We start from the raw sequence: 57,671 nt of genomic DNA, 5'->3' as shown, positions 1-57,671 counted from the left end.
AAAACCCCAAGAGTTGCAATCAAATTACTTAAAGCATCCTGACGTTCTCCTTGTTCTCCGCCAAAATCCCATGAATAACCATAGGGTAACTGAAAATTACTCATTTCTAATCGTTTTTCAAACTCAGAGAGTACTTGTTCCGGTAATACACCAGCCGGAATAAAACCCTGTATGGTATTCATCCTTTGGCCATTACGACGTGAAATAGCAACAATATCGGGGACAATTTCCACATTTCCCACCGCTGATAAGGGAACAATTGTCGATGAAGTTGCAGAATTTCCTGAAGATAAGAGGTTTAATGAGCTAATTTCAGCTAGATTGCTCCGTTGACTATTAGAAGTCCGAACTCTCACAGGTAGTTCTTTTGTTCCTTCTAAAATCGAGCCTCCGACTGTTCCCTCTAAACTGGTGTCTAATTGACGAGCAACGGCTCTTTTATCTAACCCTGCTAAACGTAGCTTTTCTTCATTAAGATTGACAGCTAATTTGGGCAAACTTTCGCTTAAAGTGGCGCGAGTATGGATAATATCAGGGGTTTTAGCTAATTCGGCGCGAACTTGATCGCCTAAAGCCTGTAATTGGGCTAAATCTGACCCATATAAGCGTAATTCAATCGGTGCATCAAAAGGAGGACCCTGTTCTAATTGTCGGACAATAATTTGCGCTTGGGGAAAGGCTTGATCTAATTCTTGCTGTAAGGTGCGAATTAACGCACCCGACTTGACGTTTTTCTGAAGTTGAACAATTCCTTGAGCATAATTAGGAGATTGTTCTCGATTTTGTAAGACATTGTAGTAAAAAGAGGGCGCACTTTTCCCAATAAACCATTGAACGTCTTGAATTTCAGGATGCTGTAAGATTAACTTTCGGGCTTGCATCACTTGAGACTGGGTTTCGGGTAAAGACGCACTGATGGGTAATTCAAAGGTTAAATGAAATTGTTCGCGATCGGTGGGGGGAAAAAACTGTTGTTGTAGGGTAGGAAAGCTCATAAAACCCCATAAGGGAAGAATAAGAATAAGGGCGATCGCTAATAAGGGACGTTGAAAAGTGCGATCTAAACTCCACTTATAAAGATAGGTTAAACGAGAATGGGTAAATCCGCTTTGCCACCAATATCCATTTGTGGGGGTTGGTTGCCAATGATGTAATCTTCCCGCTAAGGCAGGAATCACGGTGACAGATAGAATAAACGAGCTAATTAGGGCTAAAATTACGGTTACTCCAATCGTTCCCGTAAATTCTCCAGTTGCTCCTGAAGCGGTAGCAATGGGCAAAAAAGCGATAACACTGGTAAAGGTAGAAGCGAGTAAGGGAATAAAAATATGATGTACGGTAGTAGCAACGGCTTTGAGCGGTGATATACCTTCTTCTTCTTTTAAAGCCATTTGCACCTCATCAACCACAATAATCGCATTATCAATTAATAATCCCAAAGCGATAATTAACCCTGTCACCGAAATTTGATGTAGGGGAATGCCTAACACCTTCATACTGCCAAAAACCATCAAAACTGATAAAGGAAGGGATGTTCCCACGATTAAAGATGATTTCCAGCCCATGATCACAAAGGTGATCCCAAAAACTAAGACAGCCCCCATGATCAGGTTTGATAAAACCGAGTCCAGTTGTTGCTGCACATAACGACTTTGATTAAAGATAATGTGTAGGCCAATTCCTTGAGGAAGGTTTTTTTCAAATCTTTCTAACTTAGCCTTGGCGACTGTCATCCAAGAATCTAAGCGTCTATCAGATTCCACAAAAGCAGTAATTGCGATCGCCCGTTTTCCCTTAATCATCGCGACTTCTCTGGGCGGATCTTCAATTCCTTTACTAATATTTGCAATATCACCTAATCGCACTACTTGACTAGACGAACCTGATTTAATTGATAAACGATTTAAACGGTCTAAAGAATCTAATTCTCCTTCAATTTCCAGCAATAAGTTACTTTGTTCGCTTCGTAATTGGCCGGCAGCAACTTTGGCATCACTTTCTAAGATTTGTTGAGATAGGGACTGTATGGTTAATCCTAAATGGGTTAATTGTTGGGGAGCAACTTCAACTCGAATTTCCTCCGTAGGATTGCCAAATAATTCAACTTTTTCTGTTCCTTCAATTAACCGTAAATCATCTTCTAATTCTTGCGCCCAACGGCTCAAAATGCCATAATTCGGAGGGCTTGATAATTGCCAAGTTAAAGCAACAATTAAGGCGTTGGCTTTGGGTTTTGATTCTTCAAATTCAGGGAGAGAAGTTCCCGATGGTAATTGAGAAACAGCATCATTGACTTTATCACGAATTTGTGACCAAACGGGATCAACATCGGTAATTTGGTCATTTAATTCAATGGTAATGCTGGAGAAGCCAAGCTGAGAGGTAGAATCAATATTTTGAATTTCTTCGACTTCTAGTAAAGCTTGTTCTAATTTATCAGTAACTAGCGTTTCTACTCGTTCAGGGGTTGCGCCTGGAAATTGGGTGTTAATGACCGCAAAACGAGGGGTTAATTCGGGATCTTCCATACGAGGTAAACTGAAAAAGGAAGATAAGCCCCAAACGGCGATCGCCAAAATAGTTAAAACTAATAATCGGACGTTTTTATAAAAGATGGAAGACATAGGAGAATGATGAATTAAGAATTGAGAATTATGAAGTTCGGGGGAGAAAGTAATAAGTAATAAGTAGGGTTTGCGGCAAAAAGTTTTTCCTGGGGGCAGGGTGTGGGGTGTAGGGTGTGGGGTGTAGGGTTTTACCCATTTTCAGGTGGTCAATTACCTAATTTTCAGGGAAAAAGTCCAGGAATTTTCTCCGCGATCACTCCCAGATCTGGTACTTTTTGATTTCCCAAAAGTCTAAAAGTCTTACCCAACAAGGTTTTTAGATTTATTCAGCAAACCCTAAGTAGGGAGGCACAATTATTTGTCGGATGGGTTAGCGGTAGCGTAACATAATCGGGCGTTGGGTTTCATGCTTCAACCCAACCTACGTTCTGCTCACTGTTTACTGTTTACTGATTTTTACCTTTTGCCCCGAAATAATGCGATTTGTGCCATTAGTAATCACTTTTTCGGTTCCGTCTAATGTTCCTCGCACGAGAACTCGCTCCCCATCGGTGTATAAAACCTCCACATCCCGACGTTCTACGACAAATCCTTGGGCTGCATTCCCATCTCCTAGGACATAAATCGACCATAATCCTCGAATTCCCTTAACAAGAGCGGTACTAGGTAGCCAATAACCCGAAGTATTAATGTTTTGTTGCCATTTCCAGGTGACAATTTGTCCAGTGGTTAGCAGCGGTGAGGTAGCCTCGCCGCTACTTCCTGCTCCTTTAACTTGAAAAACCACCGTCACGGTACGACTAGCAGCATCTAGTTCAGGTAAAATTGCCTTAACGGTCGCTGAATAAGATTTTTGGTCAATTTTTAGGGTTTGTGATTGTCCGAGCTTAATCTCAGAAGTCAGGGACGTAGGAACACCAATATGGGCTTTAACGCCGTCTAATTGTACCAAACGCACCACCCCTTGACCCGCTTGTACCGCCGTTCCTTGATCGAGATAACGTTTTTGAATTTTGCCCGAAAAAGGGGCTTTAAGAACGGTCTTTTCTAAATCAAGTTCAATACTAGCTAAACGACTATCTAGCTGTTTAATAGCTGCTTTTTGGGCTTCAATCACTTCCCTGCGAGTCCCTGCTAACAACTCATCCAGTTGACTTTGAGCCTGTTTAACCCTTGCTCGCTGTTGAGTTAAGATTTCAGGGCGTGTTCCTGCTAATAGCTCATCTAATTGGCTCTGGGCTTCATTAACCCTTGCCTGTTGACTATCCATATCTGTGACCACTTCGTCAAACTGTTCAAGAGAAATAGCCCCTTGCGTATAAAGATTCTGTCGTCGCTCCCGTTTACTACGAGCCAAAGCTAATTGTGCTTGCAGGGTTTTCAAACGCGCTTGGGCTGCCGCAATGGTTTCAGTGCGAGGTCCCACTTCCATCTCTTGTAGTTGAGCTTTTTCTTGAGCCAAATTTGCTTGGGCTGCGGCAATCGTTTCAGCACGAGAACCCGCCTCCATTTCCTTTAATTGTGCTAAAGCCTGTTGTTTTTGGGCTAATAAGTCTTGTGTTTGGGCGATTAATTGACGGTCATCTAAACGAGCAAGGGGCGTTCCTTGATTCACCCATTGTCCTTCTGTCACCAGCAGTTGAGTCATTGTTCCTCCTCGTTCAAACCCTAAATCACTGGTATTTTGAGCGACAATTTCCCCAGTGTAAGTTCGAGACTGTTGATAAGCATTGACCTGTACTAGCCGGTCAATTTCAACGGGGAGAAGATGTTCATTTTCGGCAACCGAAGGGGCGATTGGTTGAGTTGGTTGACTCATTGACCCAATCCCATAACCAACTCCTAACAATAAAAGTCCCCCAAGATACCATCGCCGAACCCCTTGGAAACGGCGTTTTGATTGTTTTTGAGGTTCAGAAGAGGTGGCAGTGATTTTTAGGGGATATTCCGACATAGGAGGTGACATAGGATGGTTATCTGGCATAAGTCTATTCATTAAAGAATTTAACGTGAAGACGGGGATGGGTCTCAGCTTATCTACAACTGCTGTCCTATTCTTTCCGAATTTTATTTTTCAAACGACACCCTACGGCAATAATGCCTAAACTCATTAAGCCAAGGGTAACAGAAGGTTCAGGAGTCGAAACAATTCTCAGTTGCAGGGGAAATTGAATAGAAACCACGGGATTTAATGGGCCAATTGAGGGATCGATAAAAACGTCATCTGGGACAACGGCGGCATCTTCACTGACTAATTGTACTTTATTAGAACCCACATCGACTAAGAAAGCATTGGCTAATCCGTCAAATTCTCCGAGCAGGCCAGCTACCTTAGAAACACTAAAGGGATCACTAATAATCGCTTCAGAGTCATCATCAGGAGCGGTGGTTGCGCCATATTCTAAGAATGAATAAATATCGCTATAACCAAAGCTAAGAATTTTAGTGTTGTCCAACAATAAAAAGCTTTCCACTTCCTTAGGATTAGCGGCATAAATGCGTTCTTCTAGAGAAGACGTAGGAGAGGAAAAATAGTTCTCTCCATTAATATCATTTCCTAAATTCCAACTCTTGGTAAAATCCCCGTTTTTAGGACCAAAACTAAACCCAATACGATCGACATTAATACTGTTATTGGTGAGGAAAGTCGCAAAGTTAGAAAATCCTGTAATATTATTTAACAATGTGGCGGCTCGGGTTGCTCCTAAAGGATTAACCAAATTTTCGGGACTAAAATCAATCCCCGCAGCATAATAGGGGGCTGGATTTCTGGGTGAATTTAAAGCGGTTTCAGTGTGACCGGCGCCATAGCCCACAAATCCTTGAGGAGTCGGGTCTGTTCGTTTTCCAAATAACCGCAAACAGTTATTAGAAGCAATAGGCCGAGTTGCAATAAATTGGATGGAACTAAAATCAAATAAATCACCTGTTTCACAACTAGCAGCACGAGTGGGAAGGGGAGCTAATAAAGTGGCTGTTCCAGCGGTAGTTAGCCCAAGCAATAAAGCAAAATGACGCATAGACATGAGTTTTTTCCTAATTCAAAATAGAGAGATTATGAAAAACCTTTTGTGGTTTTTGCTGATCAGCATACTTCTAAATTGCTGAAGATTAGAGATTTAGATAGATTAATTTTAGATTTGATGATTAAGTTTTTTTAAGTTCAATCTATCTAGACATCATCTAAGTAGGGAGGCACAATTATTTGTAGGATGGGTTAGCGGTAGCGTAACATAATCGGGCGTTGGGTTTCATGCTTCAACCCAACCTACGTTCATCTTATATTTAATTCCACCCACCCACTTATATCTAGTTTAAAATAGGAAAGTCCTCAGCAAAATGGAGAATCTTTGGCAGAAGACGACTTTGACTGCGATTAACAGCCCGAAGGTATCGACTAATGTGAATCTCTTTCTTCCTTTGGCTCTTCGGTTTGTGTTATGCAATGGACTGGGGTTATAAAAGATGGAACCCTTATATACAAGGGCATTTGGCGATTTTTCTCAATTGTTTTTGATCTAGAGCGAACTAATCAATTAAATCTCTTGCCAGATAAGGATTTAGTCGATTTATGCCCCCATATCGAACCATACCAAGTCCCGAAGAGCCCTTCCTTTAATCCGTTTCCCCGCATCATAACCCACCTCTTGATTAATCATCGTGGCGGTTTTGACCGATTGGCTGTCTAAAACTCCCGCGCTCGCCGCCGTTAGATGACCTTCCATCGTCCTGACGTAATCCCGGAGACAGTTATGGATTTTCAGCCATGTTCCGTCTTGAGTCCACTTTCTCAAGTAGTAGTAAGCTAAGACGCATCTTAACCGCCTATCCTTAGATTAGCTAAATCTCCCCTAATCCCTTTACTTTTGCCTCTTGCAAGAGTGCAAGAGTGCAAGAGTGCCTCATCTCAACAAGCAATTTAAATGCGCGGGCAGCTTATACTGTCCCGTCAGGCGGGTAGTCCTGGGGCAGCCACCGCCACGCGCATTACCTACAGAGGACGTAAAATAGGGCGTTGATGACACCGATGCAAAAGTTAGTTCGGGTCTAGGTTTTAAGAAATTCCGCCCAAGAAGATTCATATCTCAAATCAGCAACGCCTTGCATGACTACTTACTATAATTTGAAGTGCGGAATGTGGGTTTTAAAAATTTGCGGAAAGACGCATCTCCGCTTGTAGATCAAAGACAAGCTCAATACAACACTTTCCGAGACGGAACATCCCATGCAATCACCGAAAGGCTTACTGTATAAGCACTTCAACCCTAGTAGTTGTACTTGAGCGATCAGCCAAGTGCTGTAATTTCCTTATCAAGAATTAAGAAGATCAGGAAATCAGTTTTGTCTGTGATGGAGTGAAAACCATCTTTTGTCAAAAAATTATCTATTTTGAAAATTATAGGAACAGTCTCATGCTTTTAACTCCAAACTGTAACCCTCTTAACTCCCTTAACTTCTCTCATTCTACGACTAACTTTCTTAATTCCGTCCCTCAGCAAGAAATAGCTGAATCCATATCTGTTATTCAATATTTAATCAATCAAATCCCTGAATCTGTATTGTGGATCGATTCCCAAGGACGGATTAAGCATTACAATGATGCGGCTTGTGCTTTATTGGGATATTCCAGAGAACAGTTATCTAATTTGACTATAGAAGAAGCTGCTCAAGATTTTTTAAACTCAGATTGGTCTAGATACTGGAAATTAATTCAACGTCGAGGTTTTGGACGTTTGATCACACACCATCCTTATTATGGGGATCATCAATCCCTCGATATTACGGTTAACCTTCTCAAATATGGAGATCAAGATTATATAAGCATAGTAGCTCGTTCCTTAAATTTTCTAGAATCTGAAAAAGATGGCTACGCTTGCAGAATTCATCCTTCTGTTAACTCAAAACAAGCTCCTCAATCGTTGATACAGCCTTCTTCTACCCCGCAACCGAATTTCTTTGATTCTTTGGCTTCTTTCTACCCTAATAGTTCTCAATTAAAACCCGTTTTTGAGTTTATTGAGGCAAATTATAGTCAACCGATTACCCTCAATGATGTGGCTGGAGCGGCTGGTTATTCTCCTGCTTATTTAACCAATTTAGTTAAGCGTCGCACCGACAAAACGATTATTCATTGGATTGTGGAACGAAGAATGCTAGAAGCCCGATCCTTGTTACTGAAAACCCATGAGTCAATTACCAAAATTGCCGCCACCGTTGGGTTTACTGACCCCTATTATTTTTCCCGTCGCTTTAGTCAGTTACATAAAGTATCTCCTAAACGTTGGCGAGAAAAATATCAAACTCAAGTAGCTTAAATGATGGCTGAGTTTTAGGTTTTAGGTTCTAAGTATTTAAACTTTACACCTTACATAATCATGATTGAGGTGGGCAATGCCCACCTTAGTAGTGCTTAAATTATCCCTGTTTGATGGCAGAAAGATAAGGAGATTGACGAGAGAGTGAAAGGGTAATACCTAGTTGGGATAAATCAACCATTTTATCTTTTAGGATAAACCCTAAGCCATATTTTTCTACCACAGGAAGCGGTAATTTGGCGGCATGACTATAAACCACTCTAACGGTATCTTTGCTTCCTTTATTGGGTAAATTATTAGGTTTTTTTTGAACAGATTCACCTAAAAACTGGAGAGAGCTACAGGTTTTATTTGCTTGTTGGGCAATGTGGAGAAATTCAGAAATTGCTTGCTCTAATTCCTGTGTCAAGGCATTAATCTTCTCACCAACTTCCAACAGTTGATACTCCTGTTTAGATAACAGTTTTTCTAGCTTATCTTGCAGTTCTGTTTCAAGCTGTACAACGGCTGAAGTTAATAATTCTTGGAGCATTTGCGGAGATTTATGAGCGGTTTCAATCGGTTGAGTAGTGGAATAAATCTCTGTAACAGATGGGTTAAGAACATGAGTCTCTATCATAATTTTTACCTAGTAACTAGCAACTTAACTTTGTTACCTTTTATTGTAAGAAAAAAGGAGTTGAAATTTAATGGATAATATTTTGTATTGTCTGCTAGGTTTTTCGATTATATTTATATGGTAAAAATGTACTAAACTTGACCATAAAAAATAGGAATAAAAAAAATCCAGTTTTGGCGAAAAATAAAACATGGCTGATCAATGGATAGAGGAATAAACTAGGAATATAAGTTAAGCAATCTTAGTTTGCTAAAACACTTTTTTCACGTTAAAGGAACTTAACCCATGATGACAACTGTTCAATCTCCTTCTACCGTTGAAGACATTCAAAACTGGCTCGTTGATCAGTTTGCTCAACAACTCGATGTTGACCTTGATGACATTGATATTGAAGAACCTTTTGATAATTATGAACTCGACTCACGAAAAGCGTTAGTTTTATTAGGACGCTTAGAAAAATGGCTCGGAAAGGAATTAAATCCTGTGGTCATTTTTAACTATCCCACCATTGCTGAATTAGCAACCCGACTAGGAGAATTATATCTTTAACTTTTTCTTGTATTCTTTCTTATTCACTCTCTTCCTCATCACATTTTAGGAGAATTTCACCAATGGTTGCTACTAACACTAATGAGTATGATGTTGTGATTATGGGAGCAGGTTTCGCCGGGGTCTGTCAAGCAAGACACTTACTTCTAAATGTTCCCAACATTAAAATTGCACTCATCGATCCTCGTCCAGAAGAAAGAACTAATAAAGACCTCAAAATTGGCGAATCAATGGTGGAAATTGCCACCCTATTTGTCTGCAAAGAATTGGAACTATATGAGTATATGATCGAAAATCATCCTCCCAAATTTGGACTAAACTTCCATTGGCCGAAAAAGAAGGACAAAACGACTACCACTGATGATTATTATCATATTTGGAATAATCGTCAACCGCCTTTGGCTTCCTTTCAAATGAACCGGGCAAAATTTGAACGGGATCTCCTAAAAATGAATAAAGCGATGGGAGCAACTTTTTATCAAGGTCGAGTTGTAGATGTTGATTTAACCTCAAAAGATGAACTCAAAACCGTTATCGCTAAAGTCGAAAATGAACAGATAACTCTCAAAGCAAAGCACGTTATTGATGCCGCAGGACGTAAGTTTATTATTGGTCAAAAAACCGATAATCTCCTATTTGGAGCAGATAATTTATTTGGAGTTGATACGGGATCGGCTTGGGTACGGGTTAAAAATGTAGATCGCACCATTTTTCATGATGGTTATGACCCTTATGGAGCAACTTGTAGCCATTATTATGCTACCAATCATTGGTTTGGTCATGGTCATTGGTTATGGATGATTCCCACTGAAAAAGACTCCCAAGAAATCTCTATTGGAATTGCTCAACATCGCAGTGTTATTGCCAACGATCAAATTAATACTCAAGAGAAGTTTTATGCTTTCCTAAAAGCCAATCACAATCTACTTTATAGCTTAGTCACCTCTGGCGAAAATGTCGATTTTCATTATCTTCCTAGAGTTTCCCATACTAGCAAAACGATGTTTTCTCAAGATAATTGGTATGTAGTTGGAGATGCTGCTTGTATTTTTGATCCCTTTTACTCTTTGGGAACAAGTATGATCGCTTTTGCGATTGAAAGTATCACGGAAATTATTCGTTCTCAACTTGCAGGAGAAGCGGATACAGAAGAAAAACGGGCTGCTTACAATGACTTTAACCTTACCTATACTCGACTCAATAATCATCTCATTGAACACCATGATAAACAATTAGGTCATGCTAGTATCATGAGTTGGCGTATTTATGCCGAATATATGTGGTGGTTTGGGATTCAAATTCCCCTTTATGTCGGCAAATGGCATTTAGATTCCGGCTTTATTTCCCGTTATGTGCCAAAAGTTCAAGCGGATATTAAAGGATATTGGCATCATCTCTATGAACAGTTTAACCAATTAGTTGAGCAGAATAAAAATATTGGTTTTATGGATGCTCATCGTACTGATCAATTAATCTGGGGTTATCATACCCTTAAACACTTTGATGACTTTATCGAAAATACCAAACTGGAACCACGACGGTGCAATGTTTTTGCTGGAATTAAAGCGACCAGTTTTTATACGGCAGTTTGGTATGTAAAGTTCCTCTGGAAAGGATTTGGTTTTTCAGCTTTTCTCAATCGCAAAAATCTTTCCTATCTGTTGGGACATCTGAATGGTGCAGTTCAATCAGCCATTACGGAAATGGTCTATAAATATTTGACTCGTAACCTTCCTGATAATAGTCAAATTGAACTGACTCGCCAAGAATTTACCAACTATCGTTATCGACCTCAACTGAATACTTGGGTAACGGAAAGCGTCGCAAAATCACCTGAGAAAGTTCCTGTTAATGTGTAGTTAAACATACGGAATTGGGGGGGTGAAATTAAATCATAACGATTCACTTATCAAGATTTTTGCTCACCCTACTCATTTAAGGGAATTATTTTGTTTCTCTATTTAAGTAAATTGCTGTTTATTAATTACGGAGTCTCTAAACTATGAAACCTATTGCAATTATTGGGATTGGCTGTCGTTTTCCTCAAGCCAATAATCCTCATGAATTCTGGAAATTATTATCCCAAGGAAAAGATGGAATCACCGAAATTCCTAAGGAGCGCTGGAATATTAATGAATATTATGATGAGAATCCTGAAACACAGGGGAAAATGAATTCTCGTTATGGGGGATTTTTATCGCAAGTTGATGGGTTTGATGCTAATTTTTTCGGAATTTCCCCCAGAGAAGCCGTATTAATGGACCCTCAGCAACGCTTACTCCTAGAAGTCGCATGGGAAACCATTGAAGATGCAGGAATAACACGGGAACAATTGGCAGGATCGAAAACAGGTGTATTTGTGGGAATTGCCACAAACGATTATAGTCGCATCCATGCAGGATATAGCCACCATCCCCAAGGCTATGATTTAACAGGAAACTGCACAAATATCGCAGCCGGTCGTCTTTCCTATCTTTTTAACTTAAAAGGTCCTAGTTTAGCGGTAGATACGGCTTGTTCTTCCTCTTTGGTCGCAGTGCATCTCGCTTGTCAAAGTTTATGGAATGATGAGTCTTCAATGGCGATCGCATCAGGGGTTAACCTGATTTTATCCCCTATTGGTAATATTGCGTTAAGCAAATTGAAAGCCTTGTCTCCTGATGGACGTTGCAAAACCTTTGATGAAAGTGCCAATGGATATGTGCGAAGTGAGGGAGTCGGTTGTATTATTCTCAAACCGTTGGCTCAAGCGATCGCAGACAATGATTCCATTTATGCGTTAATTAGAGGAACTGCTATTAATCATGATGGACGCAGTAAGGGGTTAACGGTTCCTTATGGACCAGCACAAGAAAGCTTGGTTCGATCAGCCTTGAAAAATGCAGAAATTGAGCCAAAAGAGCTTAATTATGTGGAATTGCACGGGACTGGAACATCTTTAGGCGATCCCATCGAAGCGATAGCCTTGGGATCTGTGTTAGAAGAAGGACGAGACAAGGATAATCCTTGTTTGGTGGGATCGGTAAAAAGTAATATAGGACATCTCGAAGCAGCGGCAGGAATTGCCAGTGTGATTAAGATGGCACTCTCCCTGAAAAACAAGCAAATTCCGCCCAGTCTGCATTTTAACAAGCCGAATCCTTATATTCCCTTTGATAAGTTACCCCTTAAGCTTCAATCATCTTTAATTACCTGGCCACAACAGGAAACAACCGCCAAGGTGGGAATTAGTTCTTTTGGATTTTCGGGAACAAACGCTCATCTTATCTTGGAAGAAGCTAATTTATCTCACCAAGAACCAATTGCCTTAACTTTCCCTCATTTACTTCCTTTATCTGCCCATAGTCAAGAAGCGGTCAAAGATTTAGCTCAAAATTATGAAGATTTCCTGAAAGATCAAGCTTTAACCGCTGAATTTGTCCAGAATCTTTGTTATAGTGCTAGTTTAAGACGGACTCATCATGCTCATCGTCAGGCAGTTCTGGTTCATTCTCCTGAAGAATTATTGAAGGGTTTAAAAGAGTTAGAAACGATTGATTTATCGACTCAATCTAAGCCTTCAAAACGTAAAACCAACATTGCTTTTGTCTTTTCTGGCCAAGGACCTCAATGGTGGGCAATGGGACGGGAATTATTAGCAACAGAACCGGTTTTTCGCTCTGTTATTAAACAATGTGATACTTTGATTCAAAAGTATGCTAACTGGTCATTATTAGCGGAATTTAATGCGTCTGAAGCTCAATCTCGTTTACAAGAAACAGAAGTTTCTCAACCTGCTTTATTCGCTTTACAAGTTGGATTAGCTAAATTATGGCAATCTTGGGGGATTAATCCTAAATCTGTGGTTGGTCACAGCTTGGGAGAAGTTGCAGCCGCCCATTTTGCGGGAATTCTAACTCTTGAGGAAGCCATTCATTTGATTTGTCAGCGCGGACAGTTGATGCAGCAAGCAACAGGAAATGGAAAAATGCTTGCGATTGAATTACCTGTTAATGAGGTAGAAAATTTAATGGCTGCTTGGGAAAATAAATTAGAAATTGCTGCCATTAATAGTCCTTATTCAACGGTTGTATCTGGGGAGTCTCAATCGCTCGATCAATTAATTGCTGAATTGTCCCAAAACCATCCTCATATTTTCTACAAAGAACTCCCTGTTAATTATGCTTTTCATAGTCAACAAATGACTACTTTTGCGGATAAGTTAGTGAAAAAATTAGGAGAGCTTCAGCCTCAAAAAAGCACCATACCAATTTTCTCAACCGTAACAGGTGATCAACAAGAGGGGACATTATTTAATGCCGCTTATTGGGGACAAAATATGCGTCAGACGGTACGTTTTAACCCTGCGATTGAAGCAATGATTAAATCTCGTCATACTATCTTTGTTGAAATCAGCCCCCATCCTGTTTTATTGGGATATATTAAAAGTACCTTACGAGAACAAGATACTGAGGGATTTGTTTTACCCTCTCTAAGACGAGAACATTCTGAACGGGGAACGCTATTAAATTCTTTAGGAAAGCTCTATACTTGGGGACAGTCGATTAATTGGGAAAAATTATATCCCGAAAATTGTCAGTTTGTTAAGTTACCGCTTTATCCTTGGCAACATGAATCTTATTGGGTAAGTGATGCTAAACCTCAATTTAAGTCTGTTTCTTCTGCTTCTAGTTTACTTAATTTATTAGTTGAAGGCAAAACTGAACAACTAACGGAACAGTTAAATCAAAGTGTTCAATTATCACCTGAAGTCAAGCAGTTTTTACCACAATTATTACAGTTATTGGTTGGGGAAGATGCAACAATAACAGGCAAAATGCCTATCCTACAGGATGTGAGTAAAAACTGTTATCAAGTGGAATGGCAACTCAGTCCTTTAAACTTAAAAAATAAGCCTTCTCAAGGAGAACGGTGGTTAATTTTTAATGATAATCAAGGAGTTGGTAAAGCCTTAGCAACAACGCTAAATGATGCTTATATTTTGGTGTCTTCTGGTCAAACTTATCAGAAGTTGGTGTCAGGTCATTATCAAATTAATCCTAATAATGATAAGGATTTTCAACGGTTGTTACAAGATCTAACTGAACCAATCACCAAAGTGGTCTATTTATGGGGGTTAGACAGCGATATTAACTCCCAACCCTCTCAAACTCGTTCTTATGCCAGTTTATTGTATCTAACACAAGCTTTAGCTCAATTTAAAACTAAAGAACCCCCTAAACTTTGGGTCATAACACAACAAGCACAACCGGTGAATGATGCTGTTAAACCGCTTAAAATAGCGCAAACGTCCTTATGGGGAATGGGTCAAGTCATTGCCCTTGAATATCCTAATTTATGGGGAGGATTGATTGATTTAGAAGAAAAACAACCATCGTCTCAAGCAATTATTGCTGAAATAACAGAAAATCTAGGAGAAGATCGCATCGCTTTTCGGGATCATCAACGATATGTTGCCCGTTTAGTACCTAATAAAGCAATAAAAAGCTCAAACATCAATTTTAAGAAGACAGAAGCCAGTTATCTCATTACTGGTGGCTTAGGCTCTTTAGGATTAAGTTTAGCAGATTGGTTAATTGAAAAAGGTGCAAATCATTTAATCTTAACCAGTCGGCGAGCCTTAGCTGACCATTCAACGGATAAACAGGTAAAAATCAAAGCTTTAGAGGATAAAGGGGCTACTATTCAAGTAATTGCCGCTGATGTCAGTGATTATCAACAAACCCGTCAACTTTTTCACCAAATTCAAGAAAATTGTCCTCCCTTACAGGGTATTATTCATGCGGCAGGGGTTTTAAGCGATCGCACCATTGACAAGATGGATTTCCATTGTTTTGAGAGCGTATTTAATCCTAAAGCAGCAGGAGCCTGGAATTTACACCAACTTTCTCAAGATTTATCCTTAGATTTCTTTGTTTGTTTCTCTTCCATATCTGCTTTAATCGGATCACGAGGTCAAATTCACTATGCCGCTGCCAACCATTTCTTAGATGGTTTAATGCACTACCGTCGAGAGTCTGGACTCACAGGGTTAAGCATTAACTGGGGACCTTGGGCTAAAGGGGGAATGGCCACGCAAGGCTATGAAGAAGGCTTAAAACGCCTGGGAATCAATCCATTACAACCTAATTTAGCCTTGGATACTTTAGATGCTCTAATCCATGGTAATGTTACTCAAACAATGGTAGCAGAGATTGATTGGTCTAAGTTTAAAACGATTGTTGCAGCAAAAGGACGGGTGGCTTTCTTAGAAGCGTTATTCAAGCAAGATCAGGATAATTTTGGGCAAACGGTCGAGAATTTCCCCCAAACCATCCAAAAAAACCCTCCTCACCGACGAGTCACCCTATTAACCACTCGTTTACAGCAAGAAGTAGCGCAAGTCTTAGGAATTCACGGAGATACTTTACCAGATACTGATCAAGGGTTCTTTGAGATGGGAATGGATTCTTTAATGTCCGTAGAACTGAAACATCGTCTAGAAGGCTTATTTTCTGTCTCTTTACCTTCCACCTTTGCTTTTGAGTATCCCACTATTGGTGATGTGGTGCAGTATTTTGTCCAAGAAGTATTTGCTTGGCAAGATAATTCAGAAAATTCTCAGATTTCTTCGGAAACCGAGTCAACGGACGTTGTAGTACTCCACCAAGCCCTTGCTGAATTGGAGTCGCTGTCAGAAGTAGAAACAGAAGCCCTAATGGAGCGAGAATTGGCGGAATTAGAAGCATTACTTTAACAGTTATCAGTTATCAGTTAAGTAGGTGGGTGGAATTAAATATAAAATGAACGTAGGTTGGGTTGAAGCATGAAACCCAACGCCCGCATGGGTTACGCTACCGCTAACCCATCCTACAAATAATTGTGCCTACCTACTTATCAGTTATCTGAATACCTAACACCTCACACCTAATATCTAAGGAGCATTTTAACATCATGGGTTCTCATCACCAGAAAACAGAATTAACGCCGTTACAAAAAGCAGTTATTGCGCTTAAAGAAGCTCGTAACAAGATTGAAGCCTTAGAACGGCAAAAAAATGAACCGATCGCTATTATTGGCATGGGGTGTCGTTTTCCGGGGGGTGCAAATAGTCCAGAGGCGTTTTGGGAGCTATTATCAAGGGGAAAAGAAGCAATTGTCCCTGTTCCTAGCCAAAGATGGGATGCTGAGGCTTATTATGACGAAAATCCCGATCTTCCTAACAAAACTTATGCTCGTTATGGTGGGTTTATTGACGCGGTAGATCAATTTGATCCGCAATTTTTCGGGATGACTCCCCGGGAGGCGATCGCACTAGACCCTCAACAACGATTATTATTAGAGGTAAGTTGGGAAGCGTTAGAAAATGCCGGAATTGCACCTCAGAAGCTGACAGGGACGCAAACAGGCGTATTTGTGGGCATTGGCTTGGATGATTACGCAAAACGGCAAATTAAGCAACAAATTCCCATTGATGCTTATACGGGATCAGGAAATGCGTTTTGTTTCGCTTCAGGTCGCTTATCCTATTTTTTAGGGCTACAAGGACCCAGTTTAGCCATTGATACCGCCTGTTCTACCTCTTTAGTCACGGTACATCTGGCTTGTCAAAGCTTACGCAATAGAGAGTCAAATTTAGCTTTAGCAGGGGGAGTTAGTTTAATGCTATCCCCGGAGGTGACGTTATATCTTTCTAAAACCCGCGCTTTGTCCCCTGATGGTCGTTGTAAAACCTTTGATAAAGATGCAAATGGCTATGTGAGAGGGGAAGGCTGTGGAATGGTGGTCTTAAAACGCTTTTCTGATGCTATAAGCGATGGAGACAACATTTTAGGGGTAATTAGAGGCTCGGCGGTCAATCAAGATGGCCCCAGTAGTGGTTTAACGGTTCCCAATGGATCAGCGCAAATGGCAGTTATTCGTCAAGCATTGGAGAATGCAAAAGTAAAACCCGAACAAATTAGCTATTTAGAAGCACACGGGACAGGAACAGCGTTAGGCGACCCTATTGAAGTACGGGGGATTAACAATGTACTATGCAAAGATCGTTCCACTGATAACCCCTTAATGGTGGGTTCAGTAAAAACGAATATCGGCCACCTAGAAATTGCAGCCGGGATGGCCAGCCTATTAAAAGTCATTTTATCCCTAAAAAATCAAGAAATTCCCCCCCATCTTCATTTTAAAGAACTTAATCCTGATTTAGCGGCTGCTGCAACCGCTCTCAAAATTCCTACCGCTTCTCTGCCTTGGCAGCGAACAGAAGAACCTAGAAGGGCCGGAATTAGTGCATTTGGATTAAGTGGCACAAATGCCCACATTATCATCGAAGAACCGCCTCAATTAAGCTTTAATCCTTCTGAAGTGGATCGTCCTGCTCATTTACTCACTCTATCAGCGAAAAGCGACGATGCTTTAGATGATTTAGCGCAAAAATGGGTCAACTATTTAGAGAAAAATCCTCAATTAAACCTAGCAGACTTAGCTTTTAGTGCCAACACGGGACGAGGACAATTTAACCATCGTCTGGCAATTTTGGCAAAATCAACCCTTGAAGCCAAGGACTCTTTAACAGCATTTACGCAAAAACAACCTTGTTTGAATGTTTTCAGCCAAGCAGTTGCAAAAAGTCGTCAAAATAAGATTGCTTTCTTGTTTACAGGACAAGGTTCTCAGTATGCAGACATGGGACGACAACTGTATGAAACTCAACCCACCTTTCGTCATGCCTTAGAGGAATGCGATCGCTTATTGCAACCTTACCTAGAAAAGTCCTTATTAGAGGTTTTATACAGTGATTCTAGCTTATTAGACCAAACTGCTTATACTCAACCCGCCCTATTCGCCATTGAATACGCATTATATAAATTATGGCAGTCTTGGGGCATTAAACCTGATGGGGTTTTAGGTCATAGTGTGGGGGAATATGTGTCCGCTTGTGTTGCAGGGGTTTATTCTCTCGAAGAGGGAATCAAGTTAATTGCCGAAAGAGGACGCTTAATGCAGTCTTTACCCCAAAAAGGCGCAATGGCGGCCATATTTGCCCCTATTGAAACAGTAAAATCTGTTATTTCTCCTTATGGGGATCAAGTTGAGATTGCCACTATCAATAGTTCGGAAAATATCGTTATTTCGGGTGACAAGGAAGCGATTAATCGGATTAAAGCGGATTTAGAATCACAAAGCATTGAAGTGCGTCTGCTTCAGGTATCTCATGCTTTTCATTCCGGGATGATGCAACCGATATTAGCAGAATTTAAAGTGATCGCTGCTAAAATTAGCTATAAAACACCCCAATTAGATTGGATTTCCACCGTCACAGGTGAAGAAATCAGCCAAGCAGTAACAGAGGACTATTGGTGTCAACAAGTGCGTCAATGCGTCCAATTTGCCCCAGCAATAGAAACCTTAGCCAGCCAAGGTTATAATCTATTTATTGAAATCGGCTCTCATCCGATTTTAACGAGATTGGGTCAAAAAACCTTAGCAAACCCTGATTATCTGTGGTTATCTTCCCTACAACGAGGACAGGATGATTGGCAAATTTTATTACAAAGTGTGGCAAAATTAGCCGTTTCTGGGGTTAATATTGATTGGAATGGCTTTGATAAAGATTATGCTCGTCTTCGTCTTCCTTTACCTACTTATGCTTTCCAAAAACAACCCTACTGGTTAACCGTAGGGGAGCCTAGTTTGCGCCCAACCCAAGAGACAGAAACCTTAGAAGGGCAAGACTTACACCAAAGCCAAGAAAGAGAAACTGTAGGGGTGCCAGACTTGCGCCCAACCCAAAAACAAAACGAAACCAAGGCTGAAAGCTTAGAAAGTCAATTAATTGCTTTAATAAGTCAAATTACGGGTTTAAATCCTCAGCAATTGAGTTTGAATGTTTCCTTAGAAGCAGATTTAGGGTTAGATTCTATTATGATGACCCAATTAATGAACGGGTTACTATCATTAATTCCTGAAGAGCAACGTAGTCAATTTAGTGAAACCTTTTCCCTACGCCATTTAATGCAAGTCTCCAATCTTCAGGAATTATTAACCATTCTTCAATCTCATACTTCATCCCCCAAACCTCAAATCTCTAACCCTAAACCACAAACCAAAAACCTGAAAACACAACCCTCGAATCTGGTTCCTATTCTCCATAGTCAAATTCCCTTGTTAATGAGTTATTGGAGTCTCAATTCTAATAGTTTATTTACTAAGGTTAAAATTGCAGGAGAATTTGACTTAAATATTGCTCAACAAGCATGGAAACTGTTAATTAATCGACATCCCATGTTACGGGCGCAATTTCAGATTCCAGAGGATGCCACCTGCTTTGCAGACTATCAATTAGAAGTGCTAGAAAACCCCATTCCTCCTGAAATTATTGTTAAAGATTTCACCACTTTAACTCCCGATGAACAAGGGGAGAAAATTGAAGAAGAAATCTATCATTGGTTAAACTATAACTGGTCTTTAACGCAATGGCCACTGCATGGATTTTCTGTGCTTAAATTATCCGATCAAATTCATCAATTATTTTTAGGGAATGAACACTTAATTTCAGATGGGTTAAGTAACCATGTCATGATGCGGGAATTCTTGGAAATTTACCGGGCTATAGTTGCTAAAGAAACGCCAAATCTTCCCCCTACATTGACTGTAGAAGATTATCGAAAACAGGTTCAATTAATGAACGATTGGCAAGATATTGAGGAAGATCGAGCCTTAGCAGAATACAATAATGCTGTGTCTGGAATGTCCTATCGTTGGCAACCTAAACAGCAGAAAAATGCTCAAAAATCTCCTCTCTTTTACAATCAAAAGTATCTACTTTCAGCAGAAACTACCTCTCAATTAATCGACAAAACCCGTCAATGGCGAGTCCCGATGAATGCACTATTATTAGGTGCATTTCTAAAAACTATGTCACAAATAGATTCAAAAGCTGAAAATATCGGAATTTCGATTCCCACCAGTGGACGAATTTACCCCGAAGTAGATGCAACAGGTGTGGTTAGTAGTTTTGCTCAAAATCTGGCATTAAGTTTTGCTAAACCTCAATCTGAGCAAGATTGGCCGACCTTTTTAAGCCAAATTCAGCAAACTGTACAACAACATATTGGCACCGGTTTAGATCGGGCGCAAACTCGTCAAATGGGAACAATTTTTCGAGACAATATTACCCTAGAAAAGGGTAAAATTCCCCCTCATAGTCTTTCTTTAATACAGGAGGCTTTAAAGTCTAATTTATACCTTCCTTATACGGGACAAACTCACCTGCAACCTCAGTATGATGCTTTATCAATTACTGACTATCAAGCAGGAGGAATGAACGCAACTGGAACAATTGATATTCTGCAAGAAATCTTTAATAATCGTCTTCATTTATTTGCAAGTTACGATTACCATCACTTTGACTTATTGCTAATAGATCAATTAATGACAGCCTATGTCAGCCAAATTGAAGAACTAGCCAATTTACCCGTGCAAGATCAAGTTATTATTTCTCATTCTTCCTCTATTTCTCTTAATACAGAGATTGAAGAAATGCTACGACAAATAACTTCCGAAATTTGTCATTGGACAATTGAAGAAGACGAAATAAGTGATGATTTGGAGGCAGATTTAGGACTAGATTCTTTAGAACGCATTCGCCTTGTTACCAAGCTAGAAGGGATTTATGGCAAACAATATCGCCAAGACCTTTTAAATTGTCGTACCTTGCAAGAAATGGCTGCTATTTTAGCCCCATCTCAACCTTCAATCGTCAACAGCTATTCGTAAAATATAGCCCGACAAATTAATGTTAGGACGAAGAAAAATATGTCATTCCTGCGGTAGGTAGGAATCCACAAATATTTATGATATCCTGAACTTTTTTTGTCCGGCTATACCTCAATCAGCGAAGGTTCGTTATCAGTCCTTAATGGCTACCTTTTAAAAGACCAATGGGCGCAAGCCTTGCGCCCCTACCACCTAACATCTAATAGAGGATTATTCTTATGGCTTTTTCCCCCGAAATTCCCTACTATAAAATTATTAAACAAGCACAATTAACCCCTGATGCGATCGCTGTTTTAGATGAGACTTGTCCCCTAACTTATCAACAATTAGACCATCTTTCTAATCAAGTTGCTGCTTATTTACAGACTCAAGGTGTTAACCCCAATACCAGAGTAGGAATTATGACGGAACGAAATCCAGGCATGATTATTGGTATTTTGGGAATTCTTAAAGCCGGTGGCTGTTATGTACCCTTAGATCCCGATTATCCCGTCGAAAGATTGCGTTATATTCTTCATCATGCCACTATCGAGATTTTACTTACCGAACATCAGGTAAGTGAACAGTTAATTTCTTGTGTGACAGAACCTTTACCCTTGCAAACCGTCCTCTTTTTAGATGAAGGAGAAAGATTAAACAAAATTAATGATTTAACTCAGATTACCACTTCTATCTGGCAAAAACACAGTAAAGAATCCATAAATCTTTGTAATCGTCCTGAGGATTTAATGGTAATTCTTTATACGTCTGGATCAACAGGACGGCCAAAAGGGGTAATGTTAAACCATCGCGGTTATATGAATCGTCTAGAATGGATGCAAAAGACATTTTCCCTGAAAACAGGCGATCGCATCGCACAACGCACCTCTTTTTGTTTCGATATTTCCGTATGGGAAATTTTCTGGACGTTAATGGAAGGTGCAACAATATGTCCCGTCAAACGCGAAGTAGTCTTAAATCCTTGGGAATTTGCTGCCTGGATTAAAAAGACTAAAATTAATGTAATGCACTTTGTTCCCTCCCTCTTTGGGGAATTTATCAGTGCGATTGAAAACGAATCTTGGACATTTCCTGATTTACGCTGGTTAATCTTTAGTGGGGAAGCTTTACCCATGTCTTTTATCCAAAAATGGCTTGATTGTTATGGATTAAAGACAGGTTTAGCCAATCTTTATGGACCGACAGAAGCCTCCATTGATGTGACTTACCATATTATTACAGAACGTCCTGACGAACGCACCAGCAGCCAAATTCCCATCGGAAAAGCGATCGATAATGTCTATCTCAAAGTGTTGGATGATCAGATGCAACCTGTTAAACAAGGGGAAATGGGAGAACTTTGGCTTGGTGGCGTACAATTAGCGTTAGGATACCTCAAAGATCCTGAAAAAACCGCTAAAGCGTTCTGTTCTAATCCTTTTTCTGATGTCTCTGGTGACTATATTTATCGGACAGGTGATCTAGTCAAGGAATTACCCGATGGTACGCTGGAATATCATGGACGTATCGATAATATGGTCAAAATTCGGGGTTTTCGCATTGAATTAGGGGAAATTGAGAGCATCTTAACCACTCATCCCAATGTCCGCGAGGCCGCCGTTTTAGCTATTGATTACGGTGAAGGACAAAAACGATTAATTGCTTGTTTATCGGGGGATAAAATCAAAAACCGAGTTCTCAAAGCACATTTAGAACAAAAACTCCCCCATTACATGATTCCTCAACGATTCGCTTGGTTTCCACAACTTGCTAAGAATCATAACGGAAAGTTAGACCGTAAAGCATTAGCCGCCGAATTACTTGCTCCTCCCGCTGCTCCCCCTACTCCTTCTCTTGTCCCCCTTGGACCGGCACAACGTTGGTTAGTCAACTATTTTGAACCTCCCTATCAATGGTTCGGTTATACTCGTTTTCTCTATCATCAGTCTTTGAATCTTGATATTTTCAATCAAGCTGCTAATCTTTTGGTGCAACGTCATGAAGCTTTTCGGACGGTTTGCCTACAAAATCAAGGTAAATGGCAGCAATACTTGATCAATGATCCTCAACCTATCCTGGCAGAGTATTGGGATGGAAGCCACTTAACAGAAGCAGAACGTAATGCTAAAATTCAAGCTCAAATGTCAGATTTAGCTAAAAAAATCCAGATTGACCGTTGGCCACTCACTGCCACTCTTGTCGTTAAAGTTAGTCCCTATTGCTACGATATTACGATGGTCGCTCACCACATCATTGCTGATATGTTAAGTGCAACCCTCTTGTTTAAGGAACTTTGGAGTGCCTATCATCAATTATTGGTAGGAAGTGATCCGACTTTTCCTAACCCTAATCCTCAGTCTTACTTAGATTTTGTGCAAGTCTTGAGGGATGAGGAGAAAAAAGGAACAATGAACGAACACTTGAATTATTGGAAGGAACAATTTCCCGATGCAGAGAGTCGCTTTGAAGTCCCCGTCGATCATGTCAAAGGCCCAAATATTGAAGCTTCTGCCGAAAGTGCGCGATTTGTCCTAAGTAAAGCGCAAACTAAACAGTTATTAAGCCAAGGCAAGGCTTATTATCAGTCTAACTTTTATCCTATTCTCCTTGCTCCTTTATACCGTTTATTAGGTGATTGGAGTCAACGCCAACAGGTGGTTATCAGTCATCGTAGTCATGGGCGAGATTTAGGCGAAGGTCAGTCTTTTATGGAAAGTATGGGCAATTATGCTGTAAATTTTCCCATAGGCATTAATTTATCCACTTCTACGACTTGGCAAAAAACTATCAGTACCATCAATGAGCAGTTTGAAAGCTTACCAATGAATGGCGTAACTTATGATTGGATAGGTGAGTCTTTACCTGAATATCTCTATCCTGATAGTAATTTAACCCCAGTAAGGGCTAATTATCTGGGAAATCGTTCGGTTCCTCTCTCTGACTTGTTTGAGTTTGTTTATGGCGAGCGCGATTGTCGTTTATCGCCACTGGATCAAAAACGTACCACATTGATTGAATTCTTTTTCCTAATCATAGATGGTCAGTTAGAGATAAGAATTGAATATTCTCGTAATTTCCATCTTCCTACGACCATTGAAAAAATCGGACAAGATTACCTCATTCTTCTTGAGGAATTAGTGCCTATTGGTGTTGCTGATTCCTAACCTTTCAGGGGGGAGTGTCAAGCAGTCCGTGGCATTGACTCATATTAAATCCGTTTGATTAAGTCAGGAGAATACTTTGGCAAAAGTGCTACCTCGAAAATGTCTTGACTATCGTACCCCGAATGAGGTATTCCCCAAAGGTAGATCAGATAGTGATGCAATTCAGACTTGAATTGGCGTCACCAAGAGCGTGATGGACTGCTCTAGTTACCAGATTTTTCCCCCCCCGAACGCTTACTAAAAATCATCCATTTGTGAGAGTAGATCATCCATTGTATAAACTTGGAACTCTGCCTAAACTGAAGCTAAAGGGAATCAAACAATTCTTTGTTCATTCTTTAAGAACTATTCGTTGTCTCTACAGACTGCTATATTATTGATTGGAGAACACACCTACAATGTCTGCTCAATCCTCAACCTCTAGCCTAACTGCTTTACAAAAAACACCGATCGCTATTATTGGAATGTCGGCCTTATTTGCTAAAGCCAAGAATTTACAGGAATATTGGCAAAATATTCTCGGTAAAGTGAATGGAATCACTGAAGTGCCAGAAAGTGCCTGGAATTTAGAAGATTACTATGATCCAGACCCGAAAGCACCAGATAAGACCTATGGTAAATGGGGGGGCTTTTTGCCAAAAATTGATTTTGACCCCTTAGAATTTGGTCTGCCACCTGATACGTTAGAAGCTTTAGATTCGGCTCATTTACTTGGTTTAGTGATGGCTAAACAAGCTTTAGAAGATGCGGGTTATAACCAAGGAAAAGAGTTTAATCGAGAAACAACAGGGGTTATTTTAGGAGGAAGCGGACTCTGGAAAAGCATTACTCCCTTAACCAGTCGTCTGCAATATCCTCTCTGGAAGAAAATTTGCCAAAAAAGTGGTTTATCTCAAGAACAAACCGACAAAATTATCGAAAATATGAAGGCTGCCTATGTGCCTTGGCAAGAAAATTCTTTCCCCGGTATGTTACCAAACGTCGTAGCAGGTCGTATTACTAATCGCTTTGATTTAGGAGGAACTAATTGTGTGGTGGATGCAGCCTGTGCGAGTTCCTTAAGTGCTTTAAAAATGGCGATCAGTGAATTAATTGAAGGCCGTTGTGACATGATGCTTACAGGGGGCTTTGACACGGATAATTCCATCCTTAACTATATGTGTTTTAGCAAAACTCCAGCTTTTTCTAAGAAAGATTGTCTCAATCCCTTTGATGCTACCTCCGATGGCATGATGGTAGGGGAAGGATTGGGAATGCTGGTGATTAAACGGCTTGAGGATGCAGAACGAGACGGAGATCGCATCTATGCAGTGATTAAAGGCATCGGGACTGCTAGTGATGGTCGTTTTAAAAGTATCTATGCACCGCGTCCTGAAGGTCAAGTTAGATCCTTACGGCGCGCCTATCAAGAGGCGGGATTTTCTCCCGCTACCTTGGGGTTAGTTGAAGCCCATGGTACTGGAACACCAGCAGGAGATTTTTGTGAATTTACAGCCCTGAATGAGGTTTTTAGCGAAAATAACGCAGAAAAGCAAACGATTGCTCTGGGTAGTGTCAAATCTCAAATTGGTCATACCAAGGCGGCGGCGGGTGCTGCAAGTTTAATTAAAACGACTTTGGCCTTACATCATAAAATTCTTCCTGCTACCATTAACATTACCGAACCCAACCCTAAATTTAAGATTGAAGACTCGCCTTTTTATCTCAACACCGAAACCCGTCCTTGGTTGCCCAAAGGAAAGACACCGAGACGGGCCGGGGTTAGTTCCTTTGGCTTTGGGGGAACAGATTATCATGTGGTGTTAGAAGAATATACGCCCAAATTACCCCAAGGAGAAAATCGAATTCATCACCGTCCCCAATCAATTTTACTCTGGGGTCAAAATCCTGAAGAATTAAGACAAACTTGTCAAAAAGCTCTAGAACAGTTGCAATCTCCCCAAGGGTCACAAGTTTATATTGAACTACAAAATCAAAGCAAATCGGCTCAACTTCCCTTAAAGGTTGCTAGAGTGGGCTTTGTTGCGACTTCCTTGGCGGAAGCTATTAAATTACTACAAGCAGCCGTTAAACAGTTGCAAAAACAGCCTCAAGCAGAGGCATGGGAACATCCCCAAGGTATTTATTACCGTAAGACGGGGTTATTACTGGAGGGAAAAGTCGTAGCATTGTTCCCCGGCCAAGGTTCTCAATACCTGAATATGGGTCGAGAAATTGCCCTAAATTTGCCAGAAATCCAAACCGCTTATCAAAAATTGGACATATTGAGAGCTAAAGCGGGTTTAACGCCCCTTTCAGCAGGATTATTTCCGATTCCTACCTTTAACGAGGTGGACGAAAAACGGCAAACCTCTTTACTGCAACGGACGGAAAATGCTCAACCTGCGATCGGGGCTTTCAGTGTAGGACTGTATAAAACGTTGCAAAAGACGGGATTTAAGCCAAATTTTGTGGCCGGTCACAGTTTTGGGGAATTAACCGCACTCTGGGCCGCAGGCGTTTTCACCGACGACGATTATTATTACTTGATCCAAGCTAGAGGCCAGGCTATGGCCGCACCGAAAGGAGCAACCCCTCAAGGGGCGATGTTAGCGGTGACGGGGAAAGTATCTCAGATAGCGCAATGGGTTGAAGGAATGGCCAATGTGCAGATTGCTAACTATAATGCACCTGAACAGGTGGTATTATCGGGATTAGCCTCAGAAATTGCCACTATTGAGAAGATTTTAAGCTCTCAAGGCTATCAGGTTACGCCTTTACCCGTGTCTGCTGCTTTTCATACTTCTCTAGTACGTCATGCTAGTCAACCCTTTGGGAAAGCGTTGGATCAAGTGACGTTTCATGCGCCCCAACTTCCGGTTTATGCTAATGTGACCGCGGCCCCTTATCCCAAAGATTTATCAGGGATGCGTCAGCTTTTAGAAGCTCAGTTGTTGAATTCGGTTCAGTTTGTCCAACAAATTGAAAATATTTATGCTCAAGGCGGATATTGCTTTGTGGAAATTGGACCGCGCCAAATTCTCACTAACTTAGTTAAACAGATCTTAGGCGATCGCCCTCATCTGGCCATTGCACTCAACCCCAGTCGGCAAAAGGACAGTGATGTTCAACTCTCACAAGGAGTAATGCAGCTTCGAGTTTTAGGTTTACCGTTAAACGATCCGGAAAATGCAGCTTTGACGGTGAAGACTCCTTCAAGCAAACGCAAAGGTATGATCCTGAAGCTGAATGCAACCAACTACATCAGCGATAAAACCAAAGCTTTGATCGGAGCTGCATTACAACCTGATTCACCTGCGGAAATAGAACCGTCAGTTGATTCCCAAACGGTTGAATCTAAGTGTGAGGAAGTGAAAGGGTCGGAAAACGAGGAAATTTTAGCCTCTATTCCTTCCGTCAACCCTTATCCTTCTGATTCTCAGCCTCTTTCAGAGGAAATTCCAACACTCAATTTATCTATCGTTTCTCGAGATCAAACTGTAACCATGACTATGAACAACGCTATTTCTAACAACATCAACCCTCTTTTACAGGCATTCTACCAATATCAACAGAGTCTTGCCAAGGTTCACGAAGAGTACATTAAACATCAATCCCAGAGTTTTCAATCAGTGTTGCAGTTATTCAAACAAAAAGAGATGACAGCAGTTGCTCAAATTGACGAACTCTCTACTCCTGCTGCTGCTTCGGAGAATTCAAAATTTGATCGGCAAAATTCAGAGGTTTCCTCTGTTAGCTTTCCTGATCCTACCCCTTTTAAGTCTGAACCTCAGCCCTTACGGACTCCAGAACCTCAACCTTTAAACACTGCACCTCAACCCTTACCGACTCCCGAACCTGAACCTGTTCACATTTCCCCCATTGTCAACTACTTAGAACCTCGTCAACCCATTGCAGCCATCTCTACACCTGAACCTGTGTCAGAAGTGAGCGAACCTTCTTTAGACTCCATTCAAGATGATGCACTAAGTCAAGCCTTATTAGAGGTTGTCAGTGAAAAAACAGGCTATCCTACGGAAATGTTGGAATTAGAAATGGATTTAGAGGCAGATTTAGGCATTGACTCGATCAAACGGGTAGAAATCATGGGAAGTCTGCAAGAAGCTTTCTCTGGGTTGCCCAAACTTAGCCCTGAAGCATTAGCAGAAAAACGTACCCTAGCCCACATTGTTCAGTATTTGAGGGAGAAAATGATGGTGACAGAAAAAAAAATAGCTTAGTTGTTACCTCTACCCAGTCTAACCATCGAAAACACGGTGATATTGGACGTTATCAAATGAAACTGAAGCCCCTTGCTGCACCAGATTATTGGGATTTTCCCTCAACCCCTGATCAAACCTGTTTGGTGACCGATGATGGTTCATCTACTACTGCCCAAGTTGCTCAAAGTTTGCTAAACCAAGGCTGGCAAGTTGTGGTTCTCAGTTTCCCTCAATTCCTTATTCCTGTGCGTTCTTCTCTTCCTGCGGGGGTTCGACATTTTGTTCTCAATCATTTAAGTGAAGAACATTTACAAGCACAATTGGGAGATATATTTAAAACTTGTGGACTGATCGGCACATTTATTCATTTACATCCTCTCTCTCAGGGGTTTAATCAAGATCAAGAGACTTCAATTAATTCTGATCAAGCGATTGTTAAACAAGTGTTTTTACTAGCCAAACATCTTAAATCTTCTCTGACGCAAGCGGCCAGTCAAGGACGCAGTTGTTTTCTCAGCTTAACCCGTTTAGATGGAGAATTTGGTCTCAGTGGAAAACGAGAATTTAGCCCTATTAGTGGCGGTTTATTTGGCTTAACGAAAACCTTAAATCTAGAGTGGGAATCGGTCTTCTGTCGCGCTCTAGATATTAGTCCCGACTTAGATGAAATGACAACGGCTCAAATTGTTTTAGCTGAATTGCATGATCCTAATAGCTTAATTCAAGAGGTGGGTTATACCCCAAAAGGTCGAATGACTTTGACTTGTGAATTAGCTTCTTTGAGCAGTAATTAGGGAAAAGTTAATAGTTAGAATAAAATTAGCTGGGCGCGAGCATTGCGCCCCTACAGAATTATATTTATTCAAATAAATTACGGTATAAATTCTGATTTTTAGCTAATATATACTAACTATTAAATATCAACTATCAACTATCAATTATCAACTAACACGGTATGTTCCCCATGATTAATGATACTCAACTTAATTCATCTTCGGTGGTTATTGTCAGTGGTGGTGGCCGAGGAATTACGGCTCAATGCGTTATCTATTTGGCGCAACAATATCATTGTAAATTTATTTTATTAGGTCGTTCGCAAATTTTAGATCCTGAACCTGAATGGAGTCTTTCTTGTCAAGATGAATCTGAGTTAAAGAGGCAAATTATGCAACATTTAGCAACTCAAAATGAAAAACCAACTCCGAAAAAAGTTCAAGCACTGTATCAACAACTCTGTCAAAGTCGGGAAATTAAGCAAACCTTATCAGAGATTGAAAAAGTAGGAGGAAAAGCCGAGTATTGCAGTGTTAATGTTACCGATTCACAGCAAGTAAAAGCAACTTTAAGACCGATTATTCAACGTTGGGGAGAGATTACGGGCATTATTCATGGTGCGGGAACGTTAGCCGATAAATTAATTGAAAACAAAACTGAACAGGATTTTGATAAGGTTTATAGTGTCAAAATTGATGGGTTAAATAGTTTATTAAGTTCGGTAGAAGTTAACCGATTAAAATTTATTGCCTTATTTTCTTCTTTTGTTTCATTTTATGGCAATATCGGTCAATCTGACTATTCTTTAGCTAACGAAATTTTGAACAAGTATGCTTATTTACTTCAACAAAAATATCCTAAATGTCATGTGGTTTCTATTGGGTGGGGTCCTTGGGATGGGGGAATGGTGACACCACAGCTTAAACAGTTGTTTGAGCAGCAAAATATTAAGGTTATTCCTCAACAAACAGGGGCGCAAATGTTAGCAGAAGAATTAACCCAAACTCAAGCTAAAACCCCTCAAATTATTGTGATGAGTAACCCTATTTCTCCTTCTCCTAAACTGGTTACACCGCAAAAGCATAGTTACCGTTTATATCGTCGGTTGACGTTACGAGGAAACCCTTTCGTTTATGATCATGTCATTGGGGGAAATGCAGTTTTACCTGCGATGTGTGCGTTAGCATGGATCACTAATAGTTGCGAACAACTTTATCAAGGATATCGTTTTTTAAGTTGTCATAACTATCAGGTGCTTAAAGGAGTTGTCTTTGATAAAAGTTTAGCTAATTTGTATTGTTTGAATCTGACTGAAGTTGATAAAACAGAAGATGAAATTAAATTTGAAGCCTTAATTTGGAGTGAAACCGCTAAAGGAATTCCCCTTTATCATTATCGGGGGATTATTAATATTACTAAACAAGTAATAGCTGAGAGAAAACTTGAGGAAAGTATTCAGACTGTTACGGAATCTTTCCTTAATTTACAACCCTATCAAGCAGGAGTTCTTTTTCATCAGCCCAGATTTCAAGGAATTAAGAAAATCTTAGAAATTAATAAAAACGAACTTGTTTTTAACTGTTACTTACCTCGAATTTCTGCACAAGATCAAGGACAGTTTAGTGTTCAATCCTTTAATTCTTATACGGCTGATCTCTTGTTTCAATGTCTTTTAGTTTGGGTCAGAAAACACTACAATTCCGGTAGTTTACCCCTAAAACTAAATGAGCTTGAGCAGTTTAGTTCCCTCCCTTTTAATCAAGAATTTTGGATCAAATTATCCATTAATGAACATAGTGATACTAAGGTAATTGCTAATGCACTTGCTTATAATTCTCAAGGGAAAATTTATTTAGAAGCAAATAATATGGAGGTTACTTTGAGTTCTTGTCTTAATGTTTTGTTTCTTAACAATACGGTGAATTCATCGAATACTGTTTGCTTGTAATTTTTTCTCAATTGATACCCTATTTACATTTTCACAGGAGATATTATGAAACCTTCCAAATTAGCGATCGCTGGACTAAGTGGCTTCTTTAATCAACTGTTAACCAGTCAACAACTATCAGCTTTAATTTATCAAGGAAACTCCCTTGATTATTCTAACAAACCGATCAGTGATCATTCTTGGTCTATCCTATCAAAGATGTCTGATCAAGGGTTAAAAGATTGTACTTGTAAGATAGGAAAAAAAGTCGCTTTAATTACTGCTAATAATATTAGCAACAATCAAGAAACTGAGCTTAAAAATATTAGTTATCAATTGGAAAGATTATGGAATTGTTCCATTGTTCCCTTTCAATTAACCCAAGGATCTGATTCTTTATTAAAGTCTCTTGAATTAGCCCAAATTCTCTTAACCGCCAAAGAAGTTGATACAGTTATTATTAGTGCGCTTAATAGGAATTGTGAGTCTATTATTGGCGGAGCTTTAATCCTCAAAGATTATGAAACAATCCCCAACAATAATAATACGCTTTTTTACGGGATTATTGATAGCTTTAGTAAAATAGTTAACCCCTTATCTTCTCCATCAGTTGCGATTAAACAAAGTTGTCAGCAAGCATTTAAAAATGCTAAGATTCACCCCTCAAATATTGGTTATTTAGCTGTTTCCTCAAGAGAGATAGATCAAGGGTTATTAGAAGCTTATTATGCTAATCATAATAACCTAACTTGTGCAGTTGGAACAGTCCAAGAGAATAATAATAACTTAGGGATAACTGAAGATTTAATTAGCTTAATTAAAACAGCACTTTGCTTAAAAAATCGTTATCTTCCTGCTTCCGCTCAACTGTTAACTTCTAATCTTACTCAAGAATGGCAAAATAGTTCTTTTTATCTACCTGATGTATCACTTCCTTGGTTTCTTGAAAAAGGACAAGAAAAACGCTATGCTGCGCTTAATTTAGTCAATCAAAATAATACTTATAGTCATTTAATTTTATCGGAAGCAACTCCTCAAAGTACACCCAATAATGGCTATTTACCCTATGCACCATTTTATCTATTTCCCCTCGCTGGAAATGATAGTTCATCTTTACAAAGTCAGCTTGATAACTTAACCCATAGTATTGAAAACAGTTTCTCCTTACCCCATCTTGCCAAAGAGAATTTTATTCAGTTTCAACAGAATTCTCAATCTCCTTATGTTGTAGCAATTGTTGGGAATAACAAAGAAGCTTTGCAAAAGGAAATTAAACAGGCTAAAAAAGGAATTGATAAAGCCTTTCATACAGGAAAGCCGTGGAAAAGTCCCCAAGGAAGTTATTTCACCCCTAAACGGTTAGGAAAAGTGGGTAAAGTCGCTTTTGTTTATCCTGGTGCGTTTAACTCCTATTTAGGAATGGGAAGAAATCTTTTTCAATTATTCCCTAGATTATGGGAGAGAGCAGAGAGTTTAATTAGTGATCCTGCTACCTTTTTTCAAGCAAACTCTCTTTATCCTCGCCGTCAATCTCCCCTTTCTAAACAAGACTTAGAAACCCTAGAAACTCAATTCATTGCTAACCCTTTATCTCTCTTAGAAACGGGAACAGGTTTTGCGGTTTTATTCACCGAAATTATGCAGAAATATTTCAAGATTAAACCTGATGCTGCCTTCGGTTATAGCATGGGAGAAAGTACCATGATGTATTCATTAGGAGTGTGGCCAAATGCGGATCAAGGAAGTCAATTTGTTCATTCTTCTCCCCTATTTAAAACCCGTTTAATGGGAGCTAAACAAGCCGTTGCAGAATCTTGGGGTCAACCGATAGATGAAAATTCATGGAGTAGTTATGTTTTAATGGCTACAGCTGAAGCAGTTCAGGAATGTCTAAAAACAGAAAGTAAGGTTTATTTAACCCATATTAATACCCCTCAAGAAGTTGCGATCGCAGGAGATTCTCAAGGTTGTTTACGGGTGATTGAAAAATTACAATGTGATCGGTTTCGTTCGCCTTCTGATATGGTTTTACATTGTGAAGTTATGCAATCAGAATACAATGAGTTTCTTAAGCTAAATACGGTGACAATAGGAACACCACCTGATACTATTTTTTATTCCTCTTCTCATTATGATTCTCTGGCCTTAGAACAAGAGAAAATTGGTGAGCATTTAAGTCAAGGAATGTGTCAAATGTTAGATTTTCCTCGCTTAATTGAACGCACTTATCAAGACGGGGTAAAAATTTTTCTAGAATTAGGATCAGGAGGAAGTTGTTCTCGTTGGATATCGGAAACTCTTGGTCAAAAAGAGCATCTTGCATTGTGTATTAATCGTCGAGGTGCTGATGATTTAGCGACCATTATTAAGATGTTAGCACAATTAGTCAGTCATGGGGTAGAACTAGACTTATCCCCTCTTTATTTAACAGATGAAGCAGAAACCTTAGAGGCGATTTTTAAGACAGTGTTAACCACAGCACCCAAAGCTAATATTGAACCCCAAACTGAGCAACAAAATTCAATTATTCGAGAAAATACTGCTTCTCAAAAAGTCGCTGCTTTAGTCGCTTCTTCTACTCAAACTCTTTCACAAGTTCCAACCATTTCTACAGTTGATCATTTAAGAACAAGCGTTATTTCTTCTCATCCTAAAACCGTTAGACCTTGTTTATTTGATCAACCTGAGATTCTCGAATTTATTGAAGGTAAAGTCTCTAAGGTTTTTGGTCAAGAATATGAACCCATTGATCATTATACCCAACGAGTCAGAATGCCGTCTCCTCCCTTTTTGTTCGTCAGTCGGGTGACTCAATTAGAAGGAAAATTAGGTGATTATAAATCAGGTTTCATCGAAACAGAATATGATGTACCAGAAGATGCTTGGTATGCAGTAGATGGTCAATTAACGGTAGGAATTTGTAAAGAAGCCGGCCACGGACTCCTGATGCTATTAAGTTATATCGGGACAGATTTTGAAAATCAAGGAAAACGCTCTTTCCGTTTATTAGATTTATCTGCAACCTTCTTATTTGAACAACCTGAAAATGTTAAGTTGTTACGGTGTCGAGTTAAGATCACATCTTCGGTTAAAACTGATGATAGCTTATTAATTTTCTTCCAAGGAGAGGTGTTAATTGGGGATCAAGTTTGGATGAAATTTCATGACGGTTGTGCTGGACTCTTTTCTGATGAAGAATTAGAAAAAGGACAGGGAATTGTGCTAAAAGAGGCTGAAGAAAAAGAAAGAAACTTGATTAAAAGACAACAGTTTACTCCTCTTTTAACTTGTTCTAAGTCATTCTTTAAAAAAGAAGAACTTCTTAATCTAAGTCAAGGCAATATTGAGGCTTGTTTAGGGAAAAACTATCAACAAAATGGCTTAAATTCTTCCCTCAGATTACCCCCAGAAAAACTCTTAATGTTAGAGAAAGTGATGATGGTAAATCCTCAAGGAGGAATAGCTGGACTAGGGTTAGCAGTGGGAGCAAAACAGATCACTCCTGAGGACTGGTATTATTCTTGTCATTTTAAAAATGACCCCACTTTACCGGGGAATTTAATGATTGAAGGAAGTATCCAACTGGTGCAATTTTATTGTTTATGGTTAGGGTTACAAACTCACAGGAAAGATGCTCGTTTTCAGGTGATGCCTAATCAAACCCAAGCAGCTCGTTTTCGGGGACAAGTGACTCCCCAACATGGAACTTTAATGTATCAAATGGAGGTGTTAGAAATTGGACTTTCTCCTCAACCTTATCTTCTGGCTAATGTGGATGTTATTTTTGGCGGAAAAACCATTGCTACTATTAAAAATATTGGTGTTCAACTGGTAGAAAAAACAGACACCATTCCCAGTATTTTCCCACCCATTGAGTCAGTAACATTACCCCATATTTCCCAATTATCAAAACAGTCATCGGTTTTATTTAATGAAAACCAATTAAAAACCTTTGCTAAAGGATCAGTGGCTGCCTGTTTGGGATCAGAATTTGACATTTATGAAAATCGTCAATCGGTTCGTTTACCTAACGGGGAGTTTCAGTTAGTCAGTCGGGTATTAGACATCGAAGGTAAACGTCATGAATTGCAAAAACCATCGGAAATTATTACCGAATTTGATGTCAAAGAAAATGCTTGGTTTTATAACCATAATGCCTATCCCACTTTGCCCTACTGTACTTATATTGAAATTGCCGGTCAACCTTGTATTTTCTTAGGGGTTTATATGGGAGCAACTTTATTATTCCCAGAAGATGATCTTCATTTTCGTAATTTGGATGGACAGGGAACAATTCTCAAAGAAATTGACCTCCGTAATAAAACCATTACGGATAAAGTTCGTCTCCTTTCTACCACCGCTATTCAAGGGGCAATTATTCAAAAGTTTGAGTTTGAGTTATCTTGTGAAGGTGAGCCTTTTTATCGGGGAAATATGGTCTTTGGAGACTTTAGCACAGCCGTGTTAGCGAATCAAGTGGGACTTGATGGTGGAAAACGTCTTAAACCTTGGTATCAACTGAATAATTTATCCGATTTAACCCTACAGGAAATTAATTTACAAGATTCCTTAACTCACCAAACCTTCTATTCAGTAAATCCTGAAAAACCCCATTATCGTCTTTCTCAAAATTATCTTGATTTTATCGAAAAAGTTTTCCTAATTCAAGATGGGGGTAAGTATCAAAAAGGATATATTTATGCCAGCCAATCAATTACTCCCGAAGATTGGTATTTTCCCTTCCATTTCTATCAAGATTCCGTGATGCCTGGTGCATTAGGCGTTGAGTCTATTCTTCAAGCTATGCAAACTTATGCGCTGCAATTAGACTTAGGCAAATCTTTCAAAAATCCTCGCTTTGGTCAAGCCATTAATCATCAAATCACCTGGAAATATCGAGGACAAATTACACCCGAAAATCGTTTAATGTCTTTAGAAGTGCATATTTCCGATATTCGAGTCGAAGATGATGTAATCACAATTATCGGAGATGCCAGTCTTTGGAAAGAAGACTTAAGAATTTACGAAATTAAAGACATCGCCTTGTGTCTATTAGACAATGAACAGTGAACAGTTAACAGAGACCAGTGTATCTCGACTACTCGGTTAGTGCATTAACCATCGAATTGGGATAACCCCAGTTACCAGTGAATAGTAAACACCCATCTTTCTTTTCCGTCAGTTTAAAGTCAACAACAATGGAGAAATAAACCCCATGTTAACTAGCCATAACCCTCTTACTAGCTCCCCTAAACCATCTATCTCCTTTGATAGTGAAGGAATTCGAGAAAAATTAGCCAATTTAGAGCAGCCTTGTTATGTATATGTCAAAAATAACCAGATAGGACTTTCTCACGAACCTAATGCTGATATACTGCCCCGTAGCATGATTAATGCCCTATCACCCCAACAATTAGGCGATCGCGCTTTTTGTGACTTTCATGGTTTAGACTATGCTTATGGGGCGGGTGCAATGGCCGGGGGTATCGCTTCCGAAGATTTGGTGATTTCTCTGGGAAAAGCGGGATTTTTAGCCAGTTTTGGGGCAGCCGGGTTAGTTCCCCAACGGGTTGAAAAAGCCATTCACACCATTCAAGAAGCTTTACCCAATGGACGATATGCCTTCAATTTAATCCATAGCCCCTCAGAGGAAGCCCTAGAACGGGGTTCAGTGGAACTTTACCTCAAATATGGGGTAAGAACTGTTGAAGCCTCTGCTTACCTGGATTTAACCCCCCATATTGTCCGTTACCGAGCATCAGGATTACATCTAAATTCTCAAGGCGATATTGAAACCCAAAATAAGATCATTGCCAAAATTTCTCGGACCGAAGTTGCTCAGAAATTCTTAAAACCTGCTCCCCCTAAACTGCTGAAAGCTTTAGTTGAACAGGGACAAATTACAACCTTACAAGCAACTTTAGCTGAAAAAGTTCCTTTAGCCGATGATATAACCGTTGAAGCTGACTCTGGTGGTCACACAGATAATCGTTCTTTGGTTTGCCTTCTCCCTTCTATTATTGCCTTACGCAATGAGATTCAACAGCAATATCAGTATGAGCGTTCTATTAGAGTGGGGGCTGCTGGTGGGATTAGTACTCCAGAATCAGCCTTAGCGGCCTTTATGATGGGAGCGAGTTACATTATCACAGGTTCGGTGAATCATGCTTGTATTGAAGCGGGAACATCTGAACATACCAAACAATTACTTGCCCAAGCAGCAATGGCCGATGTGGTAATGGCCCCTTGTGCTGATATGTTTGAAATGGGGGTGAAAGTTCAACTCTTAAAACGGGGAAGTTTATTCCCCATGCGCGCGCAAAAATTATATGATTTGTATCAAACTTATGAGGGAATTGATGCCATTCCGACCGAGGTTCGTCAAACCATAGAAAAGCAAATTTTCCAAAAACCATTAGAGGCCGTTTGGCAAGAAACCCTTGCTTATTTTCAAGAGCGAGATCCCGAACAAATTGAACGAGCAAATAATAATCCTAAACGGAAAATGGCTTTAATTTTTCGCTGGTATTTAGGGCTTTCTTCTCGTTGGGCAACCAGTGGACAGCCACAACGAACAATGGATTATCAAATTTGGTGTGGTCCGGCGATGGGTTCATTTAACGATTGGGTTCGAGGAACTTATTTAGAATTTTCCGAAAATCGCAAAGTGGTGGATGTAGCTATGCACATCATGCGCGGTGCAGCTTATCTCTATCGTCTGCAAAGTCTGAAGTTACAGGGGGTTAATCTTCCGTCCCACTATCATTTTTATCGTCCCACTCCCCTTTAAAAACCCTCTTAAGCTAAACGGCTTTTACTTCGGATCACCGATATAGACTCCAAAAGGGTTATAGCTATTGGATCATGCAGGTTAAGCGCCGTTTAGCTTACTAACCTTGTGCTGGAATTTTCCCATGATGACTAAAAATGCCAATTCTCCCTTTTCTGTTGGACTTCCCGCCCTTTATTTAGTGGCCTTTTTATCGGGAATTTCCCTAGGGTTATTTAATCCCTTTGTTTCTACCCTTATGAAAGAAAAGGGTTACGACAATATTGTTATTGGGGCAAATTCTACTCTTTACTTTTTTGTCATTGCCGCAGGAACACCGATTGTGGCTAGTATTCTTCGCCAAATTGGATTAAGAAAAACCATGATGTTAGGATTCCTTTTAATGGGAATAACTGCACCTCTATTTGCCTTTACTACTCAATTATCTCTTTGGTTTATCATTCGTGGCGTTATGGGTTTGGCCTGTTGTTTATATCTGATTTCTGGACAAACCGCTATTAACTATTTTTGTAATGATCAAAATCGAGCCATGGTTAATGGTTTAGATGCTTTAGCTTTTAGCTTAGGTTTTGGTATCGGTCCGATTATGGGAGCAGTCGCCTATAATCTTTCTCCTAAGATCACTTTTTTATTAGGAAGTGGCTTGATTTTAAGTGGAATTGTTGTTGTCTTTTTTGGATTACCAGAGAAAACGGTTAAGTTTCAAAAGCCCAACTTTAGCATTATTCAAAAGCTCAAACTTCCCCTACAAGGAGCTTTTGCTTATGGCTTCAGTGTTGCCACCTTAGTTTCTCTTTATCCCCTTTGTTTACTCGAACAAAACTATGGCATTGAGCGCATTGGTTTGATTTTTGGCTTGTTTATTTTAGGCGGATTAATTTCAACTGTTCCTATTACTCATTTAGCTGATAAGATGGGGACAGTTAAGGTTTTAGTCGGTAGTGTAATTATTGTTATTGTTTCAGTTTTTGGCTTATCTTTAATCGAAAATCCCATGATTACCCCCTTTTTAGCTTTTGTCTCTGGGGTAGGAATGAGTCCCATTTTTCCCTTATCATTAGCCCTGATTGGTTCTACCGTTACCCTTAATGAATTATCCTCCGGGAGTGCTGTCTTTACCTCAATTTATAGTGCAGGTTGTACCGCCGGTCCCATTCTATCAGCTATTGTCATGACCATGATGGGAACTCGGTATATCTTCTCATTAATGTTAGTCATTTTTGTCTTATTTTTGCTGAGTTTAAGTCAGTCCCAAAAGTCCCATCCTGACTATCAACATTCTTCGGAGAATAGTTAGGAAAGTTTCTTAAATTTTAACCCCACTAATTAACCCCCTTCACAATTTATTCAAGGACAAAATTATGGAAAAATTAGCAATCATTGGTTCGGGTATTTCTGGCACACCCATTGCCTATTATCTTCAAGATCAATATGAGGTTGATGTCTATGAAAAAAGTAAGCTAAACGGCGCTTAACCTGCATGATCCAACAGCTATAACCCTTTTGGAGTCTATATCGGTGATCCGAAGTAAAAGCCGTTTAGCTTAGTCGTGTCGGCGGTCATGCTCACACCTTAGATTTGGATGAGGAGGGTCAACGGATTTCTTTTGATACGGCTTTTGTGGTTTGTAATAAACCTAATTATCCCAACTTGATGAAATTTTTTGCTGATTTAGGAGCAGAGACTCAAGATCATTTAGGTGGCTTTAATTTCTATAATTTAGATACTGGAATGCAGTTTAATTCCCTAGATCTAGAGCTGCCGATGGAAGAATTTGCCCGTCAACAACCTCCAGAATTAGTAGCTTGTTATCAAGAAGCTAAACGCTTTTTCTCTGAAGCGCGGGCTGATTTCTGGGAAGGAAAAACGAGAATTTCTATGCAAGAATATCTAGATAAAAATAACTATAGCCAATCCTTCCGAGATAACTTTGTCATGCTAATGGGATCAGCCGTTTGGTCAATTCCGACAGACTTGTTAATGGAGTTTCCAGCTTCAACTTTTATCAGCTTTTTTATGACTCATGATCAAGGAGGATTGGGGGGAAAAACGGTCGAATGGCAAACTGTTAAAGGGGGAAGTAGTCGTTATGTTGAAAGGGTCAAAGATGCTTTAAAGAAACCGATTCGTACTGAACAAGAAGTGATTTACGTTAAAAAAAGAGAAGACGGAAAAGTAACGGTAAAAACGACCACAGATGAAGAAGTTTATGATAAGGTGGTTATGGCTACTCACGCTGATCAAGCATTAGGAATACTAGCTGAACCAACCCAGTTAGAACAGCAAATATTAGGCTGTTTTAAATACAATGAAACTGCCGTCACTGTTCACACTGATCCGGTTATTATGAACCCAGATCGCAGTAAATGGCAATCATGGAATTATGGGCAAGTAACTAAAGAAGGAAAGCTTTATACTTATGTGACATATTATGCTAACAAAGTCCATAATTTTACGGCTAAGAAAGATTATTTTGTTTCTCTAGATACCCCCCCCATCGCCATTGATGAAGACAAAATTATCCGCATTCTTAAGTATCGACATCCAGCTTATGACATGAATACTCTAGAAGCCCAAAAACAAATTTATCAACTCAATGAAACTGGCCCCATTTATTTCTCAGGGACTTATTTCCACATCAAAAAACGAGGCATTGATTCCTATGGATTTCATGAAAGTGGCATCGCTTGTGCGGTTGAATTAGTTGAACGTTTGAAAAAAGGGTAATATTTTGCAAAATATGGAATAAAGAATGAGTAATTATGCTTTAAGTATTTTGCTTGACTCTTTTTAGTCAATTTAGCCACAGCTAACCGTAAGTTTCTTAAAAGAAGTTGAAGAATTCCGGTCTTTTCTGAAACCTCTTTTAAATTAGAGAAAACACTCTTGACTACAAACTCCAAAAAATCGACACAGGAGACTTAACAATGAACTCAAAACATCTAGTAACTCTATTAGGATTAACCTCTGTAATCGCTCTTAATCCTGTTCTTCCCGTTAAAGCTGAACCTGTTATTTATATTGAAACAGGGGGAAAAGACAGTCTTAACTTTGATCCTAATGTACTAGCCGTGTTAGAAAGAATTGGTTTATCTTTGGCATCGGTTGAGAATACTGATACTCCCGCACAGGGATATGATTATGCTTTTGATATTCTTCCTCCAAGTTATGACCCTAATATAAGAGGAACGGATTGGGTATTTAGTTACGATGGAGAAACAGATAATTATGAGGCGATTAGTGGAACAACTGAATTGACTGGAAGTGTCTTTTTCAACGTTGATCAAACTAAACTTAATCTTCCTCCTGTGTTCGAGATCGGGGATTTTTCTGCCTTCTTTGAAGTTAATACCGATCCCAATATTCCTGAGCCTTACTTTGTTTTTGTGAGAGATACAGCCAACACAGGTCTTCCAGTTTTTAGCACCGTAGCACCCGGCTTACCTAATGTTGATTTGGTCAATAATACTTGGATTCTAGAACCTTTAGGAATTCTTTTAACAAAGGAGTTGAGTGATTTTTTAATAGCAGCAGGAGCAACGGAACCTGTTGAAGGATTACAATTAGCTGTAGCCAGAGGAGATCGTACTTTTACTCCCTTTGCTGCTTCTGTTCCCGAACCTACAAATCTGGTGGGAATTTTTTCGATTGCAGGTTTAGGGTTAATTATGAAACTCAAAAAGTCGGTTTAGTTAACCGCAGCCTAACTAGAATTGCTGCATGGTGCATAATAATTAGACAATCTTGAATTGCTGTCAGCATAAAATTTTTAGTAATTTAACCCTGTAATCCTCAGTAAGAAACAAAGAATTTACAAATTGCGCCAAAGATTCTCCATTTTGCTGAGGAATTTCCCATTTTAAACTAGATATAGATGATGTCTAGATAGGGTTGGCTAAATAAATCTAAAAACCTTGTTGGATAATATTTTTAGGCTTTTTTGAAATCAAAAAGTGCCAGCCATTGGAGGGATCGGGGGGGAAATTTAGGCTCTTCTCGACTTTCTGTGATAATTTTTGCTTATGGAATCGTGAAATGTTTACTGAGAAAGACTTTTGGGACTATTTTTCTGAAGAAACTATCATTATAGACCTCGTTTCCACACAGAAACCAGAAGAGCCAACTTTAGGCACTTTTTCCCTGAAAATTAGGTAATTGACCCCCTGAAAATCGGTAAAACCCTACACCCTATCCCCCACACCCCACACCCGACCCCCACCCAAAAACTTTTTCAGCAGACCCTAAATGCAAGGATCGGGAGACAAATCCCAATCCGTTCAGGATAATCGCTTTCACGACTTGCCCAGCTGTGACAATTTCTCCTGGAACCCATTGATACTTGTTCGTTAATAATTTCAACGATTCCTATTTCATCTATAATTCCAGCTACTAATCCTAGATGGTCTAGATTTTTAACTTGAATTTCTGTTGATTAAGTCATGGTCGAACAGCCCACTCGCCTCAGTTTTCCAAGAATATGACGGTTAAAAACGGCGATTTAACTCAATTGAGGTAAATTACCGAAAAAATGCCGATCATCAACCTTAATTCTCAAAAACTGGTTCAAAATTGATTCATAATTTCCATATAAATATGTTCTAACTGTACGGTCTGACGGGCGATAGAATCAATATTAATGCCGTCGAATGCCCGAATAATCTCGCTTAATTCTAGGTGTTCATCTAACCAAAAAGCTAAATCTTTGCCGTAAAATTTGGGAGTAAATCCTAATTGTTTACCTCGATTTATTGCAGCTTCTTGATCCTGGGTATCCATGATAATAATTTCTTTCGCAGGAATATGCTGACGCAGCTGATTTAAATTACCTTCGGCAATAATACGACCTTGTTTTAAAATGCCGATACGTTGACAGAGACGCTGTGCTTCATCGAGGAGATGGGTAGTTAATAAAATTGTCATTCCCTGGCGCCGTAATTCTCCGATTAAATCCCAAATTTCATAGCGAGATTCGATGTCTAAACCGGTAGTTGGTTCATCAAGAATTAATAATTTTGGCTGATGAACAATAGCCACGGCAATATTCATTCGGCGCTGCATTCCACCGCTTAAAGTTTCCACCGGACTACGGGCGCGATCAAGCAAATTTACTGCGGATAAACTGGCTTTAATCCGATGACGACGCTGGGGGCGATCGAGTCCATAAATCTGAGCAAAAAAGTTGAGATTTTCCTCACAAGTAAGGGATTTGTACAATAAATTTTCTTGCGGTGCAACCCCAATTAATTCTTTAGTAACTCTAGAAATTGGCAAATAATTAAAGGTAATTTCTCCCGATGATGGTTTCAATAAATTACAAATTAAATTAATAGTGGTGGTTTTTCCCGCACCATTGGGACCGAGTAAACCGTAAATTTCCCCCGCTTCAATATGAAAGTTTAATTGATCTAATACTAAGCGTCTTCCGTAATTTTTTTTGACATTATTAATAGTCAGCATTTTTAATAAAGTAACAAGGATAGTCAGGATTTTTTAAGCCATCAGCCGTCAGCTAGGTAATAGAACAAATGACATGGAAATTGGCTAATTACACTGAAAAATAAGAAGCTGAATAACTGATGGTGGGTTACGGCGAATAGATAAATTAATGATTAAGTCTGATAATTTGTCTCCGCCTAACCCACCCTACCTAACTGATCACTGATAACTGATCACTGATAACTGATTTACAGTCGGCGTTCAAGGTTTAACATTTGTCGATAGGTAAGCCAACCACCTGCTACCATAGCTAGGGCAAAAAGACAGAGAAAGCGAAAATGAGAGCTAATATCTTGGAGATTTTCGCCCTTTGCCCAAACAGCAATTAAAGCTTCATTCATGTGGTAGATCGGGTTATATTTAGCCAGAGATAGAATATTGTCGGGGAATAAAGCAGTCGGGAGAAAAACGCCGCCTAAAATTAATAAAGGAACCCCAAAAGTTCCCACCAAAGCATTAACATCTTCTGTTCTTTTCGCCAGTTGAGTACCAAGGATAAATCCTAAACCCACATAGGCGGTGATACTAAGGAAAATAATTAATAATTCTAGAGGAATTGAGCCTTTAAAAGTGGCTCCATACTGTTTAGCAATAGAATAAACTAAAACTGTCTGACAGGCGGCAATCGCACAATGGGCGAGAAAAATGCCGATGAAATAGGAAACACCGCTTAAAGGCGATAAAAATAACCGTTTAATCGTTTGTTGTTCCCTTTCTGCTACCACCGTTGCCACGGTTCCCCCCAAACAACTAAAGAAAAGTGCCGCCCCGACGAGGGTGGGAGGAGTAGCCAGAGCCATTGCCTCAGCAAGCTCAATTTTGCCTTTTTCTGCCATAATATAGCCATTTAAGAGCAGGACAAGGATCGGGAAAATGCCCCAGAGGATTAAGCTACGCCCGCGCCGGATTAATTCCACTAAAATTCGTTGAGCGATCGCTAAAATTTCCTGCCAATATTTCATAGAATGTTAGTGTAATTGTTTCTCCCTGTAGAGAAATAAGTTTTTCTACTTTGTGACTTAGGGTTATTGTAAGTGTTCCAGAGCTTGATCGGCGCGCAATCTTACCACTATTTCCGCTTCTGTCTCCCGAATCTGTCCTAAAAGTTCCCGAATCGCCCCGCGAAATGCCGCCGCCGCAGTTCCTAATCCCTGCAATCCGACGATCGCCGCATATCTAACCACCCACTCTGGATCCCCTTGCAAAAGTTTCTCCAGTGCTGCAAAAACCGCATTCTGAGCCTCAGAAACCCGACTTTCCTCCAAATCAGACCAAATTATATTTCCTAAGCCCCTAGCCGCCCCTCGCCGCACGCTAAAGGAAAAATCACTCACCGCCGCATCAAGCAATAAGTCCAATCCTCGCACATCGCCAATTCCCGCTAGGGCCCGGGTTGCCCAAGCTCTCGCCCCATAATTATAACCGTCTAGGTTGGCCAGTAAATAGGGAACCGCCGCTTTGCCGATGGCGATTAAACCATCCACGGCTGCCACGGAGGCACCGGGGTTATTATATCTCAGGACATCGGTGAGGGTGGGTATTGCCGCTTCACTTTTGGCGGCGGCTAAGTTTTCCACGGCGGTTAGTAACCCATTGGCTGAGTCGGCTTTTTCGACGGCAATAATTAAAGTCTCAACGGTAGGAAGCATTGGTTATCAGTAGAAGGGATGAGGGGTGTAGGGGTTAGGGAGTGGGGTGTGGGGTGTGGAGAAGTGGGGAACTGGGGTGTGGGGTGTGGGGTGTGGGGTGTGGGGTGTGGGGTGTGGGGTGTGGGGAGAATAAATAAAATAATCTCCTGCCTCCCGACGACCGGCTACTGACGACCGGCTACTGACTGCTAACTCCTATCTCCTAACCCCACCAACAAACTTTTAAAGATAATTTTATCGCCAAACTTTTTTCTGTAAAATTTGACTAATTTCTTGGGGAAAAGGACAATCATCGGGAAAGTTAAAGGATTGATAATTGGGGTTATCTCGCAAGCTTTTTAAAGCCGTGGCATAGCAATCTAAAAATACTTGATCCCAGTAGAGTTTTAAACTAGGAGAATCGGTCAAAAGTTCTTCTAGTTCCCGTTGACTGCGCCTAATAGTTTCTTGCCAACCTCGATAATCCTCAACGTAATCAGTATAGCAAAGTTTGAGGCATTGTTCTAAGATGGTGGTTAACCGGTTGCGGAGTTCACGTTTTTGACTTCTGCCCAAACTTTCTATCTCCTCGATCAAGTTTTCCCAGTCAACTTGATCAAAGTTTTTTTGTTTTAAAAGAGTGATTGTCTCGTTTAGCCAGCCGACATAATCAGTTTGAATTAGCATAAAAACCTCTGGATTGCATCGGTTTTAATTTAGATACAAAATAACCAATGATTAATTACAATAAACTATCCATTAAAGTGAGAATTTCGGAGATATTTTCGCCGCTAGAATTGGTTTTTAGATGGTTTTCTAAAAGTTCCTTGAGAGCAACCAGTTTCAGACTATTTTCCGCCAAAGTATTAGCGATCGCAGGGGCAGCCGGCAGATAACCCGTAGCACCTAAATCCATTAAAGCAGAACGACGCAGCTGTAATTCTTCCCCTTGCAAGGCCTTAATCAGAATATCGCCATAGTGGGGGTTAGCTGTGAGTTGATAGAGGGCGCGAGCAGCCGCATAACGCACTTTTTCGACGAAATGGTTTAAAAACGGTTCGATCAGGGGAATCGCTGCCTTCGCTTGCAGGGTTCCCAATGCCTCGATAATCGCCTCGTAAGGTTGGACTAAATGGGGTTTTCCCGCCACTAAAACAGCCCCTTCGATGCCACCCTCTAATAGTTTCTCTAAAGGTGCGATCGCGCTTCGATCCTTAAGCATTTCCAATGCCTGGGCCGCCGATTCGCGCACATAATAATCTTCACAGTCGAGACAGGCAATCAAAGCGGGAACACAACTGAGATCATCTAATTTCCCTAAAGCGCTGGCAGCATTGCGTCGCAGGGGATAACCGCCATCGGGAGTGCGATCACTATCGTCCTCCAAAGCGGCAATTAAGGCCGAAATCGCCTCCGGTTGACGAACACGAAATCTACCCAACCACCAAGCAGCATAATAACGCGCGCCTAGGTCTTCTCTTTGCTGGATATTAGCGATCGCTTGTTCAACGGTATAGGCCGGATTATCGACGGCAGCAGAGTAAGAATCGCTCATAGACAAGTGAAAATGGGTGTGGGGTGTAGGGTGTGGGGTGTGGGGTGTGGGGTGTGGGGTGTGGGGTGTGGGGTGTAGGGTGTGGGGTGTGGGGTGTGGGGAAGTGGGGGGATGGGGAGAATAAATAAAACCTGTCCCCTTACTCCTGTCCCCTTACTCCTTACTCCTGTCTCCTGACTCCTGTCTCGGAGAATACTGATAACTGACTCAGTTTTTCATAGTTGCTGCGCCATTGCCAATACCAGAATAAATTAAACCCCGTTGAGCATCGAGACTAATGATCACCCCTTCGCGGATAATTTTCGTGGCATCTTTAACCCCGACAATAACAGGAATACCCAATTTTAAACCGATAGTAGCGGCGTGATTATTCATCGCGGTATCTTCGGTGATAATTCCGCCAGCTTTCCGCATCATATCCACATATTCGGCGCTGGTGGTGGGAACGACTAAAATCTCCCCACTACTAAAACTACCCACTTCCCGGGCATTATGGGCCACTCGCGCCCGGCCACTAGCCACACCCTGGCCGATACCCGTACCTTTACCCAAAAGGGATTTTACCACTTCCACCTTAATTAAATCCGTGGAACCGGCCACCCCTTGCAGAGTTCCCGCCGTCATCACCACTAACTCACCATCCGCTAGGAGGTTATTTTCCTGGGCGAGATTCATCGCCACTTGAAAAGTTTGGCTGGTGGAGGGTAAATCGAGCAATAACATCGGTTTTACGCCCCAAACTAGCTGTAACTGCTGTGCCACTTCTCGATGGGGAGTAACGGCTAAAATCGGGGTTTTGGGGCGAAATCGGGAGACGTTACGGGCAGTAGAGCCGGTTTTTGTCAGGGTAATAATTGCCGCTGCCCCCAATTGTTCGGCAATTTGACTAACTGCCGAGGAAATAGCGTTAGGAATCGATTGTTTATTGTTAGAGCGAGCGGCACTATTTATCTGTTCCCGTTCGATCCTTTCGGCAATGCGGGCCATGGTTGCCACCGCTTCGATGGGATAATGACCCACAGCCGTTTCATTGGAAAGCATGACCGCATCAGTGCCATCTAAAATCGCATTAGCCACGTCCGAAACCTCGGCGCGGGTGGGACGAGGATTACTGGCCATACTGTCAAGCATTTGAGTGGCGGTAATAATCGGGATGCCTAGCTGATTAGCGGTATTAATCAGGCGTTTTTGCAGGATTGGCACGTCTTCGGCTGGTAATTCTACTCCTAAATCCCCCCTAGCCACCATAACACCATCACAGAGGGATAAAATTTCCTCCATTTCCTCGATCGCTTCGTGTTTTTCAATTTTAGCGATCACGGGGATAGATTTACCCGCACTGGCGATTAATTCTTTAATTTCGAGGATATCTTGGGGATTACGCACAAAACTAAGGGCGATCCAATCCACATCCCACAGCAGTCCGAACATTAAATCTTTTTTGTCCTTATCGGTTAAAGCTTTCACCGACAGATAGACGTTGGGAAAATTTACCCCTTTATTACTGGATAAGACACCCCCAACCACCACGCGACAGGACAGGTCTCCTTTCAAACGATCCACTGATTCCACCCGCATTTCGACCTTACCATCATCGAGGAGAATTCTCGAACCTTCTGGGACTTCTTGGGCCAGCGAGGGATAGCTAATGGAACTTATTTCCTGATTACATTCCACATCCCTAGAAGTAAGGATAAAGGGTTCCCCCGGTTTCAGGGTAATCGACCCACAGGCAAATTTACCTAAGCGAATTTTTGGCCCCTGTAGATCCTGAAGGATGCCAATGGGTTGATTGAGTTCAAAGGCTAACTGACGGATCAGGTTAATGCTGTGACGATGGTAATCGTGATCGCCATGGGAAAAGTTTAATCTAAATGTCGTCGCCCCCGCCTTGATCATCTGACGTAATGTTTCCTTATTTTGCGAGGCTGGGCCAATCGTGGCCACAATTTTAGTGCGACGGGGGAAAGACAGAGAGTGCATAGATAAGCAACTAAATAGGCGAAGTAAATATAGCAGCGTTTGGGACGCTCCGATCATCTTCTCATAAATGGTTATACCCAGTGAAAAGTTAAAAGCAAAAAAACGGTGAGATCTATAAATCCCACCGTTCTTATTTACCAAGTCCGTCAACTCAGCTTAGAAACGGAAAGTTGTCCGGAGGACACCGACAAAAATGGTGTCGTTATTACGGTTGTTAGCGTTGAAGATCGCATAGGCACCGGGGGTAATCAGGATGTTTTTGGTGACTGGGAACTTATACTGAGCTTCTACCATGTAAGAGGTGCTGCTTTCTTTATCGGAACGGGGCACTTGACCACCACCTAAAGAAAACGCCGCACCTTCGGCAAAGAGGTCGAGAACGGAGAGGTTAAGGTTCCAAGACCAGATACCAGTGTTATTGTCTCCGATCGCATCATTAACTCCCGTGGCCGAAGCATCGGCGTAACCAGCCCAGCCCGCTAGATTTAAGACTCCTGGGATAACTTGGGCGCTCGCCTGAAGACCGAAACGGTTAGCAGTAGTACCAACGTTACCGAAGGGACGCTCGGTGAGAGGGCTGCTGACGTTACCGAATAAACCAGAACTCATACTGGCTGCAGTTTGATAACTGTAAACGTAAACGAAGTTAATATCGGCAAATTTGATGAAGGAGAAACCAACCTGAGCACCCGCACTGTAGGAACCGTTAAATAAACCGCTACCAGGGTTAGGATTGCTGGCACCATTAGTCCCACCCTCGGCTAGGTAGGTTCCCGTAACTTGGAAAACATCGCCAATGTTGAATCTGACCCCAGCACCAACACCGGAAGGACCACGGAAAACGATGTTATTGTAGCGTTGACCGCGAGATAAAGCACCTGTACCGCTATCGGCGAGGAAGGGGTTAGCAGTGATGAAAACGTCATCTAGGTTTAACTGGTTAGCACCAACCCAAACGGTGATGTTACCGAAGGGAGTGCCGATGGGAGCGCGGTAGAACAAGTCATCGATGGTTATGTCATTGTCCCGGCCATCATCGTATGCCAGACGGGTCATGTTGGTTACCGTCGGTCCGTTTTGGTTGAAGGTATTGTTAAAGTTACCCGCTTGTAAACGGGTTCTCAACAAATCTTTACCGGTGAAGCTGGTTTCAAAGTTGAGTCGTACCCGATTATTAAATACTGTTTGAGTTTCATCTTGATTGCTGCCATCAGTCACCGTACCGTCGGTATTGGTAACGGAAGCTTGACCACCCCAGCTATCGGCGATACTGAAGATGACCTCGCCTCTGAGTTTGGTGGTGGTAGAAAATTGATTGTTTTCCAAGAAAGCAACGCGCTGTTCAAGGTTATCCACTCTAGCTCCTAAAGCCGCTAGTTCGGTTTCAAATTCTTGAACAAGACGTTTTAATTTATCGATATCTTCTCTGAGTACACCGACACCATCTTGAATTAAACGTTCCATGACGTTTAAACAAGCGTTTAAACCTGCGGCAAATTCCCAACGAGTGGTGGCGCGATCACCACGGAAGGTACGGTCGGGATAACCCACGATACAACCGTAACGTTCCACAAGACTTCTTAATGCCTCGTAGGCCCAAGCGGTGGGAGATACGTCCCGCAGTTGGTTAACGCTAGTCACCTGGGACATGGAACCCTGATAAACACCCGTATTAATCTGCTGACTATTTTGGGCGCGTTGAATGCGATCGAGTTGTTGTTGCGCTACTGGATCAACCTTGAGTTGAGGTGTACCAGGCATAGTTTGAGCCACTGCGCTGCCAGCAGCCGCTACGGAAGCACCTAATACTAAAGGAGTTACCTTTACTAAATTCTTGAATAGTTTTGACATGGGTCAATCCTCACACCTTCTTCTATGGATTGAATGGACTATGAATACAAACAGACTATATGTTTAGCCTGCAATTATAATCACATTCTATGCTAATTCCCTCTTGTCTAGGTTAAGTTAATTTTATGATATGACAGAAAAATTTCTGTCTGATCTTATTAAAATTAGGAATTACGCACTTTACAAATTAACCATGATGTGCATCAATGAAAATCCCTCCTTTCAGACTTTCGGCGATTAACTTCCCAACGATAGCGATCGCTCAAAAGTGATCAAAAAATCACGTTAAAATGCCCGAAACCCATACATCACATTTAGTCAATCCTGTCAATGGGCAATTCCTAAAGATTTTGTTAAAATATCAGCCTTATCAGTTATCAGTTATCAGTTATCAGATGTGAGTTTTCAGTTCACTGTTTACTGTTCACTGTTCACTGATAAAATCTCCCCACTTCCCCACTTCCCCCCGCAACGCGCACGAAGTGGTCTCCCCACTTCCCCACTTCCTCAACAATAGTTGTGTGAGCTAGGCTCGATCGAGTAAGTTAGAATCGAGGATGATAGATATAGTGCTAGACTTGGGGGTCAGGATATAGATCGACTCCTTGAGTTAAAAACAGCAAGATTGCTGCTGAAAACTGACGGCTATAGATAAAGACTCGATTCTTGAATTTAAGCACCGAGAAGGGAGATAAAGATGGTCAATTTTGGGCTGAATTCGGCCAGTATCTTAGGAATTTTTCTGGCAGTGGCCGGAGCGGGATTATACTTCCTGCGCTCGGTGCGGCCGGAACTTTCCAGGGATCATGATATATTTTTTGCCGCCGTTGGTTTACTGTGCGGTTTAATTCTACTTTTTCAAGGGTGGCGACTGGATCCGATTTTGCAATTCGGACAATTTTTGCTGACCGGGGCAGCGGTGTTTTTTGCCTTCGAGACGGTAAAATTGCGGGGTTTAACCACGGAACAGGCCCGCCGCGGCACGTCTTTTGTGGATGAACGTCCTGTGAGTCGGGAATATCGGGCCGAATTAGAACCCCTCGACACCTATGAACCGGAGGAACGTTACGAAGATAATCCCCGTTTACGCGGTTACGATGATCCCCGCTCTTCCCGCACTTCTAGTTATCAGGACGAGGAACCCCGCGGCACCCGCACCCGTCGGCCGGCCGATACTAGCGGTCGCAAAACGGCTAATCGTCGTCCCCGCAATAGTTCCCCCACTAGCGATCGAGATGTTTATGATCAGCGCCGTAGCGGTGATGATTGGGAAGAAACCAGTCCCCGTCCCCGTCGTCGTCCCGCTAGTGAAGAAACGAGCAGTAAATTGCCCCGCACTGGACAAAAACGTCGTCCTCGCCCAATAATTGAGGATGATCCGCCATTTAAAGGGGAATACGTCGATTATCAACCGATCGATCCTAGCGATACGAGCGATCGAGAAGATTGGCAGAGACCGGATAATAGTGAACGGGAGTCGAGTAATGATCATCCGACTAGGTTTGATTATTAAGGAGTAGGTCCGATGACCAAAGCTCCCTTTTTACTGTTTATCTGCTTGTTTTTAGGGGTTATAGGCGGTTGTAATCTCAATAACCCCGGTTTCTCTACAGGAACCCTAAATAGTCGCTATAATGACGAAAAACCCGCCCTGAGCGGTGATGGTCGTTGGCTTGCTTTGCTGTCTAATCGTCGCGGTAGTAATCAGATGCTGCTTTATGATTTGCAGACAAAACAATACCAAGCCCTAGGGGGATTATATACGGGTCAAGAAATTACCGATAGCCCCAGTTTAAGCCAAACGGGGCGTTATCTGGCTTATGTGGTGATTATTGAGGGTCGTCCCGTCATCGCTTTATATGACCGCATTACCGATCGCTCTGAGTTATTGAGTCAAAATTATCGCGGTTGGTTACGAAATCCCCGTCTTAGTCCCGACGGTCGTTATCTTGTCTTTGAGTCCGCTCGTCGGGGACAATGGGATGTGGAGGTTCTCGATCGCGGTCCGAATATCGAGTTAGATATTGCCGATGGCAGTCCCGTTGAAAGTCCCAAACCGTGAAACGTTATTTTTTTATTAGTCTTGTTGCTGTAATTAGTTTGTTAACTGGATGTGCGGGTTATCCCAGTTTATTGTCTTTTCCTTTCGATCGAGGGGGGAGAACTTTAAACAGTGCTGCTAGTGAATTAACTCCCTATCTTGCCTCTCGCTATCTCGTTTTTGCGTCCGATCGCAATGGTTCCCAAGCTATCTATCTTTTTGATGCCATCGATCGCCGTTTACTGCCTTTACCCGGACTAAATTCTCTCGATCAGATCGCTTCTAGTCCTTCCATTAGTGAAGATGGTCGTTATATCGTTTTTACTGCTAGTCGTCAGGGAAAAACGGCTATTTATCTGTATGATCGACAAACTCAACAGAGAAGGGAAATTGCTCCCGATCTGCTCGCGGAAGTACGCAATCCGATCATCAGTGCCGATGGTTCTAAAGTGGCTTTTGAAGCGGCAAAAAATGGGCAATGGGATATTATGATTTACGATCTATCCGGACGGGTATTAGTCAATGAAAATCAGTGATCATTAGACCTCTTATAAAAATCAAAAATTGTTGTTAGGGTTAGGAGTCAGTAGCCAGTAGCCGGTCGTCAGTAGCCGGTCGTCAGTAGCCGGTCGTCAGTAGCCGGTCGTCAGGAGAATTAAGAATGAATAATAATCAATTATAGCGGTTTTCAGTCTAATGAGGTATAGTAAATCCCTTGATAGATAGGCGTTTCAGCGTTGCAATCGGGACTCACTTCTGTGAAAACCGCTATAAATGGTATATTTACAGATTTTATGCCATTTAATCCTTATTTTTGCCGTTTTTGAACCCTCAAAAATTATCTTAAACCCATAGCTTTTAGTCGATGTTCTAGAAATTGTTTTCCCTGTTTTTCCCCGTCAGCAATCAGACGCTGGATATTGGCAGGAGAGCGATCGAGTTTACTTTCATAGTTGAGACTATTGGCTAATTCCGCCGACATTTCGATCATAGGAATATGGTAATCTTGATCGGGATCTTCCGGGAAAGATTTAGGAATTTTAAATGGTTCTGTTAAGGCGATCTCGCGCAAGAATTCTTCTTTAAAGGCTCCTTTGAGAAATAATTGATTGAGAAAGTCAATCTGATCGAGACCTTGAAATAGGGAAACATTGCCTTCTAATTCATTGCGGCGATCAGCAATATCATCGGATTGCACGGGGATCTTATCTCTAGAGGTGGGATTAATTTTAATTACCCAAATTTCATCGGGAATATTTTCGACTCCGACAAATTCACGGCGAATTAAAGAACGGATGGGGGGATTATCGGAAAATAGTCCATCCCAGTAGGCCATAGTTTCAATGGTGACGGCAGGAAAAATGTTAGGAACACAGGCAGAAGCTAGGATATGTTCAATTTTAACTGCTTCCTCGCGCGAGTTAAATTTACTTAATTTTCCTGTCAGGACATTACAGGCCCCCATTAATAAAATTGGTGGTTCTGGTTTAGCTCCCCAAGTGGCTAATTCCGAGAAATCAATATGCGCTCTTAGTAACTGATCAAAGTTGGTAAAGCGACCGCGTAAACCGTAGGTAGCTAGGGAAAATAAGGTTTTAGTAATTGGAGAGGAAGGACTGAGATTATACTGGGGAATTAATCCTTTGCTGGCTAATTCTAGAGCTTTAATAGCTGAGTCATTAAATAGCTTTTCTTGGGGAGTTCGAGCGCTATTATCTTCCCAAAAATCAATCATTCTTTTCCAAACGACGCTATCACCTTTTTTGAGAGCATACCAGGTGAAAAATGCACAGATAGCACCGCCAGAAGTACCACTGAGACTGACAATATTAAAGTAATCTTGCACTTTATTGTCAAATAATGCTTTCAAGGCACCGGCAGTAAAAGCAGTTTGACTACCACCTCCCTGACAAGCGATCGCAATTTTGGCTTTCATAAATATCCTTTGAATGGCTTCTATCTAAGCCCTAGGCTTTTAATTTAAGGTTAATTGAAAACCTAGAATCAGAGCCAAAAATATAGAAATTTTTCTGATTTTCAGAAGAGCTGCTCGGTAGATGTTGCCATCACTTCTAGAAAAGGATAAGTAGGTAGGTATTAAAAACTTTCAGATGCCCCCTTATTAAGGGGGGATTAAGGGGGGACTAAGGGGGGATCGGCACCCCCCTTATTAAGGGGGGCAGGGGGGATCGAACCTAAAATCCATTTTTAATTTAATTATAACCAGCTACTTATGGTTTCAAGGGAATTGTCTAGGTAATTAGCTGAAGCCATCAGCCTGCGGCTATATCCAAGCGATAATAACTAGAAAAATGGAAAAACTGATAACTGATAACTGATAACTGATAGATTAAATCACCGTCCCGTCGGGAATAGTGGCATTTTTGAAAATAACCACGATGCCGCTGCGAACATAGAAACCTAAATCTTCGCGATTAGCTTCTTCCACACGATCTTTGTTAACAATTAAAACATTGGCACCAATGCGAGCATTTTTGTCCACAATTGCCCGACGAATAGTCGAACCAGGGCCGATACCCATGGGAACTTTGGCATTTCCGATGAGACTTTCCCGTTCGGGGAAAGACTCATAAAAGTCCGATCCCATCAGCATTGTATCCTCGATCGTGCAGTCTTTGCCGACTCGACTACGAATACCTAAAATCGAGTGATGGATGCGACATTCTTTGAGAATACAACCTTCAGAAATCATCGATTCTGTCACCGTACAATTGAGCATTTTTGTCGGTGGCAGATAGCGAGAACGGGTATAGATGGGGGCTTTTTCATCGTAGAAACTAAAGGCGGGATTTGGTTGTTGGGTCAAGGCGAGATTAGACTCATAAAAGGCTTCAATCGTCCCGATATCCTCCCAGTAACCCTTAAATAAATAAGCCTGAAGATTGTAGTCTTTAGCGGCCGAGGGAATAATTTCCTTACCGAAATCGGTCTGTTCTTTATTGGCATCGAGCAGATCGATTAAAACATTCTTTTTAAAGACATAAATTCCCATGGAGGCGATGTAGGGATTTTGACGGGCCTGGTCCGGATTTAAGCCTAAAATCGTCGTATCTACCCGCATTCTTGCCAATTCTGCCCCTTTGGGTTTCTCATAAAAATCGACAATTCGCCCCGAATCATTAATTTTCATCACCCCAAAAGCGGAGGCGCGACGTTCATCGATGGGAACCACCGATAAAGTGATATCGGCGTTGGTTTCCCGATGGCGTTCGATGAACTTGCTGTAGTCCATGCGATAGAGATGATCTCCCGAGAGAATTAGATATTCATCGATATCCCAATCCTTCATCGTCCAGATATATTGTCGTACCGCGTCGGCCGTGCCTTGGAACCATTGAGGATTTTCCATGGTTTGTTGAGCGGCCAAAACTTCCACGAAACCATCACTAAAACCCGTAAAATTATAGGTACGATTGAGGTGACGATTGAGGGAAGCGGAATTAAATTGCGTCAACACATAGATTTTGTCAATCTGGGAGTTAATACAATTACTGACGGGAATATCGATTAAGCGATATTTTCCCGCTAGGGGGACGGCAGGTTTTGCCCGCAGTTTCGTTAACGGATAAAGGCGAGTTCCAGCCCCGCCACCTAAGATAATAGCTAATACTTTTTTCACGCGCGTAACCCTCGCGATTGGCTGTTTCCTTCTCAAAGTAAGTGTAGGATGATAGCGCACCTTATTGATAGAGGGGAAACAAAAATCTAGATCTAAAAGTCATCAAGAGGGAATTGATCGGAGTCTTTGCGGATAAATTCGCTAAAATCATGAATTTTTGGGCTAAATCATTAATATTCACCTTTTTTATCCCTTTACCGTACCTAATGCCCGCCACGGTGACTGGCGATCGCTGTTCTTGGTTAGCCCAAGGTTCCGATGTACAGACTTTCGGTAAACAGGGCCAAAGCGGAAAAGCTGGCAAGGTCGGCGGCCAAGGCAAAAATAGTGACAGTTTAACCCTTTTTCTCGATGGTTCTCCCCTAAAACTCGATATTTCAGGACAAAAAGGGGTCGATGGTGAAAATGGCAGCAATGGCAGCGATGGCAACTGTAGCGGTCAACCGGGCAACGTAACCAGAAATCTCCAGGCGGCCGGTGGTGGTAACGGTGGCAATGGGGGTGATGGGGGTGATGGGGGCAATGGCGGCGCTTTAACCCTCTATGCCACTAATTTAGATTTTTTAAGACAAGTAACGGTCAATGCGGCCGGAGGCGCTGGGGGTTTTGGGGGTCAGGGAGGCCAGAGGGGCAAGGGTTGTCGCTGTTCCCAACCCTTCTGGACAATTCAAACCTGCAGCGGTAGGCCGGGTGATGCCAATTATAGCTGTACCACCAGAGAATTTAGCTGTCAGGATGGTCTCGATGGGGCGACGGGTAATAGTGGTCGTAACGGTCGCGAGGGTCGTTTAGGACAGTTAACTTTAATTCAAATCGATCGCCCTTTAACTGCCGATCAACCGAGCGCAACTGTTCCCCTTTCGGAGTTAAAAGAACGGGGTTATATTCTATCTAAAAATAGTTGGGAAACTCGCACCGGGGCAGTGTCTTTATTTGCCCCCGGTTCCCTGATCGATGATCAATATCGGATTTTAGTAGATCGATCGGAACGTTCTTTTATTTTAATTTGGAATGCCCCCCAAGAGTTTAACCGGTTTGCTAATCAGCGTTTTACTTTAACCCTCGATGATCAAAAGGAAATGAAGGTAACTGTCCCCAGTGACCTCTGGATCGAGGGAACCACTCAAAAACGCAATAATGTTACGGAATTTGTCGTTTATAATGCTGTTTTTGAACGAGATGTCACCCAATTAGAAGCAAAAGGTATTACAGGAAATGGTACTGATTTAAGGCTTTTTCTCGAAGATAAAGCTTCCCAATCGAATTTAATCGGCACTAAATTTAAAGTGCGTTATCGCATCACCCGTTGGCAAGCAGACGACCTGCAAACCAGTCCCAGAACTGATTTTGTCACTCGCTATGAAGGAGATATGCCCGCTAATTTAGTCCGACAGGACGGCAATCAATTTATTCTGGATATCGGTCAATTACCCTTACCTGTGGAATCTTTGCGATCGGGTACTGGGGTAGAAATCGAGTTACTTGCTACGCGTTCTTTTGCTGGTTATTCCAAAGAACAAAAAATCGTCATCCGCGACACGATTAAAGGATCAAATATCCTGCGGAGATAAGTCAAAAAAGTCCCCTTCTCCTTTCTCCGGTGCAGTGTTAACCAGTAATTTAGATAGTCAACTTAAGTAGCTGGTTATAATTAAATTAAAAATAGATTTTAGGTTCGATCCCCCCTTAGTCCTAGGGTTGATTCATAGTAGGGTTGATTCATGAATCAACCCTACCCTTAGTCCCCCCTTGATAAGGGTGGTGTCTGATAATTTTTAACGCCTACCTACTTAGGAGATGGCTTTTATTTATTCTCCCCCCGCAACGCGCACG

At 41.1% G+C, this 57,671-nt stretch carries 33 protein-coding genes and 1 pseudogene (1 of these 34 running past the window's edge); 20 read left to right on the top strand and 14 right to left on the bottom strand.

Going from position 1 to position 57,671, the window contains the following annotated elements; genetic code table 11:
- From O9332_RS05370 to O9332_RS05360, 3 genes are all read right to left on the bottom strand, one after another.
- A protein-coding gene (locus tag O9332_RS05370) for an efflux RND transporter permease subunit (RefSeq protein WP_288024104.1) crosses the window boundary here: on the bottom strand, positions 1 to 2,624 show its 5' portion. The gene continues 475 nt to the left of window position 1, outside the view; 2,624 of the gene's 3,099 nt are visible here — the first part of the coding sequence; the start codon lies at positions 2,622 to 2,624; the stop codon falls past the left edge of the window.
- Between the two features lie 382 nt (positions 2,625 to 3,006).
- Positions 3,007 to 4,533: an efflux RND transporter periplasmic adaptor subunit gene (locus O9332_RS05365; protein ID WP_288024102.1), complete on the bottom strand. Its 1,527-nt coding sequence runs from the start codon at positions 4,531 to 4,533 to the stop codon at positions 3,007 to 3,009.
- A gap of 85 nt (positions 4,534 to 4,618) precedes the next feature.
- Positions 4,619 to 5,593: a hypothetical protein gene (locus tag O9332_RS05360; protein WP_002761899.1), complete on the bottom strand. Its 975-nt coding sequence runs from the start codon at positions 5,591 to 5,593 to the stop codon at positions 4,619 to 4,621.
- A 414-nt stretch (positions 5,594 to 6,007) separates the two neighbouring features.
- Between O9332_RS05360 and O9332_RS05355 the strand changes: the two genes are divergently transcribed.
- Positions 6,008 to 6,256, top strand: coding sequence for a hypothetical protein (locus O9332_RS05355; RefSeq protein ID WP_288024099.1), 249 nt, complete (start codon positions 6,008 to 6,010; stop codon positions 6,254 to 6,256).
- Positions 6,257 to 6,979: 723 nt separating this feature from the next.
- Positions 6,980 to 7,882, top strand: a complete 903-nt coding sequence (locus O9332_RS05350) for a helix-turn-helix domain-containing protein (protein WP_288024096.1) — start codon at positions 6,980 to 6,982, stop codon at positions 7,880 to 7,882.
- Between the two features lie 100 nt (positions 7,883 to 7,982).
- Here the strand turns inward: O9332_RS05350 and O9332_RS05345 are convergent, their stop codons facing one another.
- Complete coding sequence (locus O9332_RS05345) at positions 7,983 to 8,501, bottom strand: hypothetical protein (RefSeq protein ID WP_002761905.1); 519 nt, start codon at positions 8,499 to 8,501, stop codon at positions 7,983 to 7,985.
- A gap of 288 nt (positions 8,502 to 8,789) precedes the next feature.
- Between O9332_RS05345 and O9332_RS05340 the strand changes: the two genes are divergently transcribed.
- The 14 genes from O9332_RS05340 to O9332_RS05275 all read left to right on the top strand — a co-directional run bounded on the left by O9332_RS05340 (position 8,790) and on the right by O9332_RS05275 (position 41,336).
- Positions 8,790 to 9,050, top strand: a complete 261-nt coding sequence (locus O9332_RS05340; protein WP_080603650.1) for an acyl carrier protein — start codon at positions 8,790 to 8,792, stop codon at positions 9,048 to 9,050.
- Positions 9,051 to 9,112: 62 nt separating this feature from the next.
- Positions 9,113 to 10,909, top strand: a complete 1,797-nt coding sequence (locus O9332_RS05335) for an NAD(P)/FAD-dependent oxidoreductase (protein WP_288024091.1) — start codon at positions 9,113 to 9,115, stop codon at positions 10,907 to 10,909.
- Between the two features lie 143 nt (positions 10,910 to 11,052).
- Entirely contained in the window at positions 11,053 to 15,786 is a 4,734-nt protein-coding gene (locus tag O9332_RS05330; RefSeq protein ID WP_288024089.1) for a type I polyketide synthase, read from the top strand.
- Between the two features lie 197 nt (positions 15,787 to 15,983).
- Positions 15,984 to 20,807, top strand: a complete 4,824-nt coding sequence (locus tag O9332_RS05325) for a type I polyketide synthase (protein WP_288024086.1) — start codon at positions 15,984 to 15,986, stop codon at positions 20,805 to 20,807.
- Positions 20,808 to 21,025: 218 nt separating this feature from the next.
- Positions 21,026 to 23,950, top strand: coding sequence for an amino acid adenylation domain-containing protein (locus O9332_RS05320; protein ID WP_288024083.1), 2,925 nt, complete (start codon positions 21,026 to 21,028; stop codon positions 23,948 to 23,950).
- 398 nt (positions 23,951 to 24,348) lie between these two features.
- The gene (locus tag O9332_RS05315; protein ID WP_288024081.1) at positions 24,349 to 28,170 is read left to right on the top strand and encodes a beta-ketoacyl synthase N-terminal-like domain-containing protein; all 3,822 of its coding nucleotides are present in this window, start codon (positions 24,349 to 24,351) and stop codon (positions 28,168 to 28,170) included.
- A 56-nt stretch (positions 28,171 to 28,226) separates the two neighbouring features.
- Complete coding sequence (locus O9332_RS05310) at positions 28,227 to 28,946, top strand: Rossmann-fold NAD(P)-binding domain-containing protein (RefSeq protein ID WP_287109102.1); 720 nt, start codon at positions 28,227 to 28,229, stop codon at positions 28,944 to 28,946.
- Positions 28,947 to 29,116: 170 nt separating this feature from the next.
- Positions 29,117 to 30,874: an SDR family NAD(P)-dependent oxidoreductase gene (locus O9332_RS05305; RefSeq protein ID WP_288024078.1), complete on the top strand. Its 1,758-nt coding sequence runs from the start codon at positions 29,117 to 29,119 to the stop codon at positions 30,872 to 30,874.
- Positions 30,875 to 30,919: 45 nt separating this feature from the next.
- Complete coding sequence (locus O9332_RS05300) at positions 30,920 to 35,923, top strand: short-chain dehydrogenase (RefSeq protein ID WP_288024075.1); 5,004 nt, start codon at positions 30,920 to 30,922, stop codon at positions 35,921 to 35,923.
- A 145-nt stretch (positions 35,924 to 36,068) separates the two neighbouring features.
- The gene (locus O9332_RS05295) at positions 36,069 to 37,643 is read left to right on the top strand and encodes a PfaD family polyunsaturated fatty acid/polyketide biosynthesis protein (protein ID WP_288024073.1); all 1,575 of its coding nucleotides are present in this window, start codon (positions 36,069 to 36,071) and stop codon (positions 37,641 to 37,643) included.
- Between the two features lie 124 nt (positions 37,644 to 37,767).
- Positions 37,768 to 38,940 carry an MFS transporter gene (locus O9332_RS05290; RefSeq protein ID WP_287672057.1) on the top strand — a complete coding sequence of 391 codons (1,173 nt, stop codon included), beginning with the start codon at positions 37,768 to 37,770 and terminating at the stop codon, positions 38,938 to 38,940.
- Positions 38,941 to 39,004: 64 nt separating this feature from the next.
- Positions 39,005 to 39,118 carry an NAD(P)-binding protein gene (locus O9332_RS05285; RefSeq protein ID WP_288024070.1) on the top strand — a complete coding sequence of 38 codons (114 nt, stop codon included), beginning with the start codon at positions 39,005 to 39,007 and terminating at the stop codon, positions 39,116 to 39,118.
- A 104-nt stretch (positions 39,119 to 39,222) separates the two neighbouring features.
- Positions 39,223 to 40,371, top strand: a complete 1,149-nt coding sequence (locus O9332_RS05280; protein WP_288024068.1) for an NAD(P)/FAD-dependent oxidoreductase — start codon at positions 39,223 to 39,225, stop codon at positions 40,369 to 40,371.
- Between the two features lie 200 nt (positions 40,372 to 40,571).
- Complete coding sequence (locus O9332_RS05275; RefSeq protein WP_288024066.1) at positions 40,572 to 41,336, top strand: PEP-CTERM sorting domain-containing protein; 765 nt, start codon at positions 40,572 to 40,574, stop codon at positions 41,334 to 41,336.
- A 550-nt stretch (positions 41,337 to 41,886) separates the two neighbouring features.
- Here the strand turns inward: O9332_RS05275 and O9332_RS05270 are convergent.
- The 8 genes and pseudogenes from O9332_RS05270 to O9332_RS05235 all read right to left on the bottom strand — a co-directional run.
- Positions 41,887 to 42,067: pseudogene (locus O9332_RS05270) on the bottom strand (DUF4277 domain-containing protein); the annotation flags it as partial.
- Positions 42,068 to 42,207: 140 nt separating this feature from the next.
- Positions 42,208 to 43,101, bottom strand: a complete 894-nt coding sequence (locus O9332_RS05265; RefSeq protein WP_002789959.1) for an ABC transporter ATP-binding protein — start codon at positions 43,099 to 43,101, stop codon at positions 42,208 to 42,210.
- Between the two features lie 227 nt (positions 43,102 to 43,328).
- On the bottom strand, positions 43,329 to 44,102 hold the full coding sequence (locus tag O9332_RS05260) for an ABC transporter permease (RefSeq protein ID WP_002761938.1): 774 nt from the start codon (positions 44,100 to 44,102) through the stop codon (positions 43,329 to 43,331).
- 63 nt (positions 44,103 to 44,165) lie between these two features.
- Positions 44,166 to 44,789 (bottom strand): C-phycocyanin alpha-cysteine-84 phycocyanobilin lyase subunit CpcF, encoded by a 624-nt coding sequence (cpcF, locus tag O9332_RS05255; RefSeq protein WP_002761939.1) that lies wholly within the window; start codon positions 44,787 to 44,789, stop codon positions 44,166 to 44,168.
- Positions 44,790 to 45,023: 234 nt separating this feature from the next.
- Positions 45,024 to 45,455, bottom strand: coding sequence for a DUF29 domain-containing protein (locus O9332_RS05250; protein WP_288024063.1), 432 nt, complete (start codon positions 45,453 to 45,455; stop codon positions 45,024 to 45,026).
- A 55-nt stretch (positions 45,456 to 45,510) separates the two neighbouring features.
- On the bottom strand, positions 45,511 to 46,323 hold the full coding sequence (gene cpcE, locus O9332_RS05245) for a C-phycocyanin alpha-cysteine-84 phycocyanobilin lyase subunit CpcE (protein ID WP_288024060.1): 813 nt from the start codon (positions 46,321 to 46,323) through the stop codon (positions 45,511 to 45,513).
- A gap of 207 nt (positions 46,324 to 46,530) precedes the next feature.
- On the bottom strand, positions 46,531 to 48,306 hold the full coding sequence (gene pyk / locus O9332_RS05240; RefSeq protein ID WP_002761942.1) for a pyruvate kinase: 1,776 nt from the start codon (positions 48,304 to 48,306) through the stop codon (positions 46,531 to 46,533).
- A 156-nt stretch (positions 48,307 to 48,462) separates the two neighbouring features.
- Complete coding sequence (locus tag O9332_RS05235) at positions 48,463 to 50,157, bottom strand: iron uptake porin (RefSeq protein ID WP_288024058.1); 1,695 nt, start codon at positions 50,155 to 50,157, stop codon at positions 48,463 to 48,465.
- Between the two features lie 697 nt (positions 50,158 to 50,854).
- Here O9332_RS05235 and O9332_RS05230 point away from each other — a divergent pair.
- From O9332_RS05230 to O9332_RS05220, 3 genes are read left to right on the top strand one after another with little or no spacing between them, the layout of a single operon-like run.
- Complete coding sequence (locus O9332_RS05230; RefSeq protein WP_288024055.1) at positions 50,855 to 51,670, top strand: Ycf66 family protein; 816 nt, start codon at positions 50,855 to 50,857, stop codon at positions 51,668 to 51,670.
- A gap of 12 nt (positions 51,671 to 51,682) precedes the next feature.
- Complete coding sequence (locus tag O9332_RS05225; protein ID WP_002761945.1) at positions 51,683 to 52,219, top strand: TolB family protein; 537 nt, start codon at positions 51,683 to 51,685, stop codon at positions 52,217 to 52,219.
- Positions 52,216 to 52,734: a TolB family protein gene (locus tag O9332_RS05220; RefSeq protein ID WP_002761947.1), complete on the top strand. Its 519-nt coding sequence runs from the start codon at positions 52,216 to 52,218 to the stop codon at positions 52,732 to 52,734. The genes O9332_RS05225 and O9332_RS05220 overlap by 4 nt, the downstream gene beginning before the upstream one ends.
- 302 nt (positions 52,735 to 53,036) lie before the next feature.
- Here O9332_RS05220 and O9332_RS05215 read toward each other — a convergent pair whose 3' ends face one another.
- Positions 53,037 to 54,134: a patatin-like phospholipase family protein gene (locus tag O9332_RS05215; protein ID WP_287733163.1), complete on the bottom strand. Its 1,098-nt coding sequence runs from the start codon at positions 54,132 to 54,134 to the stop codon at positions 53,037 to 53,039.
- A gap of 414 nt (positions 54,135 to 54,548) precedes the next feature.
- Entirely contained in the window at positions 54,549 to 55,838 is a 1,290-nt protein-coding gene (locus O9332_RS05210; RefSeq protein ID WP_288024052.1) for a glucose-1-phosphate adenylyltransferase, read from the bottom strand.
- A gap of 206 nt (positions 55,839 to 56,044) precedes the next feature.
- On the opposite strand from O9332_RS05210, the gene O9332_RS05205 reads away from it, so the two are divergent.
- Positions 56,045 to 57,409, top strand: coding sequence for a collagen-like protein (locus tag O9332_RS05205; RefSeq protein WP_288024107.1), 1,365 nt, complete (start codon positions 56,045 to 56,047; stop codon positions 57,407 to 57,409).
- Positions 57,410 to 57,671 lie beyond the last annotated feature (262 nt).

The organism is Microcystis sp. LE19-10.1B (assembly GCF_027530565.1).
GTDB classification, from domain to species: Bacteria; Cyanobacteriota; Cyanobacteriia; order Cyanobacteriales; family Microcystaceae; genus Microcystis; species Microcystis aeruginosa.
The sequence above is the reverse complement of the archived record's forward strand: the minus strand, read 5'-3'. Positions and strand labels throughout refer to the sequence as shown.

What these genes read in the sequence shown, in the direction of transcription:
- O9332_RS05285 (WP_288024070.1), top strand. Translation starts at nt 39,005, where the DNA reads ATGGAAAAATTAGCAATCATTGGTTCGGGTATTTCTGGCACACCCATT.
- cpcF (WP_002761939.1), bottom strand. Translation starts at nt 44,789, where the DNA reads ATGCTTCCTACCGTTGAGACTTTAATTATTGCCGTCGAAAAAGCCGAC.
- O9332_RS05335 (WP_288024091.1), top strand. Translation starts at nt 9,113, where the DNA reads ATGGTTGCTACTAACACTAATGAGTATGATGTTGTGATTATGGGAGCA.
- O9332_RS05215 (WP_287733163.1), bottom strand. Translation starts at nt 54,134, where the DNA reads ATGAAAGCCAAAATTGCGATCGCTTGTCAGGGAGGTGGTAGTCAAACT.
- O9332_RS05355 (WP_288024099.1), top strand. Translation starts at nt 6,008, where the DNA reads ATGCAATGGACTGGGGTTATAAAAGATGGAACCCTTATATACAAGGGC.
- O9332_RS05340 (WP_080603650.1), top strand. Translation starts at nt 8,790, where the DNA reads ATGACAACTGTTCAATCTCCTTCTACCGTTGAAGACATTCAAAACTGG.
- O9332_RS05360 (WP_002761899.1), bottom strand. Translation starts at nt 5,593, where the DNA reads ATGTCTATGCGTCATTTTGCTTTATTGCTTGGGCTAACTACCGCTGGA.
- O9332_RS05295 (WP_288024073.1), top strand. Translation starts at nt 36,069, where the DNA reads ATGTTAACTAGCCATAACCCTCTTACTAGCTCCCCTAAACCATCTATC.
- O9332_RS05330 (WP_288024089.1), top strand. Translation starts at nt 11,053, where the DNA reads ATGAAACCTATTGCAATTATTGGGATTGGCTGTCGTTTTCCTCAAGCC.
- O9332_RS05205 (WP_288024107.1), top strand. Translation starts at nt 56,045, where the DNA reads ATGCCCGCCACGGTGACTGGCGATCGCTGTTCTTGGTTAGCCCAAGGT.
- O9332_RS05350 (WP_288024096.1), top strand. Translation starts at nt 6,980, where the DNA reads ATGCTTTTAACTCCAAACTGTAACCCTCTTAACTCCCTTAACTTCTCT.
- O9332_RS05275 (WP_288024066.1), top strand. Translation starts at nt 40,572, where the DNA reads ATGAACTCAAAACATCTAGTAACTCTATTAGGATTAACCTCTGTAATC.
- O9332_RS05320 (WP_288024083.1), top strand. Translation starts at nt 21,026, where the DNA reads ATGGCTTTTTCCCCCGAAATTCCCTACTATAAAATTATTAAACAAGCA.
- O9332_RS05365 (WP_288024102.1), bottom strand. Translation starts at nt 4,533, where the DNA reads ATGTCACCTCCTATGTCGGAATATCCCCTAAAAATCACTGCCACCTCT.
- O9332_RS05310 (WP_287109102.1), top strand. Translation starts at nt 28,227, where the DNA reads ATGAAACTGAAGCCCCTTGCTGCACCAGATTATTGGGATTTTCCCTCA.
- cpcE (WP_288024060.1), bottom strand. Translation starts at nt 46,323, where the DNA reads ATGAGCGATTCTTACTCTGCTGCCGTCGATAATCCGGCCTATACCGTT.
- O9332_RS05325 (WP_288024086.1), top strand. Translation starts at nt 15,984, where the DNA reads ATGGGTTCTCATCACCAGAAAACAGAATTAACGCCGTTACAAAAAGCA.
- O9332_RS05290 (WP_287672057.1), top strand. Translation starts at nt 37,768, where the DNA reads ATGATGACTAAAAATGCCAATTCTCCCTTTTCTGTTGGACTTCCCGCC.
- O9332_RS05250 (WP_288024063.1), bottom strand. Translation starts at nt 45,455, where the DNA reads ATGCTAATTCAAACTGATTATGTCGGCTGGCTAAACGAGACAATCACT.
- O9332_RS05345 (WP_002761905.1), bottom strand. Translation starts at nt 8,501, where the DNA reads ATGATAGAGACTCATGTTCTTAACCCATCTGTTACAGAGATTTATTCC.
- O9332_RS05265 (WP_002789959.1), bottom strand. Translation starts at nt 43,101, where the DNA reads ATGCTGACTATTAATAATGTCAAAAAAAATTACGGAAGACGCTTAGTA.
- O9332_RS05225 (WP_002761945.1), top strand. Translation starts at nt 51,683, where the DNA reads ATGACCAAAGCTCCCTTTTTACTGTTTATCTGCTTGTTTTTAGGGGTT.
- O9332_RS05315 (WP_288024081.1), top strand. Translation starts at nt 24,349, where the DNA reads ATGTCTGCTCAATCCTCAACCTCTAGCCTAACTGCTTTACAAAAAACA.
- O9332_RS05235 (WP_288024058.1), bottom strand. Translation starts at nt 50,157, where the DNA reads ATGTCAAAACTATTCAAGAATTTAGTAAAGGTAACTCCTTTAGTATTA.
- O9332_RS05300 (WP_288024075.1), top strand. Translation starts at nt 30,920, where the DNA reads ATGAAACCTTCCAAATTAGCGATCGCTGGACTAAGTGGCTTCTTTAAT.
- O9332_RS05260 (WP_002761938.1), bottom strand. Translation starts at nt 44,102, where the DNA reads ATGAAATATTGGCAGGAAATTTTAGCGATCGCTCAACGAATTTTAGTG.
- O9332_RS05230 (WP_288024055.1), top strand. Translation starts at nt 50,855, where the DNA reads ATGGTCAATTTTGGGCTGAATTCGGCCAGTATCTTAGGAATTTTTCTG.
- O9332_RS05305 (WP_288024078.1), top strand. Translation starts at nt 29,117, where the DNA reads ATGATTAATGATACTCAACTTAATTCATCTTCGGTGGTTATTGTCAGT.
- pyk (WP_002761942.1), bottom strand. Translation starts at nt 48,306, where the DNA reads ATGCACTCTCTGTCTTTCCCCCGTCGCACTAAAATTGTGGCCACGATT.